Annotated in this window: 57 protein-coding genes, 1 pseudogene, 1 riboswitch and 1 other annotated feature (1 of these 60 running past the window's edge); of the genes and pseudogenes, 20 read left to right on the top strand and 38 right to left on the bottom strand. The window is 37.4% G+C overall.

The window, feature by feature from the left end; translation table 11 throughout:
- Positions 1–586 carry the 5' portion of an adaptor protein MecA gene (mecA, locus tag COJ96_RS08190; protein ID WP_098572454.1) on the bottom strand. It extends 86 nt beyond the left edge of the window, so the window shows 586 of its 672 coding nt (coding positions 1–586); the start codon lies at positions 584–586; its stop codon lies beyond the left edge, outside the window.
- A 303-nt stretch (positions 587–889) separates the two neighbouring features.
- The gene (spxA, locus tag COJ96_RS08185; protein WP_026566143.1) at positions 890–1,285 is read right to left on the bottom strand and encodes a transcriptional regulator SpxA; all 396 of its coding nucleotides are present in this window, start codon (positions 1,283–1,285) and stop codon (positions 890–892) included.
- A gap of 562 nt (positions 1,286–1,847) precedes the next feature.
- On the opposite strand from spxA, the gene COJ96_RS08180 reads away from it, so the two are divergent.
- On the top strand, positions 1,848–2,033 hold the full coding sequence (locus COJ96_RS08180) for a hypothetical protein (RefSeq protein ID WP_026566142.1): 186 nt from the start codon (positions 1,848–1,850) through the stop codon (positions 2,031–2,033).
- Between the two features lie 68 nt (positions 2,034–2,101).
- Here COJ96_RS08180 and COJ96_RS08175 read toward each other — a convergent pair whose 3' ends face one another.
- The 5 genes from COJ96_RS08175 to COJ96_RS08155 form a co-directional block, all read right to left on the bottom strand.
- A complete protein-coding gene (locus COJ96_RS08175) occupies positions 2,102–3,040 on the bottom strand; it encodes an ABC transporter ATP-binding protein (RefSeq protein ID WP_098572453.1) in 939 nt (312 codons plus the stop codon).
- Entirely contained in the window at positions 3,041–4,135 is a 1,095-nt protein-coding gene (locus COJ96_RS08170) for an ABC transporter ATP-binding protein (protein ID WP_098572452.1), read from the bottom strand.
- Between the two features lie 17 nt (positions 4,136–4,152).
- Positions 4,153–5,181, bottom strand: a complete 1,029-nt coding sequence (gene opp3C, locus COJ96_RS08165) for an oligopeptide ABC transporter permease (protein WP_098572451.1) — start codon at positions 5,179–5,181, stop codon at positions 4,153–4,155.
- Positions 5,178–6,110: an oligopeptide ABC transporter permease gene (gene opp3b / locus COJ96_RS08160; RefSeq protein WP_098572450.1), complete on the bottom strand. Its 933-nt coding sequence runs from the start codon at positions 6,108–6,110 to the stop codon at positions 5,178–5,180. Before opp3b ends, opp3C begins: the two co-directional genes overlap by 4 nt.
- Before the next feature lie 113 nt (positions 6,111–6,223).
- Entirely contained in the window at positions 6,224–7,921 is a 1,698-nt protein-coding gene (locus COJ96_RS08155) for a peptide ABC transporter substrate-binding protein (RefSeq protein ID WP_098572449.1), read from the bottom strand.
- Between the two features lie 221 nt (positions 7,922–8,142).
- Between COJ96_RS08155 and COJ96_RS08150 the strand changes: the two genes are divergently transcribed.
- Together COJ96_RS08150 and trpS are read left to right on the top strand one after the other, a co-directional pair.
- On the top strand, positions 8,143–8,499 hold the full coding sequence (locus tag COJ96_RS08150) for a DUF3899 domain-containing protein (protein WP_098572448.1): 357 nt from the start codon (positions 8,143–8,145) through the stop codon (positions 8,497–8,499).
- A 55-nt stretch (positions 8,500–8,554) separates the two neighbouring features.
- Positions 8,555–8,809 (top strand) — a binding site (T-box leader).
- A gap of 48 nt (positions 8,810–8,857) precedes the next feature.
- Complete coding sequence (gene trpS / locus COJ96_RS08145) at positions 8,858–9,850, top strand: tryptophan--tRNA ligase (protein WP_098572724.1); 993 nt, start codon at positions 8,858–8,860, stop codon at positions 9,848–9,850.
- 58 nt (positions 9,851–9,908) lie between these two features.
- On the opposite strand, the gene COJ96_RS08140 is transcribed toward trpS, so the two are convergent.
- The 12 genes from COJ96_RS08140 to COJ96_RS08085 form a co-directional block, all read right to left on the bottom strand.
- On the bottom strand, positions 9,909–10,655 hold the full coding sequence (locus tag COJ96_RS08140; RefSeq protein WP_098572447.1) for a YjbA family protein: 747 nt from the start codon (positions 10,653–10,655) through the stop codon (positions 9,909–9,911).
- 163 nt (positions 10,656–10,818) lie between these two features.
- Complete coding sequence (gene opp4C / locus COJ96_RS08135) at positions 10,819–11,730, bottom strand: oligopeptide ABC transporter permease (RefSeq protein ID WP_098572446.1); 912 nt, start codon at positions 11,728–11,730, stop codon at positions 10,819–10,821.
- A gap of 13 nt (positions 11,731–11,743) precedes the next feature.
- Positions 11,744–12,709 (bottom strand): oligopeptide ABC transporter permease, encoded by a 966-nt coding sequence (gene opp4B, locus COJ96_RS08130; protein ID WP_098572445.1) that lies wholly within the window; start codon positions 12,707–12,709, stop codon positions 11,744–11,746.
- Positions 12,710–12,840: 131 nt separating this feature from the next.
- Positions 12,841–14,556, bottom strand: coding sequence for an oligopeptide ABC transporter substrate-binding protein (opp4A, locus tag COJ96_RS08125; RefSeq protein WP_098572444.1), 1,716 nt, complete (start codon positions 14,554–14,556; stop codon positions 12,841–12,843).
- A 74-nt stretch (positions 14,557–14,630) separates the two neighbouring features.
- Positions 14,631–15,641, bottom strand: a complete 1,011-nt coding sequence (locus tag COJ96_RS08120; protein ID WP_285850897.1) for an ABC transporter ATP-binding protein — start codon at positions 15,639–15,641, stop codon at positions 14,631–14,633.
- Positions 15,638–16,663 carry an ABC transporter ATP-binding protein gene (locus tag COJ96_RS08115; RefSeq protein ID WP_098572443.1) on the bottom strand — a complete coding sequence of 342 codons (1,026 nt, stop codon included), beginning with the start codon at positions 16,661–16,663 and terminating at the stop codon, positions 15,638–15,640. The genes COJ96_RS08120 and COJ96_RS08115 overlap by 4 nt, the downstream gene beginning before the upstream one ends.
- A gap of 136 nt (positions 16,664–16,799) precedes the next feature.
- The gene (locus tag COJ96_RS08110; protein ID WP_098572442.1) at positions 16,800–17,600 is read right to left on the bottom strand and encodes a DUF2268 domain-containing putative Zn-dependent protease; all 801 of its coding nucleotides are present in this window, start codon (positions 17,598–17,600) and stop codon (positions 16,800–16,802) included.
- 117 nt (positions 17,601–17,717) lie between these two features.
- The gene (gene fabF, locus COJ96_RS08105; protein ID WP_098572441.1) at positions 17,718–18,956 is read right to left on the bottom strand and encodes a beta-ketoacyl-ACP synthase II; all 1,239 of its coding nucleotides are present in this window, start codon (positions 18,954–18,956) and stop codon (positions 17,718–17,720) included.
- Positions 18,957–19,001: 45 nt separating this feature from the next.
- On the bottom strand, positions 19,002–19,934 hold the full coding sequence (locus COJ96_RS08100) for a beta-ketoacyl-ACP synthase III (protein WP_098572440.1): 933 nt from the start codon (positions 19,932–19,934) through the stop codon (positions 19,002–19,004).
- Between the two features lie 163 nt (positions 19,935–20,097).
- Positions 20,098–20,286, bottom strand: coding sequence for a ComZ family protein (locus COJ96_RS08095; RefSeq protein WP_218936504.1), 189 nt, complete (start codon positions 20,284–20,286; stop codon positions 20,098–20,100).
- A gap of 92 nt (positions 20,287–20,378) precedes the next feature.
- Positions 20,379–21,218, bottom strand: coding sequence for a hypothetical protein (locus COJ96_RS08090; protein WP_098572438.1), 840 nt, complete (start codon positions 21,216–21,218; stop codon positions 20,379–20,381).
- A gap of 79 nt (positions 21,219–21,297) precedes the next feature.
- Positions 21,298–22,020 (bottom strand): alpha/beta fold hydrolase, encoded by a 723-nt coding sequence (locus COJ96_RS08085; protein ID WP_098572437.1) that lies wholly within the window; start codon positions 22,018–22,020, stop codon positions 21,298–21,300.
- A gap of 235 nt (positions 22,021–22,255) precedes the next feature.
- Between COJ96_RS08085 and COJ96_RS08080 the strand changes: the two genes are divergently transcribed.
- Entirely contained in the window at positions 22,256–22,441 is a 186-nt protein-coding gene (locus COJ96_RS08080; RefSeq protein ID WP_026566124.1) for a YjzD family protein, read from the top strand.
- 36 nt (positions 22,442–22,477) lie between these two features.
- Here the strand turns inward: COJ96_RS08080 and clpB are convergent, their stop codons facing one another.
- Both clpB and COJ96_RS08070 read right to left on the bottom strand, forming a co-directional pair.
- The gene (gene clpB / locus COJ96_RS08075; RefSeq protein WP_098572436.1) at positions 22,478–25,075 is read right to left on the bottom strand and encodes an ATP-dependent chaperone ClpB; all 2,598 of its coding nucleotides are present in this window, start codon (positions 25,073–25,075) and stop codon (positions 22,478–22,480) included.
- Positions 25,076–25,231: 156 nt separating this feature from the next.
- Positions 25,232–25,411, bottom strand: coding sequence for a YjzC family protein (locus COJ96_RS08070; protein ID WP_026566122.1), 180 nt, complete (start codon positions 25,409–25,411; stop codon positions 25,232–25,234).
- Positions 25,412–25,680: 269 nt separating this feature from the next.
- On the opposite strand from COJ96_RS08070, the gene COJ96_RS08065 reads away from it, so the two are divergent.
- Complete coding sequence (locus COJ96_RS08065; protein ID WP_098572435.1) at positions 25,681–26,373, top strand: Crp/Fnr family transcriptional regulator; 693 nt, start codon at positions 25,681–25,683, stop codon at positions 26,371–26,373.
- Between the two features lie 672 nt (positions 26,374–27,045).
- Here COJ96_RS08065 and COJ96_RS08060 read toward each other — a convergent pair.
- From COJ96_RS08060 to COJ96_RS08050, 3 genes are all read right to left on the bottom strand, one after another.
- The gene (locus tag COJ96_RS08060; RefSeq protein WP_098572434.1) at positions 27,046–27,774 is read right to left on the bottom strand and encodes a YwiC-like family protein; all 729 of its coding nucleotides are present in this window, start codon (positions 27,772–27,774) and stop codon (positions 27,046–27,048) included.
- A gap of 121 nt (positions 27,775–27,895) precedes the next feature.
- Complete coding sequence (mobB, locus tag COJ96_RS08055) at positions 27,896–28,444, bottom strand: molybdopterin-guanine dinucleotide biosynthesis protein B (RefSeq protein ID WP_098572433.1); 549 nt, start codon at positions 28,442–28,444, stop codon at positions 27,896–27,898.
- On the bottom strand, positions 28,432–29,697 hold the full coding sequence (locus tag COJ96_RS08050) for a molybdopterin molybdotransferase MoeA (RefSeq protein WP_098572432.1): 1,266 nt from the start codon (positions 29,695–29,697) through the stop codon (positions 28,432–28,434). Before COJ96_RS08050 ends, mobB begins: the two co-directional genes overlap by 13 nt.
- Positions 29,698–29,934: 237 nt before the next feature.
- Between COJ96_RS08050 and ric the strand changes: the two genes are divergently transcribed.
- A complete protein-coding gene (ric, locus tag COJ96_RS08045; protein WP_098572431.1) occupies positions 29,935–30,630 on the top strand; it encodes an iron-sulfur cluster repair di-iron protein in 696 nt (231 codons plus the stop codon).
- Positions 30,631–30,696: 66 nt separating this feature from the next.
- Here the strand turns inward: ric and moaA are convergent, their stop codons facing one another.
- On the bottom strand, positions 30,697–31,713 hold the full coding sequence (moaA, locus tag COJ96_RS08040; protein ID WP_218936503.1) for a GTP 3',8-cyclase MoaA: 1,017 nt from the start codon (positions 31,711–31,713) through the stop codon (positions 30,697–30,699).
- A gap of 283 nt (positions 31,714–31,996) precedes the next feature.
- Between moaA and COJ96_RS08035 the strand changes: the two genes are divergently transcribed.
- Complete coding sequence (locus COJ96_RS08035) at positions 31,997–32,695, top strand: Crp/Fnr family transcriptional regulator (RefSeq protein WP_098572430.1); 699 nt, start codon at positions 31,997–31,999, stop codon at positions 32,693–32,695.
- 83 nt (positions 32,696–32,778) lie between these two features.
- Here COJ96_RS08035 and COJ96_RS08030 read toward each other — a convergent pair whose 3' ends face one another.
- A complete protein-coding gene (locus COJ96_RS08030; RefSeq protein ID WP_098572429.1) occupies positions 32,779–33,909 on the bottom strand; it encodes a TIGR04053 family radical SAM/SPASM domain-containing protein in 1,131 nt (376 codons plus the stop codon).
- A 160-nt stretch (positions 33,910–34,069) separates the two neighbouring features.
- On the bottom strand, positions 34,070–34,378 hold the full coding sequence (locus COJ96_RS08025; RefSeq protein WP_098572428.1) for a metal-sulfur cluster assembly factor: 309 nt from the start codon (positions 34,376–34,378) through the stop codon (positions 34,070–34,072).
- A gap of 282 nt (positions 34,379–34,660) precedes the next feature.
- Here COJ96_RS08025 and COJ96_RS08020 point away from each other — a divergent pair, with 282 nt between their 5' ends.
- From COJ96_RS08020 to COJ96_RS08015, 3 genes are all read left to right on the top strand, one after another.
- Positions 34,661–35,473: a Cof-type HAD-IIB family hydrolase gene (locus tag COJ96_RS08020; protein WP_098572721.1), complete on the top strand. Its 813-nt coding sequence runs from the start codon at positions 34,661–34,663 to the stop codon at positions 35,471–35,473.
- A 111-nt stretch (positions 35,474–35,584) separates the two neighbouring features.
- Positions 35,585–35,737, top strand: coding sequence for a hypothetical protein (locus COJ96_RS28510; protein WP_180230019.1), 153 nt, complete (start codon positions 35,585–35,587; stop codon positions 35,735–35,737).
- 2 nt (positions 35,738–35,739) lie between these two features.
- On the top strand, positions 35,740–35,925 hold the full coding sequence (locus COJ96_RS08015; RefSeq protein WP_098572427.1) for a DUF3813 domain-containing protein: 186 nt from the start codon (positions 35,740–35,742) through the stop codon (positions 35,923–35,925).
- A 35-nt stretch (positions 35,926–35,960) separates the two neighbouring features.
- Here the strand turns inward: COJ96_RS08015 and COJ96_RS08010 are convergent, their stop codons facing one another.
- Entirely contained in the window at positions 35,961–36,803 is an 843-nt protein-coding gene (locus COJ96_RS08010) for a YitT family protein (protein ID WP_098572426.1), read from the bottom strand.
- 124 nt (positions 36,804–36,927) lie between these two features.
- On the opposite strand from COJ96_RS08010, the gene COJ96_RS08005 reads away from it, so the two are divergent.
- On the top strand, positions 36,928–37,794 hold the full coding sequence (locus tag COJ96_RS08005; protein ID WP_098572425.1) for a DegV family protein: 867 nt from the start codon (positions 36,928–36,930) through the stop codon (positions 37,792–37,794).
- A 75-nt stretch (positions 37,795–37,869) separates the two neighbouring features.
- Here COJ96_RS08005 and COJ96_RS08000 read toward each other — a convergent pair whose 3' ends face one another.
- Both COJ96_RS08000 and COJ96_RS07995 read right to left on the bottom strand, forming a co-directional pair.
- The gene (locus COJ96_RS08000) at positions 37,870–38,001 is read right to left on the bottom strand and encodes a DUF3941 domain-containing protein (RefSeq protein ID WP_081825501.1); all 132 of its coding nucleotides are present in this window, start codon (positions 37,999–38,001) and stop codon (positions 37,870–37,872) included.
- Positions 38,002–38,067: 66 nt separating this feature from the next.
- Positions 38,068–38,931 (bottom strand): CvfB family protein, encoded by an 864-nt coding sequence (locus COJ96_RS07995; RefSeq protein WP_098572424.1) that lies wholly within the window; start codon positions 38,929–38,931, stop codon positions 38,068–38,070.
- A 188-nt stretch (positions 38,932–39,119) separates the two neighbouring features.
- Here COJ96_RS07995 and COJ96_RS07990 point away from each other — a divergent pair, with 188 nt between their 5' ends.
- Together COJ96_RS07990 and COJ96_RS07985 are read left to right on the top strand one after the other, a co-directional pair.
- Complete coding sequence (locus COJ96_RS07990) at positions 39,120–39,617, top strand: YajQ family cyclic di-GMP-binding protein (RefSeq protein ID WP_098572423.1); 498 nt, start codon at positions 39,120–39,122, stop codon at positions 39,615–39,617.
- A gap of 114 nt (positions 39,618–39,731) precedes the next feature.
- Positions 39,732–40,604 (top strand): SDR family oxidoreductase, encoded by an 873-nt coding sequence (locus COJ96_RS07985; protein WP_098572422.1) that lies wholly within the window; start codon positions 39,732–39,734, stop codon positions 40,602–40,604.
- A 28-nt stretch (positions 40,605–40,632) separates the two neighbouring features.
- Here the strand turns inward: COJ96_RS07985 and COJ96_RS07980 are convergent, their stop codons facing one another.
- Both COJ96_RS07980 and asnB read right to left on the bottom strand, forming a co-directional pair.
- Positions 40,633–42,144, bottom strand: a complete 1,512-nt coding sequence (locus COJ96_RS07980) for an alpha-amylase family glycosyl hydrolase (protein ID WP_098572421.1) — start codon at positions 42,142–42,144, stop codon at positions 40,633–40,635.
- Between the two features lie 113 nt (positions 42,145–42,257).
- Positions 42,258–44,105: an asparagine synthase (glutamine-hydrolyzing) gene (gene asnB / locus COJ96_RS07975; RefSeq protein ID WP_098572420.1), complete on the bottom strand. Its 1,848-nt coding sequence runs from the start codon at positions 44,103–44,105 to the stop codon at positions 42,258–42,260.
- Positions 44,106–44,320: 215 nt separating this feature from the next.
- Here asnB and COJ96_RS07970 point away from each other — a divergent pair, with 215 nt between their 5' ends.
- The gene (locus tag COJ96_RS07970) at positions 44,321–44,884 is read left to right on the top strand and encodes a DUF2777 domain-containing protein (protein WP_098572419.1); all 564 of its coding nucleotides are present in this window, start codon (positions 44,321–44,323) and stop codon (positions 44,882–44,884) included.
- Positions 44,885–44,951: 67 nt separating this feature from the next.
- Here the strand turns inward: COJ96_RS07970 and COJ96_RS07965 are convergent, their stop codons facing one another.
- The 3 genes from COJ96_RS07965 to COJ96_RS07955 all read right to left on the bottom strand — a co-directional run bounded on the left by COJ96_RS07965 (position 44,952) and on the right by COJ96_RS07955 (position 47,644).
- Positions 44,952–45,308, bottom strand: coding sequence for a YisL family protein (locus tag COJ96_RS07965; RefSeq protein ID WP_098572418.1), 357 nt, complete (start codon positions 45,306–45,308; stop codon positions 44,952–44,954).
- A 137-nt stretch (positions 45,309–45,445) separates the two neighbouring features.
- Positions 45,446–46,354 (bottom strand): fumarylacetoacetate hydrolase family protein, encoded by a 909-nt coding sequence (locus COJ96_RS07960; RefSeq protein ID WP_180230018.1) that lies wholly within the window; start codon positions 46,352–46,354, stop codon positions 45,446–45,448.
- Positions 46,355–46,504: 150 nt separating this feature from the next.
- A complete protein-coding gene (locus tag COJ96_RS07955; protein WP_098572719.1) occupies positions 46,505–47,644 on the bottom strand; it encodes a TadA family conjugal transfer-associated ATPase in 1,140 nt (379 codons plus the stop codon).
- A 55-nt stretch (positions 47,645–47,699) separates the two neighbouring features.
- Positions 47,700–47,786, bottom strand: a riboswitch (cyclic di-GMP riboswitch).
- A gap of 249 nt (positions 47,787–48,035) precedes the next feature.
- Between COJ96_RS07955 and COJ96_RS07950 the strand changes: the two genes are divergently transcribed.
- From COJ96_RS07950 to COJ96_RS07925, 6 genes are read left to right on the top strand one after another with little or no spacing between them, the layout of a single operon-like run.
- Entirely contained in the window at positions 48,036–48,257 is a 222-nt protein-coding gene (locus tag COJ96_RS07950; protein WP_098572417.1) for a spore germination protein, read from the top strand.
- A gap of 17 nt (positions 48,258–48,274) precedes the next feature.
- Complete coding sequence (locus COJ96_RS07945; RefSeq protein ID WP_098572416.1) at positions 48,275–48,505, top strand: spore germination protein GerPB; 231 nt, start codon at positions 48,275–48,277, stop codon at positions 48,503–48,505.
- Between the two features lie 58 nt (positions 48,506–48,563).
- Positions 48,564–49,178, top strand: coding sequence for a spore germination protein GerPC (gene gerPC / locus COJ96_RS07940; RefSeq protein WP_098572415.1), 615 nt, complete (start codon positions 48,564–48,566; stop codon positions 49,176–49,178).
- Positions 49,175–49,351: a spore gernimation protein GerPD gene (locus COJ96_RS07935; RefSeq protein WP_098572414.1), complete on the top strand. Its 177-nt coding sequence runs from the start codon at positions 49,175–49,177 to the stop codon at positions 49,349–49,351. The genes gerPC and COJ96_RS07935 overlap by 4 nt, the downstream gene beginning before the upstream one ends.
- A gap of 5 nt (positions 49,352–49,356) precedes the next feature.
- Positions 49,357–49,764 carry a spore germination protein GerPE gene (locus COJ96_RS07930; RefSeq protein WP_098572413.1) on the top strand — a complete coding sequence of 136 codons (408 nt, stop codon included), beginning with the start codon at positions 49,357–49,359 and terminating at the stop codon, positions 49,762–49,764.
- A 54-nt stretch (positions 49,765–49,818) separates the two neighbouring features.
- Entirely contained in the window at positions 49,819–50,037 is a 219-nt protein-coding gene (locus COJ96_RS07925; RefSeq protein WP_098572718.1) for a spore germination protein, read from the top strand.
- Between the two features lie 46 nt (positions 50,038–50,083).
- Here the strand turns inward: COJ96_RS07925 and addA are convergent, their stop codons facing one another.
- The 3 genes and pseudogenes from addA to COJ96_RS29000 all read right to left on the bottom strand — a co-directional run.
- A complete protein-coding gene (gene addA, locus COJ96_RS07920) occupies positions 50,084–53,872 on the bottom strand; it encodes a helicase-exonuclease AddAB subunit AddA (protein WP_098572412.1) in 3,789 nt (1,262 codons plus the stop codon).
- Entirely contained in the window at positions 53,865–57,359 is a 3,495-nt protein-coding gene (gene addB / locus COJ96_RS07915; RefSeq protein WP_098572411.1) for a helicase-exonuclease AddAB subunit AddB, read from the bottom strand. The genes addA and addB overlap by 8 nt, the downstream gene beginning before the upstream one ends.
- Positions 57,360–57,483: 124 nt before the next feature.
- Positions 57,484–57,671 (bottom strand): annotated as a pseudogene (locus COJ96_RS29000) (hypothetical protein); the annotation flags it as partial.

Here is a 57,671-nt window from a genome sequence, read left to right as displayed (position 1 = left end):
GTGTCTCAAAACCGTATTCAAGCAAAATACTTAATATATCATCAATTTCATCTTCTTCAAATAAGTCTTCAGGAAATTCTGTAAATAGATAATATTTCCCCTCAAAATGATAAAGCCTTGTGACTAAGTCATCTAAACCTGCCCGATTAGATAAACTAATGACATCCTCAAAATCTCTAAAACCGATAAGGAATTCTAAGGTCTCTTCCTCATGCAATATATCTTCCTCATCTGTATGATTAGGATTGAAATGATGATCCAGAATCTCATCAATGTGATCATCAACCGGAAGATCTTTTAGTTTGTCATTTGGAATGGGTAATTCAAACTTTTGACCATCCTTTGATAGTTGTGCTTTAGTAACCAGGATTTCTAACCCTTTATCAAGTGCTTGAACTTGGATCCATAGAGGGCCTTCAATAACAAACTCTTCTTCATCATGAACTTCATCCATCATTTCCCAAAAGAGTTCTTCACTTCGTTCCCGATTGTACCAGATTTCCTCACGGTCAAAGCCTCGTTCTTCTATATCACCATATGAAATGTAAAATTTTACTGTATTTTCATTAATGCGTTCAATCTCCATCTAAACCTCTCCCTTCCGTTTGCCAGATTGAAGGGACTAAATACCCCCAAGCAGATACTGCCTTAGCATTTACTTATATCTAAAAGAATTATCAAAGGGCTAAAAGTAAATACTCGTGTACTTTATTTTATGATAAAAGTACTAATAAGGGAAATAAAAAAGGCTAAAATCTAAAAACCGTGATAATGCCTAAATTAGCAGTACGATATTCTTTTTATTGTAGCAAAGTCACACTGAAACTACAAATAATAACCTATAATTTTTAAATACAAAAAAAGACCTCCTAAATGAAGGCCTATTTATTTAATTAACCATTCGCTGTGCTTCGCGCAGCTGGAATGTTCTGACTCTTCTTGGAAGGAACCGTCTGATTTCATCCTCATTATACCCAACCTGTAATCGCTTTTCATCAATGATGATCGGGCGTCGTAATAGCCCTGGATTTTCTTTGATTAACCCAAATAAATCTTGTAACGGCATGGCATCCAGGTTAACGTCTAATTTTTGAAATGTCTTTGATCTAGTAGAAATAATTTCATCGGTACCATCTTCGGTCATTCGAAGAATCTCTTTAATCTCTTCCATGGTTAATGGTTCTGAGAAAATATTTCTCTCTGTGTATGGAATTTCATGTTCTTCTAACCACGATTTTGCTTTTCTACATGATGTACAACTTGGTGAAGTGTATAGTGTTACCATTCGATCTTCACACTCCTCTTTTAATTGAGACTATTATTTAATATCCATTATATTGAATCAAACGATTTGGTTATAATCAGGTAATACCAATTTCAATAATAATTATAAATAAGTAATTTATATCATTGATTATACACCACTGTTTCTTAAAAGGGTATCCCTTTTTCCAAAAAATATTGTTAGAGCAAAACATTCAAAAATTTCGATTATACTATATTAGACGAATAATTCACCTAAAAGTTTCATATTTTTTAATTAATTTATCTGTATTTTTGCACTCATAATTATTCATCTGTTATAATGTTCGCCTACAATAATTGATAAAACGAGGGTCTTCATGAAATAAATTACTTATAAGATTGAGTTACCCTACTTTCAAGAGAATTAAACCTTAAATCTATTCTCAATTATAAAATCGAAATGAAAACGCATTCATTTGGTTATTGAAAACTTGTCGATGTAATTTAATTTCCTCTTTAAATCAACGGTAAGTTCTTTTACAATAAAGTAGGGGATATTAAATTTGCACCACAAATATCTAATTAAGGGAGGGGTTATTACCATGGGCTCATACATATTGGATTTAACGATTGTTGCTTTATTAATTGTAGGAATCACAGCCTTAATGGGTGTTATTACGAACAGTTTTGGTGAGAAGGTATTCGGTGGTAAAAATCGAAGTGAATTTGTTGATGAAAGTGCCAAATACCAGACTGGATGGAAAACAGTTGGGGGAAATCGGAAATAAGAACCCTTAAATATTGCCATTAACAGGTAAAAAAAAACGATCTCAAAAGCGAGATCGTTTTTTTATGATTATCTAGATTGTGCTTGGTATTGTTTGAATTCTTTCTCAGAACATAATACAAAGTGACCAGGTGTAACTTCTCTAAATTCCACTGGTTCATTAGGATCGTAATTATGACTTGCCGGGTCATACGATTTCCGTTTACGAGTCCGTTCACTGATTGGATCTGGTGATGGAATTGCTGATAAAAGTGATTGTGTATAAGGATGAAGTGGGTTTTTATAGAGATCATCCGCAGATGCAAGCTCGACCATTTTACCAAAATACATAACACCGATCCGATCACTAATATATTTAACCATAGAAAGATCATGAGCAATAAACAGATAGGTCAAGCTCTTCTCTTTTTGCAGTTTTCTCATCAGGTTTACAACCTGAGCTTGGATAGAAACATCCAGTGCGGAAATCGGTTCATCAGCAATTATAAATTCAGGTTGAACAGCAAGGGCACGTGCAATTCCAATCCGTTGACGCTGACCACCACTAAACTCATGTGGATAACGGTTTGCATGCTCTCTATTCAAGCCCACGGTTTCTAGGAGCTCATATACTTGCTCCATCCTGTCTTCCTTAGACTTTGCTAAACCATGAATATCAATTCCCTCGGCAATAACATCTGCTATTTTTAATCTAGGATTTAAAGATGCATAAGGGTCTTGAAAGATCATTTGCATTTTTCGGTTGAATTCTTTTAATTGTTTCTTTGATTTTTTCCCATGAACATTTACTCCATCGTATAAAACTTCTCCACCAGTAGCATCATACAAACGGATAATTGTACGTCCTGTTGTGGATTTACCACAGCCTGACTCACCAACAAGGCCCATTACTTCACCTTTATAAATATCAAAGGATACATTATCAACAGCTTTTACTTCATTTGCTTTACCTTCATTAAAATATTGCTTGAGATTTTTGATCTCAAGTAATTTTTCATTTACAGCCATTTATTTCCCCTCCTTATTTTCAGGGAATGAAGCTTGACCAGCATTTCCGACTTTGACTAAATCAGCATTACCAGAAAATTGATTTTGCCGTCTTAGAACAGCAGCTGGCGGTTCGACTTTTGGTGCATCTGGATGCAGCAGCCATGTTGCAGCATAATGCGTATCCGACACTTTGAAGAACGGTGGTTCTTGCTCTAAATCTATCTTCATTACAAATGGATTACGTGGGGCAAACGCATCCCCTTTTGGTGGATCTAATAAATCTGGTGGTGTTCCCGGAATAGAGAATAGTTCATCATCTTGGGTATCCATATCAGGCATCGAACTAATTAATCCCCATGTATACGGATGCTTTGGATTATAGAAAATCTCATCAGCAGTCCCAATTTCAACTATTTTTCCTCCGTACATAACAGCAACACGGTCAGCTACATTTGCCACCACACCGAGATCGTGTGTAATAAAAATAATTGATGTATCAATTTTCTTTTGCAAATCTTTCATTAATTCAAGAATTTGTGCTTGAATGGTTACGTCAAGTGCAGTTGTAGGTTCATCCGCAATGAGTACTTTCGGGTTACATGCCAAAGCAATAGCGATAACAACCCTTTGTCTCATACCACCAGAGAACTGATGCGGATATTGATCCACACGTAACTCCGCCTTAGGAATACCAACTAGCTTTAATAATTCAATTGCTCTTTCCTTTGCTGCGTGTCTGCTCATGTTTTGGTGCTTAATAAGTGGTTCCATAATCTGGTTGCCAATTTTCATAGTTGGATTTAAAGATGTCATCGGATCCTGAAAAATCATTGATATATCTTTTCCACGGATTTTTTGCATGTCTTTATCTTTTAATTTTGTTAAATCCTTACCACCAAATAAAATCTGTCCGCCTTTAATCTCTGAATTGTGCTCAGGAAGTAAACGCATGATTGATTTCGTGGTTACAGATTTACCTGAACCAGATTCACCTACAATAGCTAAGGTTTCACCATTATATAAATCAAAACTTACGCCACGGATAGCTTTAACTTCTCCTGAAAAAGTATGAAACGATATATTTAAGTCTTTAACTTCTAAAATTTTCTCCATTTACATCCACCTGCCTTCTAATCACGCATTTTTGGATCCAATGCATCACGTAATCCGTCTGCAACAAGGTTGAAGCATACCATGATTAACGCAATCATAATGGAAGGAATAATCATTTGATAAGGAAAAGCAATCATAGATTTAAATCCTGCATTTACTAATGTTCCAAGAGATGCATGAGGTTCCTGTAATCCTAACCCGATAAAACTTAAAAATGCTTCGAAGAAAATGGCATTCGGGATAGAAAACATCGTATTAATAATAATTACTCCAAACATATTTGGAATCATGTGTTTAAAAATGATAGACGAATTTGACGCACCTAAGGTTTTTGCTGCAAGTACAAATTCTTGACCTTTAAATTTTAATACTTGCGCACGTACCACACGAGCCATACTAGTCCATCCTGTAATGGTTAAGGCAATAATAATTGGGATAATACCTGGTTTTAACACGAGTATCATCAATACAACAACAATCAGGTTCGGAATACCCACAATAACCTCGATAATCCTCTGCATTACACTATCTATTCGTCCACCTAGATAACCCGATATGGCTCCATATGCAACCCCAATAGCCATATCGATTAACGCAGCCATAAAAGCGATAAATAACGATACTTGTGTACCTTTCCAAACACGTGCAAATTGATCTCGGCCTAAATTATCCGTACCGAACCAATAATAGGCATCCACTTTACGAACTTCATACGCGTTATAAACAGTACCATCTCTTCTTGACAATGTTCCATCAAAAGGAAGCCAGTGAACATCTTCTAAACCTTGAATTCGCGGTGGTAAATTATTATGTTTTGTGTTTTGCGTATCGTAAGAATATGGCGTAATCATTGGACCAACAAAGGCCATTAATATCATTATAACTAGAATGACCATGCTGACTACAGCACCTTTATTTTTCCTGACTCTTAGCCATGAATCTTGCCAGAAATTCAAACTTGGTTTGGCAATCTTTTCACTTTTTGATGGATCAATATGGACAGGAGCAAACATATCCTTTGAAATTGTTATGTCTTTGTTGCTCATTTAGTTTTCCCCCCCGATACACGAATACGTGGGTCGATGATTCCATAAAGAATATCAACAATTAAGATTACTACGATAAATAGGACCGCAAATAAAATGTTAGTACCCATAATAACGGGGTAATCATTCATATTAATAGATTTAACGAACTGCTCACCAATTCCTGGGATTCCAAAAATTTGCTCAATAACAAGTGAGCCAGTCATTAAACTAACAGCTAATGGCCCTAAAACAGTAACTACAGGTATTAACGCATTTCTTAAAGCATGCTTAAAGCTAATCTGCCAGCGGCTCGCACCTTTAGCTCTCGCCAAAGTTATATAATCAGACCCTAATACTTCAACCATTTCAGTACGCATAAAACGCGCTGCAATCGAGATTGGAAACATCGCTAGTGCAATAGTAGGAAGAATTGTATATTCAGGTCCTTTCCATAACATTACTGGAAGCCAGCCTAACTTTACCGAAATATAATACTGCATTAATCCAGCAAAAATAAATGATGGGATTGATTTACCAACTACTGCGATAAAAGTAGAACCGTAATCTATCCAAGTGTTTTGCTTTAGAGCAGCAATTACACCTAATAAAATACCTAAAATTGAGCCTACAACCATTGCTTGAAAACCTAATTGTGCAGAAGGTCCAAGGCGATTAGCAATAAGTTCTGTCACAGGGGTATTATCAAATTGGAAGGAAACTCCTAAATCCCCTTTTACCAAGTTCATCATATAGTTAAAATATTGAACAGGCAGGGGGTCGTTCAAGCCATATTTATCCAGCAAAATATTTCGCTGAACTTCAGATAGCTTTTCGAAGTTATTAAAAGGACTACCTGGAATTAGCTTCATGAGGAAAAAGGTAAGCGATGTTACAATAAAAAGTGTAATAATCATATAGCCAACACGTTTTAGTATATATTTGACCATGCCTACACCTCCTAATTATTTTGAATTTTCGACATCTTACGACAATTCTAACACAGGTAAAAAGAGAGTATATTGGTAAATATACTCTCTTTTTATTTGATTAGTTATAGTTACTATTTTGTGATTTTAATCCACTGGTAACTATAGTCAGGACCAAATGCATGGTGAGCAAAACCTTGAACCTTAGGATTGATTAATAGGTTCACTGAACGTTGGTATAATGGTGCGATAGCCGCATCATCTTCTAACAAGATTTTTTCTGCATCTTGAAGAGCTTTCCAACGATCTTGTGGCTTAGCTACAAGTTCTTCACTAGCTGATTTGATTAACTTATCAAATTCAGGATTGCTATAGCTCATGTGGTTTTGTCCGCCGTTAGTAATCCAAAGATCCATATAAGTCATTGGGTCAGCGTAGTCAGGTCCCCAACCACCCATTAATAAATCATAATCTTCAGCATCTTCACGAGCGATACGAATTTTGAAAGGAACTGCTTCGATTGTAATTTTTAATCCAGGTAAGTTTTTCTCTAACTGATCTTTAACGAATGCATCAGTTACTTTTGAAGTTTCAGTATCTTGACCAACATAAGTAAACTTAACTTCTTTAAGTCCTGTTTCTTTAAGACCTTGTTCCCAAAGCTTTTTAGCTTCTTCTTTGTTAGTGCTTAAGTAAGTTCCTGTAGTTTCACGGAAGTCTTTATTATTTGTGTCAAAAGAGAATCCTTTTGGAACTAAGAAATCAGCAGGGATGGATCCGTTTGCTAATACATCTTCAGTTAAAGCTTTTTTGTCAACACTTAAAGCAATTGCTTTACGGATATTAACATTCTTTAATGCAGGGTTCTTTTCGTTCATTTTTAACCACCAGATTGATGGTTCTTGATAGCGAAGTAAATCTTTTTGTCCTTCAAATTGTGAAAGAATTGCCGCTTGTGCAAGTTTTGGTGTGATATCAGCTTCACCAGCAGTATACGCGTTTGCAGATGCTTGTGGATCTTTAGAAACGTTAAAGTTAATTTTCTCTAAAGTAACGTCCTTTGCATTTACATAATCAGCATTCTTTTCTAATACCCACTCAGTTCCTGTTGGACCATCCCATTTAGTCATTTTAAACGGACCATTGTAAAGTAGGTGTGTTGCATCTTTCGCATAGTTATCGCCTTCCGCTTCAACAAACTTTTTGTTTTGTGGGAAGAACAATGGGAAAGTTAAGTAAGATTCGATGTATGGAAGTGGTCTTACTAATGTAATTTCCAAAGTATAATCATCTACTGCTTTAATACCTAAATCATCAAGTTTTGCTTTTCCAGCAACAATTTCAGATGCATTTTTGATTTTGCCTTCCATGAAGTATGCGCCGTATGGAGCAGCAACTTTAGGATCAATTGCACGTTGCCATGCAAATACAAAGTCATGTGCAGTTACAGGGTCACCATTTGACCATTTTGTATCTTGTTTTAATTTAATTGTGATAACAGATTTATCATCATTATAAGTTGGTGCTGCTTCAGCAACGCCAGGAATAACTTTTTGGTCTGGATCTAAACGATATAAACCTTCGTTTGTAGCATTTAACATTGTGAAGCTCAATACGTCTTGAGACATTACGCTGTCCATTGAAGGAATTTCTGCAGACTCAAGAACATTTAGAACTTGCTCATCTGCTAATTGGGTTTCTTCAGTGCCGGCTTTATTATCGCCTTCATTTTTGGACGAACCTTCATTCTTGTTTCCGCCCGAACATGCTGCAAGGAACATGCTGAGAACTAGTGATAGTACTAATAGTAGTGAAAGTTTTGATTTCTTCACTAGTAGACCTCCCTTTTCTATTATTCTGAAAAATTACTACATTCTCTATTATACATATTTTCTAGAAATTGTACATTATTTTTTTGAAGTTTATTTACATTTCAGAAACATTCTTTACGTTATCATTACATTTTCCTATGTTATAATTTAGACTTATACGGATTTTTAATATAATATACTTAAGTAAACCCCTATTAAATCAATCTTTTGGAGGTTATTTAGTGAATTATCAACTTAAGAAAAAACTCCTAATTATAGCATTCATACAACTAGTGATTATTTTTATTTCTTTTATTAATAATCACAAAGTGTCCTTGTTAAGCTATATCAATATATCTTTTTATTTTTCAGCAGGACTCTTGCTTACTTCCTTGCTTGTTTATACTATCCATTCAGGCTTTTATGACGTCATTTCAAAATCTTTCAGTTTTGCGTTTCAAAGAGGTCATAATAAAAGACGATTTGATGAAATACCTCCTTTATCAGAACTTGTTACATTCAACCAAAAGCCCTTAGCTTTTTACGGGCTTATTAATGGACTGTTTATGCTTATTGCCCTTGTCATATATTATTTTTAACTGACTTGAAAATAATTATTCGTTTCATTATAATAAGTACAATTGTATAGTTGCTTAAAAGGCGATGATAAAGAGTAGTACGTATTTACATTCGGATCAGAGAGTTTGTGGGTGGTGGAAACAAACACGAATAAATACGGAATGGACTTTGGAGCCTCTATCTGAACAAATTATTTCTATGTTATATATAAGTAGGATTAGACGTAACCTTGCGTTAAAAGGTGGCTAAATTGTCTTCAAGATGGTTTTAGCAATGAGTGACTCTTTTTTGAGTAATTTAGGGTGGTACCGCGAACCATTCGTCCCTATTCGTTTTAGGGGATGAATGGTTTTTTTATATATTTTTTAGGAGGAAATGATTATGAAAACGATTTTTTCTGGTATTCAGCCAAGTGGAACGATAACACTCGGTAACTATATTGGAGCGTTGAAACAATTTGTAGAAATGCAAAACGAATACAATTGCTTTTTTTGTATCGTAGACCAGCATGCCATTACCGTTCCGCAGGACCCAGGAATTCTGCGGAAAAATATCCGAAGTTTAGCTGCATTGTATCTAGCAGTTGGAATTGATCCAAACAAAGCTACATTGTTTGTTCAATCAGAGGTTCCAGCTCATGCTCAAGCGGGATGGATGATGCAGTGTGTTGCCTATATTGGCGAATTAGAAAGAATGACTCAATTCAAGGATAAATCCACAGGGAAAGAGGCAGTACAGGCAAGTTTATTAACCTACCCTCCTCTTATGGCAGCCGATATTCTTCTATATAATACGGATTTAGTTCCTGTTGGCGAAGATCAGAAGCAGCATATGGAATTAACTCGTGACTTAGCAGAACGTTTTAATAAAAAATACAGAGACATTTTAACTATTCCTGAAATAAGTATTCCTAAGGTTGGTGCAAGAATTATGTCCCTGCAAGAACCAACGAAAAAAATGAGCAAATCTGATCCGAACCAAAAAGCTAATATCACACCTTTAGATGATCCAAAGCAAATGGTGAAAAAAATTAAGAGTGCTGTGACAGATTCTGAAGGGATTGTAAAATTCGATAAAGAAAACAAACCTGGCATTTCAAACTTATTATCGATTTACTCTATCTTGGGTGGAAAGTCTATTTCTGAAATTGAAGTTATGTATGAAGGAAAAGGCTACGGTGATTTTAAAAGTGACCTAGCCGATGTCGTTGTCAACTTCTTTACACCAATACAAGAAAGATACTATGAATTACTTGATTCACCCGAACTTGACCGTATATTAGATGAAGGTGCAGAAAAAGCAAACTTAGTGGCTAATAGGACATTAAAGAAAATGGAAAACGCTATGGGGTTAGGCCGTAAGAAGAGGTAGAATTAAAAAAAGCCTGAATCCCAACAGATATGTGCAGCATATCTGTTGGGTCAGGCTTTTAATTTACTTTTGGACCGTGTTCCATTTCCCAAAGCTTTTCAAAAAACGGCTGTCCTTTTATTAGATTTTCACAAAATGTTTCATGCCTCTTCGACCATCCATACTTTGTTTCCTCAAATAACTGTTCCCATGCGGCTTCAAAATTTAAAGCTTGAATCGTTGAATAATTTTCCGGACACCATTCAGTGTACCAATACCTAACTTCTGCCTCATTACTCGATGAGAGTAATTGGTCAAGTGCCATAAATAATAGTTGTTTTAATTGACGTTCTTTTCTTGTTAAACCTCTCATTAATTCCGGCTCAGGTGAGAGAATGTGATAGTCTTTTGATTTTGGCTGCTCATAAAAGTGGTATTTATTAGCCTCATGTTGACTTATCATTTCGTAAACTAACTGCTCTTGTCTTGGAATTAATCGGCTTTTACGGATTGGAATATTATAGCCAATGGTATCTATGGCTAATATACCAATTCCATCCGTAACTACAAAACAATAGTCAAGTTGAACTCTTTCATGATTCTTCCTCAAATACGCTTTCTGAAAGATATCATCTAAGAGCTGTTGAGGTAATTCTGACAAATCATTTTCAATGTAATTAAACAATATCGGTTCAACTTTCATCAATGGCACTTGGTCTAATAACTCCACGCCATCATCCTTACGCCATTCATGGAAATGGCATACATTGTAACCGTTTTCTTCCCCTTCAAACCAATTCACCCATACATCATGAAGATACAACATTGTACAACCCCTCACTTCAAGAAACTGTTTGTAAATCAGTATGGGCAGACCTTAGTTAAATTATTCCTTTATATATATTTTGCTCCAATTACATTTATGAACTTCAATCAACAACGAACTTTAAAATGCCAACAAAAAAAATCCACCAGGTAATGGTAGATCTTTAACGTTTAGATTTTGGATTAAAGGCATCCTTTAGACCTTCACCGATAAAGTTAATAGATAAAATGGTTATTGTGATTATTAATGCTGGCGGTACCCAAATCCAAAGTTTGAATTGAAGAACATCAGGCTCATTAGCTGAATTCAACATATTTCCCCAACTCGGAATTTCTTGCGGTACACCAAAGCCAAGAAAACTTAAACCTGTTTCAGCAACAATCATCGTTGCAAATGTAATCGTTGCTTGAACAATAATAGTAGATAAAATGTTGGGAAGAAGATGTTTCACAATAACTTTTGTTGGTGAACAACCTATAGAAATGGCTGCTGTAATGTATTCATTTTCTTTTTCGGCGAGAATCTTACTGCGGACAATCCGGGCAATCCCCCCCCAACTTAGCAAGCTTATTGTTCCAATTAATACCCACAATCCGTTAACTTTTCCAAAAAGGATAGCATTTAGAACAATGACAAATACAAGGAATGGAAAGTTTAAGATAAAATCGGTAAATCTCATTAATAAGCTATCAACCGCTCCGCCGAAATACCCTGAGATTGAGCCGATTAAAGTTCCCAGTATAGTAACAAAAAATGTACAACTGATCCCTACTAACAAAGAGATACGTCCGCCATAGAGCAATCTTGTAAAAACATCGCGTCCAGATTTATCTGTTCCCAGCCAATGTTCACTACTTGGCTCTAACGACATTTGCCCAATGTTGATTCTAGTTATATCTGTCGTAGTGATATAGGGTGCGAGGATTGAAACAATCGTAACAAGCAGTAAAAAGAAAAGGCTAATCATTGCCAATTTATTTTTCACAAATTTCTTTCGGGCTATTGCAAAAGGAGATAAACTTTTTTTCGGGGGTGTTACTAACATATTTTTCTCGTTTTGCGTTGCTATCTGCATCTTTTCCTCCCCCTTAATCTAGCCTAATTCTCGGATCTACAACACCATATAAGACATCCGCTATTAAATTGCCGATTAATGTTAAGAACGAGAATAACATTGTCAATGTCAATAATACTGGATAATCCCTCGTCCCTACAGACTGTAGGAATAGTTGTCCTAAACCAGGATAAGTAAAAATTGTCTCAGTAATAATGGCACCACTAATAATGGCGACGATATCAAATCCTAAAAAGGTTATAAGTGGAATAATTGAGTTTCTTAAAATATGAACATTATAAATCTTTCGTTCCGGTGTACCCTTTGCACGTGCTGTGCGGACATAGTCCTTGCGGCTATTTTCGATAATATCGTTACGTAAAAATTGGGTATAACTAGCTGTACTTAATAATCCTAGTACGACCGCAGGCAGAAAGACATGATGTAAACGGCTTAACCACCATTCAATGGTTCCCTCGGTCACACTAATATCGACTGAACCATTGGATGGAAACCAGCCTAGCGTAAAGGAAAAGAAGAAGATAGCGAATACCCCAGCAATAAAGGATGGGATGGCCAATCCTATGTAGTTTAATCCTCCAATTAGATTATCAGTCAGAGTATAAGGCTTTCGTCCTGCATAGGAGCCCATTATAAATGCGAGAATATAGGTTATTAATATGGATGAAAAACCTAAAAGTATTGTGTTAGGGAGCCGCTCACCAATAACCTCGGATACCTCTATTTTGAAACGTGTTGACTTTCCAAAATCCCCCTCAACGAATCCACTAATCCAACGGAAATACTGCTGAGGCAGCGGGTCATTATACCCCAATTTCTCTCGCATTTCTGCGATATACTCAGGATTCGTATTTCTAGGATCTATTTCTCCACTTAGTGAATCTCCAGGCATTAATTTTGCCAATGTAAATACTACAATGGAGGTAAGGAGTAACATTGGAATCATTCCCAATATTCTTCGAAATGCATATTTCAGCATGTGCATTCTCCTTGTCTATTAAGCTTTGGTACACACGAGCTGTGTAAACCCAATACCAGCTTATTCAAATGGGAGAAGTAAGCCTTCTCCCATTTGAAGATTAAGATTGTGTTAGTAATCTTTAGCAGAACCTATTGCTTAATCCACCATTCGTTTGGACGATTCATACCAGATACATCAAATTTAACGTCCTGCACTCGCTTGCTGACTGCCATTGTTTCTTCTAGTTCAGCAATAGGTAATGCTGGTAGATCTTGCATGAATAGCTTTTGCCATTGGACATAAAGATCCTTACGTTTATCGTTATCTGTTCCTACAATATTGATATCAAGTGCTTGATCTAGCAATTTATCACTATCAGCATTTACCCAGCGTGGGTAGTTCCAAACTGCTTTCGATCCCCAAAGTGGAGTCGGATCTGGGTCTGACCCAGTTGACCAGCCACCGAAGAATACTTCCATTGATTTATCAGCTTTATCAAGCATTTCATAATAAAGGTTTACATCTGTCATTGTTAATTTCGTTTTCAAACCAACTGCTTCCCAATATTGAGTCATTGCCTTAGCGCGCGATTCAAATGTAGGGTTATCGGTTGCATAGTGGCTGAAATTAACAACAAATTTCTTCCCATTTGGATCTTCACGGAAGCCATCGCCATCAATATCTTTGTATCCCGCTTCATCTAATAATGCTTTCGCTTTTTCCGGATCATATTTGTATTGCTCTAAATCTTCATTAGGGGCTGCAATCCAATGGTTTGTAGGTATTGGACGGTTGACTGGCTTACCTACACCAAAGAAGAACGCCTTAACCCATTCCTCACGATTGATTGCATAATACATTGCTTCACGAAGCTTCTTCTCTTGGTATTTAGGTTCGTTCATGATGTTTTTCTCGCCATCCCAGGTACCTAATCTGAAACCAACATAGTAGTAGCTTACGCCTGGATAGGTAACAGCATTTACATTATCGAGTGCTTTGACTTGATCAATAATACTAGGATGGAAAGAAGTCATATCAAGCGTCCCGTTTTTAAGTTCTCCAACAGAAAGTGAAGGATCAATCACTTTAATAACTACTTTTTCGATATGTGGTTTGCCGCCAAAGTAATCATCAAATCGTTCCATTTCTATGGATTCACCTGGAATTACTTTCGTTACTTTAAATGGTCCTAAACCAACAGGCTTGGTCCGAACTTGTGCGGATGCCATCATATCTTTTACTGCAAGTCCTTTAAATTCCGTACGGTTCATCGGGTATGTCCAAAGATTATCCAAGTTGTTTACACGAGCTTTATCAAAAGTAATTTGGATGTGGTAATCATCCACTACTTTGATACCAGCGATTTCTTTCGCTTTGCCGTCATGATAATCTTGTGCACCTACAATATTTCTTACGTTATCAAAACGGGGACCATCATAATCCTTGTCGGCGATAACTTTCAATGCAAATTCCCAGTCTTTCACTGATAACTCATCGCCATTGTGCCACTTTACACCTTGCTTGATTTCGAAATCAAAAACTTTATTGTCTGTTGTTTTCCATGAGGCGATATGAGGCTGCGCTTTTAAATTCTCGTCATAATCAATTAGGTTTTCATCAAAGAAATCAATGACATACTGATCAGATGCATTACCATAAAAAGAATAGTTAAATTTACCCTCTGGTGCGGAATCTAGTGCATAAACTAGTGTCCCGCCATCTTGTGGTTTTCCGGCCGTTTCGCCAGTCTTACCATCATCTTCGTTTTTGCTTGTCCCTGTTTTTTCTCCGCCGCTGCAGGCCGCTAAAAATGCGGATAGAACCAGCATCAATGCGGCTAGCATAAGCATACTTCTCTTCTTCATTTATTTACCCCCCTATAGTTTTTATTTTTCCTTTCGTTACTGTCTAGTGAAAGCGTACATGTGCATTCGCTTTTCTAGTAAAGGTGGCAAGCAACTCGATGAGAGGGCTTCACCTCCTTTAATACCGGCAAAATTTTAGAACATTGCTCCATTGCCATGGGGCAGCGGGGATGAAATCGGCATCCTGTTGGAGGATTAATTGGGCTCGGCACATCACCTTTTAAGATAATCCGCTCTTTTTTCACCCTGGGATCAGGAGATGGAATTGCTGAAATTAATGCTTGTGTATATGGGTGGAGAGGTACAGCATATAAATCTTCTTTATCCGCAACCTCGACCATATTACCTAGATACATAACACCAATTCGATCACTCATATGTTTAACAACACTTAAATCATGTGCTATAAAAAGAAAGGTAAGGTTAAATTCTTCCTGCAAGTCTTTTAACAAATTTAAAACCTGAGATTGGACTGAGACGTCGAGTGCTGAAACAGGTTCGTCGGCAATAATTAATTTCGGCTTTAATGCTAACGCTCTAGCAATTCCGATTCTTTGACGCTGGCCCCCAGAAAATTCATGTGCATACTTGTAATAGGCATCTGGCGATAATCCTACTTTATTTAACAAATCCATGACTTCCTGTTTTAATACATCCTTACTTTTTTTAGAAAAGTTATAAATAGGCTCAGCGATAATGTCTCCAACCATTTGCATCGGATTCAAAGAAGCATAAGGGTCCTGAAACACCATTTGCATATCCTTTCGAATCTCGCGAAGTGATTTGCCTGATACTTTGGTAATGTCTTTACCATTAAAAAGAATTTGGCCCTCTGTTGGTTTTAATAGTCGAAGAATTGTCCTGCCTGCAGTTGATTTACCGCATCCAGATTCACCAACTAGCCCAAGCGTTTCCCCTTTTTTAATCTCAAAAGAGATATTATCCACTGCTTTTACATTTCCAATCGTACGTTTTAAAAATCCGCCTTTAACAGGATAATAGGTTTTAAGATTCTTAATCTCTAATAGATTCTCTGACTTCATGGGAGAATGGTCATCCTGTTTATGTACTGAAACAGTCTTCATGATCTCACCCCTTGAATTGGTTTACTTGTTTCATAGAGTAAACATGCAACTTCGTGGCCATGTTCTACCTCTTCAAGTAAAGGGGTATTTGTCGTGCATTCAGGCATTGCTTTTGGACATCGATTTGCAAAACGGCAGCCCACTTTTGGCATATTAATAAGCGAGGGTACGATACCCTTTATCGAACTTAACCGTTCATCTTGTCCATCCATTTTTGGGATAGCCCCCAATAGTAGACTAGTATATGGATGTTTGGGATTATGGAAAAGCGTATCAACATCCGTACGTTCAACAATCCTTCCGGCATACATCACCATAACTTCATCACACATTTCAGCAATTACGCCTAAGTCATGGGTTATTAAAATGATAGACATGTCATTTACTTCCTGAATTTCCTGAAGAAGTTCTAATATCTGAGCTTGAACAGTAACATCCAGTGCAGTCGTTGGTTCATCAGCAATTAATAATTTAGGCTGACAAGCTATGGCAATTGCGATCATCACTCTTTGTCTCATCCCGCCGGATAGTTGATGTGGATACTCATCAACCAGTTTTTCAGGTCGTGAGATTCCGACACTTTTTAATAAGGCAATTGATTTTAGCCTGGCTTCTTGCTTCGAAATTTTTAAGTGATTAAAAAGGACTTCCTGTAATTGATAACCTATTGTAAAAACTGGATTTAATGAAGTCATTGGCTCTTGGAAAATCATCGAGACGTCTTTCCCTCGAATTTTATTGATTTGAGATTCGGTCATTTTCTCAAGATTTATTCCATCAAAAATAACCTCACCTGTTTTTATTTTTCCGCTCCCCTTAGGCAAAAGTTTCATTATTGAGAGACTCATAACGGATTTGCCACAACCGGACTCTCCAACAATTCCAACAACTTGACCTGGCTTAACATTAAATGAAACATTATCTACTGCATTATAATCAGTTCCGTCAATATCAAATGCCGTCTCTAAGTTTTTCACCTCGAGCAATGGTGCCTCTTTTTGCAACGATCTTTTTGTGCTCATAGTACACCTACTAACTTTTTAAATTATTCTGTTTATTCAAACTATTTACTTGAAATTTTATTACAGAATTGTTACAATTACAAGATTTATTTGAATTTTATATAATATATGTCAGTCTATTTTTTTAAGTCTAGCTTTATTGGCTTTTTACGATGTCATTCTTATAGTGTTCTAGGTACTTTATTGCGGGGATAGAAAAAGATAGTTTCGTAGAATAATGATTGGTTTTGTAAAAGTGTTCAACAATATCATATCCAAAAGAGTAACCGAGAAGTCTTGGCAGTCTTCCCCCTCCGTATAGTAATTCATCATGTCCTCTTTCATTTTTCTTCGTACCTAGTTGTTTTTTTATATATTTATCCCAAAATTTTAGTAACTCTTTTTTATTATACTTACGGCACCATGTGGCTAAATATTCCGAACCACAATTTTTTAAAACGGCATATTCAGCAAGTCCTTCTATAATTATCGAATCAAGCAAGGTATAGTCTTCCATTCTTTTATTCAACTTACTTAGCCTGCAGACGTGATGATATTCATGGACCATTAGTGCCTCTATTTCTTTAGGATTCTCAAAATGCGAGAGAAAAAGAAACATTTTATCAGGAAACGAGACACCAGCTTTACTTTTAACTTCCTTAAGAAAGAAACCGCCTGCTTGTGCTACGGGAAAAAGAAATACTGGTATGTCAGGACCATTCCATTTCTCTTTATAGTGATTAAAGAGTTGTTCCACTTGAGCCCATGCCTTTTGTTCTTTCATTCGGTCAATAATAATCCGAGCAGATCTAGAGGGACGGTACATACCAAAATTCAATAATTGATTGTATATTTCCTTTGGCGTTTGCTTTACAAAGAATGGCTCTAGTTTTTCACACAACTTTAAAGGTCTGTCAAACTCCTCTTCTATCCAATAATCTGTTCGAATGATTCCCATTTTTACACCCCATTTACCTAGCCTCTTCTGAACAGTTTATGAAGGTAATCGAAAGAGGTTCATAGATAAAATGGTAAAAAAACGACCAGATATATTTGTCTGGTCGTTCGTAGGTGTTTATTCGTATTTTTTAAATACAATCGTAGCGTTGTGTCCGCCAAAACCTAATGAATTACTCATTGCTGCTTTAATTTCCTTTTGACGTGCTTTATTTGGTACATAATCTAAATCGCATTCTGGATCTGGTGTTTCATAGTTAATGGTAGGTGGAAGCATACTGTCTCTTATCGCTAATACCGAAAAAATTGCTTCTACACCGCCAGCCGCACCCAGAAGATGCCCTGTCATCGATTTTGTTGAACTAATCGCTAATTTATAAGCATGCTCACCGAAAACCTCTTTAACAGCAAGAGTTTCAAACTTGTCATTATATTCTGTACTAGTCCCATGGGCGTTAACATAGTCAATTTCATCCGGATTTAATCCGCTATCATTAATGGCCATTTTCATAGCACGGGCGCCGCCTTCACCACCTGGTGCCGGTGCCGTAATATGGTAGGCATCCCCAGTTGCACCATAGCCAACAATTTCAGCATAGATCTTGGCACCTCGCGCTAAGGCATGTTCAAGTTCTTCTAAGACAATAATTCCTGCACCTTCGCCAATGACAAATCCATCACGATTTTTATCGAATGGTCTACTAGCTGTTTTTGGGTCTGGATTGGTGGACAAAGCAGTATTTGCACAGAAGCCTGCGACCGACATTTTTGTAATCGGTGCTTCCGCTCCACCTGTAACCATAGCATCTGCATCACCGCGTTGAATGACTTTAAAGGCGTCACCAATCGAATTTGTTCCAGTTGCACAGGCGGTTACTGTACATGAATTGAAGCCTCTCGCACCTAATGTAATGGAAACTTGTCCTGTTGCCATATCTGGAATTAACATTGGAACAAAAAATGGACTAACACGCTTGTATCCTCTGTTTTGAAATATTTCAAATTGCTGTTCAAAGGTTTCCATTCCGCCAATTCCAGAACCAATCCATACTCCTACACGATGGGAGTTTTCTTCGTTAATTGTTAAATTAGCATCTTTCACTGCCATTAATGCCGACGCAACCGCAAATTGTGTAAAACGATCCATTTTACGTGCATCTTTTCTATCCATAAATTCCTCAGGATTAAAATCAGTGGATTCAGCAGCAACTTTTGCCGGATATTCATCAGCATTAACTCTTGTCAGCGGCCCAACCCCAGATTGACCTTCTAAAATATTTTTCCAAGTAGTTTCGGCATCATTTCCAAGCGGCGTTACTGCACCTATGCCTGTTACTACAACCCTGCGCTTTTCCATATTATCTATCTCCTTCATTTCTTATCTTTTTGTTCATACTGTTCTTTATCTTCCCCATTTGATTGCAATTGCACCCCAAGTTAGGCCTCCACCGAAACCTACCATGACAATAATGTCATCATCCTTAATTCTTCCCTCTTCCAAATCTTCTACAATAGAAATGGGAATCGACGCGGCAGAAGTGTTACCGTATTTATTAATGGTTTTTGACATTTTTTCAACTGGTAATTCTAATCTTTGTCTAGACGCTTCCATAATTCGAATATTTGCCTGATGAGGAATGAGGAAATCGACATCATCTTTTGATAAACCTGCTTTTTCGAGAACATTAATACAGCTTTCCCCCATTTGCCTAACAGCAAATTTGAAAACTTCTCTACCGTTCATAATAATATATTCATCCTGGTACAGATGCTTAGATCCTGTCCCATCAGCTCCAAGTTCGAAGGATAGAATTCCACGGTCTTCCGAAACAGGGCCGATAATTGTCGCTCCAGCACCGTCCCCAAATAATACTGCCGTATTGCGGTCAGACCAATCTGTAATTTTCGAAAGTTTTTCCACTCCAACGACAAGTACATATTTATAAACTTCAGTTTCAACGAATTGTTTACCCGTCACAATACCGTACATAAAACCAGCACAAGCTGCACTTACATCCATTGCTGCAGCCTTCTTTGCTCCCAATCTTTCTTGAATTCTGCATGCAACCGAAGGAAACGGAGTGTCTGGAGTTACCGTAGCTACCAATATTAAATCAATCTCTTCGGCAGTGATCCCCGCATCTTGAATCGCCTTTTGGGCAGCTTCAAATGCCATGTCTGAAGTGTTAACATCGTCGGCTGCGATTCTCCTCTCTTCAATTCCTGTCATTGTACGAATCCATTCATCAGATGTATCCATAATTTTTTCTAAATCCTTATTGGTGACAATTTTCTCTGGTAAATACCTACCGATACCTACAATCCCTGCTCTCATACGGTCCATCTCCTTTATTTATGACAACATTATATATCCTATTGTTTAATATCAATTATTATGACTTGGTCCTAATTTTATCAAATAAAGTCCATTTTAAGCAACTGTTTAAGGCAAATATTGAAAAAGAAATAAGCTCCCGCGTCCGAGAGCTTATTTCTTTTTACATTTCTTTACGCCCCTCAGCTAAACCAAGTTCGTATGCCTCTTGCATAACCTTTGAAAAAAGATCCATAAACGGCTGAATTAAATCCATTGATAATTCAACACCGGCCTTGTCCAGTTGTTCTTTAGCCTCTGGTAAGTATTTCATCGCGATCTGCATAAATTCTAAAGATTTATCCTGACTAATCATATTATCTCCTTCTAAATGTAATTAGCGAAATGAATCCTATCTTTCATCATCCCTATTTCCAACATATTCTATACAAAAATCAGGACACTTTACAACTGATTTGCATACAATCGCTGGACATGATCCTTTTGTTCCTGAATGGATTTTTTTAATGAAGTTCCTTTTTTAACGGAAACTTTTACAATGTCAGAATTCAAATCCAATGATTCATAACCATTTTTCGCCCGATGATTTTCGGCGATATTTAGATGATCAGCACATCTCAACCATTGATTCTTCTGGCCACTTTCAAGCACAAAACTACCTGGCTCTCCTGTTTCAATAATATCTACAATAGACTCTAGCGCATCATTTATAAAAAGGACATCATTGGACCATTCTCTTTCATCAGTTGTAATCTCTATTTCTTGATATTTTGAACTTAATACTTTTTGAAATAAAAAAGTATTCGATTGCCATGGGCCATAAACTGCGGGTAAGTAAATAGACTGCGTATTATTTCCTACTCCCTTTATTAAATCTAGGAATCCCTCTATTTCCTTACCCCTAAATGTACTCGTCAGAATTTGGACAGGGAGAATAAGAACATTGTTAACTTCATTCCTATTACCCTCCAGATATTGAACCATCTGCTTAGTTACATTTCCATCCTCTAAAATTTGTTCTTTTTTGCTCATAAAAAGATCATATATTGAAATGATTAGACTGGTATTGGGTGTGGATTTTTCTTGGTCAATCCCCCACTCGGATAATGATTGTTCTATTAAGTTTGCATTTCGACCTACTTCAAGCCTTTTTTCTTCTAGAAATTCTATTTGACCCGTCTCTGCTAGATGAATCCCCGTTACCTCCAGCCCTTTATTTAACAAACTCTTGCAAATATGAAAATTCACAAAGTCAAACAAACCAAAAAGAATTGCCTTGTCCATATATTTTTCCTCCCCACACTAACCTTAATGAATCCTATGCGCATCGTTAAGGAATTATTTCTTGTGGGGAGGATGAAGTTTATAAGACCGATTCATGACGGTTGAAGAACTTTATCATAATTATTGCTAGTCGTTGTTTTTTCTCTGGAAGAATAAATGTTGGATTTATCTCGGACCCACTAATTAGTTGTTGATACAATTTGGACTGGTTATAAGATTTTGCCCCAGACAAGACATGGATTATTTTAACTGGACAGTCAAATGGTTGTTTAATGTTTTCTTCCCTGCTAAGAAATGTGTTTTCAAGTACGTTCTGCTCCATTTGATGCGCTAATGATAATTCCCTCAGCAGCTTCTTATAAAAAAATTTATGTTCCTTTTCTTGTTCAAGATGATGTTTTAAGGATAGAATCGGATTAAGTAAAATAATCGACCTAATCCTGTGCTTCATCTTTTCCATTAGTTTCAAAGCAACCAATGCCCCCATACCTTCTGCCAAAACATGAATTTTGTTATTAAGGATCTCGCTTCGGATTACATGCTGATATAATCTCTCTGCGAGTTCAACAGCATTATCGCTTCCCCAGTTTCGCCCATAAAGATTCGAGGAAAAAATGGTGTACCCTTTTTCTTTTAGCTGGTTGATAATTGCCAACTTACCTTCGTTTTGTGTCCAAAAGCATTTACAGTCATCGACAAAATGCCTTTCATCTCCAAGTATTAAGATCCCAAATCCTGTGGGCTTCTCTGGGTAATGAATAATATTCCATTGGGTATCCATCTGAAAATTACGATTTTCCATCGTTAAATCTCCTTTTCCATATTTCCTCACAGTATTGTATGCCGGCATATTAAAGTTGAAAGGGGTTTTGCCTATTTATACGCGGCACAGATGGAATTCAAGCAGGAAAAAAAGAAGAAGAGCACGGTAAGCCGGAAAGGACAACTTACCACGAAAGGAAGTTTAGCTTTATCATTTCTGAATCATATGATAATATAATTAAAGATGTAAAATAGGTTGTTAGAGGTGAAGAATAATGCGATTTTTTTGGACCCTTTTCTGGTCATTTCTATTAGTGCAAATGCTTACATATGTAGTGAGCTCAATGACTGCTGGTGCAAAATATGATTTCGTTACTGGTACTGTTGCTGCAGTTGGTGTAACTATTCTAATTTACGTAGTAACTGCATTGATTCCAAATGAGCCAGTTTCCAAACATTAAAAAAAGTCATCCAAGCGGATGACTTTTTTTAATGGATCACGATTTAACAGCTAATGAAATTTCTCCATTGTTAATACCTATCTCCACTTTGGATTGATCAAGTAACTTTCCAGCAATTATTTCACGAGCAAGTTTTGTCTCGATATTTCTTTGGATAAAACGTTTTAACGGTCTAGCACCATATATTGGATCAAATCCATTTACAGCAATAAATTCTTTAGCTTCCTCATTGATGAAAATATCTATTTGTTGATGTTTTAAACGATTCTGCAATTCTCTCATCATTTTTGCAACAATATTCTTTATCGCGTCTAGTGATAGTGGCTTAAAGAGAATTGTTTCGTCTATGCGATTTAAAAACTCTGGTCGGAAATGCCCCCTCAATTGACTCATCACTTTTTCTCGTACCACATCAGAGATTTCACTTTCATTTTCACTTCGTTCTAGCAAAAATTGTGAGCCAATATTTGATGTCATAATTATCACTGTATTTTTAAAGTCAACTACACGCCCTTGCGAGTCTGTAATTCTTCCGTCATCAAGCGCTTGAAGGAGAATATTAAAGACCTCAGGATGGGCTTTTTCAATTTCATCCATTAAGATAACCGAGTATGGTCTTCTCCTCACTGCTTCCGTTAATTGTCCGCCTTCTTCGTAGCCAACATATCCAGGGGGTGCACCAATCAAGCGGGAAACGGCATGCTTCTCCATATACTCAGACATATCAATCCGGACTATATGTTCTTCACTGTCGAATAAAGACTCCGCAAGGGCTTTTGCTAACTCCGTTTTTCCAACCCCAGTTGGACCTAAAAATAAAAATGATCCTATTGGCCGGTTAGGGTCTTTAATTCCAGCACGAGCCCTTAGGACCGCATCTGCCACTAAATTTACAGCTTCATTCTGACCAATCACTCTTTCATGAAGGATCGATTCTAATCGGAGCAGCTTCTCTCTTTCGCCTTCGACTAGTTTAGAAAGCGGAATTCCTGTCCATCTAGATACGATGTTCGATATTTCTTCACCTGTTACTTCTTCACGAAGTAATTTTTCATCCTTAACTGAGGCGGTTTCAAGTTCCTTCAGTTCTTTTTCTGCTAATGGAATTTGACCATGCCGAAGTTCTGCCGCACGATTTAAATCATATTTATCCTCTGCTTGTTGAAGTTCCCTGCGAAGTTTCTCTAAATTCTCCCTTTTCTCCTGCAATTTCTGAATACTTTGTTTCTCATGCAGCCATTTTGCCTTCATTTCATTAGCTGTCTCTTTTAGGTCAGCAAGTTCCTTTAGAAGTACTTCCAGCCGTAACTTGCTTCCTTCATCCACCTCTTTACTTAAAGCTGCTTCTTCAATTTCTAATTGCATAACTCTTCGTGTTACTTCATCCAATTCTGTTGGCATGGAATCTATTTCAGTCCGGATTAAAGCACATGCTTCGTCAACAAGATCAATGGCTTTATCGGGCAAGAACCGATCCGTAATATAACGATCTGATAATGTTGCCGCTGCCACCAAAGCATGATCATGGATTTTTACACCATGGTGTACTTCATACCGCTCTTTTAAGCCTCGTAGTATTGAAATAGTATCTTCTACGTTTGGTTCTTGGACGAGTACCTGCTGAAATCTTCGTTCAAGTGCAGGATCTTTTTCAATATATTTTCGGTGTTCATCAAGTGTTGTTGCTCCTATGCAATGAAGTTCACCACGTGCAAGCATCGGTTTTAACATATTTCCAGCATCCATTGCACCTTCCGTTTTCCCTGCGCCAACAATCGTATGAATTTCATCGATAAATAATAAGATCCTGCCTTCACTCTTTTTAACTTCATTTAATACGGCCTTTAATCGTTCTTCAAACTCACCCCTAAATTTTGCACCTGCAATTAACGCACTCATATCTAGTGAAAAAATGGTTTTATCCTTTAAACCCTCTGGAACATCTTTTCGAACAATCCTTTGTGCCAGCCCTTCTACTATGGCTGTTTTTCCTACACCAGGTTCACCGATTAAGACCGGATTATTCTTTGTTTTTCTTGATAAAATCCTAATGACATTTCGGATTTCAGAATCACGTCCAATAACAGGATCCACTTTTCCTTCTCTAACCTCTGCAACAAGATCCCGTCCATATTTTTTTAAGGCATCGTATCCTGCTTCGGGATTTTGTGATGTCACTCTTTGATTCCCCCTTATATCTTTTATCGCTTGTAAAACATGCTCTGGCTGCTTTCCTAAAGCTCGTAATATCTTTCGCATTTCTGTGTCATCTGAATATGCCGCAGCTAACAGAATATGCTCGACAGATAAATATTCATCTGAAAATTTTTGCATATATTCTTCAGCTTTTACAAGTAACTTTTGCAGCCTTGCTGTAATATATAGTTTTCCTTGTTCAACACCGCTGCCTGTAACCACTGGTTTTTTTGACAGAGATTCCATAAGGTTCTTTTTGGTTCTTTCAGAAGATACTCCTGCTCTCTCTAATATGCTAGAAATGAGGCTATCTTCATGCTCCATTAACGAGATAAATAAATGAGGTTCATCAATCTCTTGATGATTTTTCTTTACCGCTACCGATTGGGCATCCATCATTCCTTTCTGTAACCGTTCTGTCATTCGATTCATATCCATTTTTCAACACCCTCTTTGACCAAGTTTGACCTTTATTTTTATTATAAAACAATCCCGTCTAAAAAGGAAATTTTCTCGGTTTAGATAATACAGTCTTTAGTCCAGAGTTACACAAAAGAAAAAGCCACCCAATGGATGACCTTTTCTGTATTAAATTTATGGTTTTCTCTGATATGTCCAAACTCGTTCATCATTGGAAGTCTCTGGGAAGGCATCCCCTGCTTTTAACTTGATCTTTTTCGGATTATTGACATTGCTTCCCGTATCTCCTACTTCAATATAAACACCATTATTAGGTGCTTTACTTCCAGATTTAAACTGGCGATTTTGACCCATTCTTTTTCCCTCCTTTTCTTCACATTGTTATTATTTCCGTTTCAGGCTCTATCATTATTGGCATTTCTTACAAATTCCTATACTAATCGACATTATTTCCTAAGAAATAAACAAAGTCGGCACGAAGTTATGACGATTGTATGAACTTATTACTCATTTATTGCTAATTATTCTTTGTTAACAATATAATTATAGTATTATCTTGTAAATCTAACCTTGACTGTCAATTTTTTAGACAAATTTTCGTACCTTTAAAGGTGGTTATGAGTATGCAGTCAGTAAGAGAAATACCGGTAACACTGTCCCATCTTTTTGATACAGTTCACCATATAAAGAAAGTTGAAAAAGGGAATTTTTTATTTCAGGAAGGTTCTACTGCTGATGAATTGTACATAGTACAAAGTGGAATTCTTCAAATCAGCAAAATCATTCCTGATGGAAGGGAGCTCACTCTGAGAATGTGCTCGAGTGGTGATTTTGTCGGTGAATTAAATTTATTCTCCCCTTCTTCCAGATATTTATTAAGTGCTCGTGTCGTTGAGAGTGGAGAGGTAGCCGTTATTATGAAAGACACACTTGAAGAAAGACTATCACAAAACCAATCACTTTCATTCGAGTTCATCAAGTGGATGAGCCAACAATACCGAAAGACTCAAACAAAGTTCCGTGATTTGGTACTTCACGGTAAAAAAGGGGCTTTGTACTCCACACTTATTCGAATTACCAATAGTTATGGTATCAAGACCAATAAAGGAATACTAATCGAGCTGCCGCTTACCAATCAGGAGTTAGCCAATTTTTGCGGTACTTCACGGGAAGTTGTCAATCGCTTGTTAAGCGATTTACGAAAGAACGGAATTGTATCCATTGAAAAGGGCATGATTACCATTCATGATTTAGACTATTTAAAAAGGGAAATCGATTGTGAGGACTGTCCAATAGAAATCTGTAAAGTGGATTAGGAATTCTTTAAGCAAAAAAATCGGTCATTTGACCGATTTTCAGGTTATCGAAACTTTCGATAGCCTTTTTATTTTAATATTTAGGCTTTGCGACAAGTCTGTTGATTTCCACTCCAGGTGCTTCGCTTTCCGCGGGCGTGCCGGCGAGCCTCCTCGTCGCTGCGCTCCTGCGGGGTCTCCCCTGCCCCGTACTCCCGCAGGAGTCTTCGCACCTTCCGCTCCAATCAACAGTTGTAGTAATAAAGATCTACAACTCAATAAATAATAATTCAATTTTTAAGCCAAAAGAATATAACCAAATTGAATATGAATATGTCTTTAATGATGAATGAACAGGTTCTCCTTACTGTAGCTTTCAAAAGTATAATAAAGATTGCAAAATTTGGCTAGGGTAGCAAAAGTGTGTGGCAATGCTTGGGTTGACTTGACACCCTGTTGATTGGAGCGGAGGACACTCGACTCCTGCGGGATATAGAGGTCACTGGAGACCCCGCAGGCGCCAATGCGCCGAGGAGGCTCCAGGACCTCCCCGCGGAAAGCGAGTGCCCGGAGCGGAAATCAACAGGCCCAATAGCAGGGACAAAATCAAAAAATTGTTTCAGATAAAGAAAAAAAATAGCCGAGAAAAGTTCCCTTTCTCGACAATCTGAATTGGTCATTTGACCGATTTTTTTATGTTAATATGCTTAGTTGGATGGCTGATATCGTAAAGAATACTGCTGAATTAATGATTTCGTAAATGCCAATTTGTTTTGGGGATAAGGACCTGCCGTAAAAACCAATTGCTCTTAGTAAACTAGGGATAAATGCTAAAGCAACTATCCAGACACCAAAACCGAAGCAAGAAATGACTAACACAATATGGTAAAACCATGAAATCCATTTAAATTGAGTGTTCTTCTTTTCCCTAATCATTGTTTTTACATAAAAGGTACAACCAACAAAAAATAGAACCGATGTTAAAAAGGTGAAAATAAGTGTCTCGAAATTTATTTCTCCATCTGTTAAAAAACTGCTTGCTAATCCGGCAATTGAAAAGGCAAAAACCGCACTGAGATCATTCATAAACGCCCGGTCTTGATTCTTTGAAGTATAAATAGCATTAATTATAAAAAACGGCAGCATCAGAAGGCCAAAATATATTATTGTCGGTCTTTCCAACAAAGGAAAAAGTAAAAATAGCAGCGAGGGAATCATGTATAAAAGAGTCCATTTAGTATAAAAAGTGAGTTTTTTCCTTTTACATAAAAGGAGCATCGGATAGGTTGCCAAGTACAATAAGAGCCAGCCGATGAAAAACGGGATATGTTGCCAAATAAATCCCCCATTAATAACACCAAGCCAAAAAGGGATGATTAGCATTGCCCATGCACCATGTTGTTTCGGTAAAAATAACTTCATTATTTTCACTCCTTTATCCTAACTAGCCTAAATATAAGCTAGCTAAGCAAAAAAATATGTGAAACACATCACATACCCCCCAAAAAAAAGAAGGCTATCGCCTTCTCTTTGTGACATTTTCTTAACTATTTTGATCTATTTTTTGTACAAGTTCTTGAAGTAATTTCAAAGTCCAAGTTATCGCCCTTTTATCATCAATATGAAAGCAAGGAATATTGGTTCTCAACGTGATTACCTTTTCCATTTTATCTTTCCAGTATACAATAGCAGCAATATTGGAAACGCTTTTTAATAAAGAAAAGTCATTTTCATCTCTTAATAACAGCAACTTTGGAAAAGCCTCTAGTTTGTAGCCTTCGATTAAAATCACATCTGGCTGAAAAAACTTCATCAATTCTATCTGGTCTTCAAGTGAATAATAATGGTTCTCGGCTTGGAGGAGCAAACTTCCATCTCCTTCGACGATTGATGCAATTGCTCCTGCCTTTATATGTTTTTCTGTATCTTTCAGAGGTAGATAGTCTGGTCTGCCACCATGTCCGTGGTGCTTTATGGTAACTGTTTTTACCCCATTTTCTGTTAAAAGATTAATCAACTTTGAAGTAATTGTTGTCTTTCCACTATTTTGATACCCGACCACTTGAAAGATGACAGGAGTTACCAAGGCCATTCACTGCCAACTTGATCTTCAAGCAGCAGAACATCTACTTCACTGCCAGCAGCATAGCCTCTGGTTCCGCCCGGAAGAATCATCAAGGAATTAGCTCCAGAAAGGCTCATAATGATGTTAGACTTGTCCAGCCCACTCGGTGTGGCCTTAAGTCTTCCCGCATCGATAAATGTTGAACTTCGAACAAACCTAGTGAATGGATTTGCTTTAGGAAAATCCACTTCTAAAAGAGCTTTTTCAATTCGAAGATGCGGTTTTTCTGAAAATAGCATTCTTCGGATGATGGGACGGGCAAACAATTCGAACCCTACATAACATGCTGATGGATTTCCCGAAAGCCCAAATAGAAGTTTGCGATTATACTGTGCCACCGTCGTCACACTTCCAGGCCGCATGGCAACTTTATTAAAGAAAACCTCCGCACCAAGCTTTTCATAAATAGCAGGCAGATAATCAAAATCACCCACTGAAACCCCGCCGGTTGTAATTAACAAGTCAACATCGTTTAATGCATTTTTCACTGCTTCAAAGCAAGTTTCAAACTCATCCGGAAGTTTGCCTAAATAGCGGACAATCCCTCCTGCTCTTTCTATTTGCGCTGCAATCATATGGGAATTACTGTTTCGAATTTTCCCAGGAACTAGGGGCTCGTTCACCTCTAATAATTCCGTCCCTGTGGCAAATAAACCTACAAGAGGTTTTTTTGCAACGGATACACGGTCATATCCAAATGTCGCAAGCATGGCTTGTATCCCTGGATTGATCAACGTCCCTTTTCTTACCAAAATTTCTCCTTGCCTAGCATCCTCTCCACTGAATGAAACATTATCGCCTTTTTTAAAGCTGCGTTTAATTGACATATAGGGAATTCCATTCTTTTCGTACCCCTGTGTAAGTTCGAACATAACCACTGCATCTGTACCCTCAGGCATCATCGCTCCAGTCATAATTCTTACAGCTTGGAATGCACCAATTACTTTTTTTGAAACCATGCCAGCTCCAATATGATCGACAACTTCAAACTCAACAATATTCGTTTGTGAGGCATCACAGGTATCGATTGACCTGACAGCAAAGCCATCGTAGGGAGCCCGATCAAAATGAGGAACATCGCTTGTCGCTATTAAATCCTCAGATAAAAAGCGGCCATAGCTTTCATTTATTGAAATCAGTTCGGTTACACCCGGTAATTGATATTCCATAATTTTTTGGACAGCTTCCCCAACGGGTATTGGTTTTCTTCTTTCAAACAAAATCATCAACTCCTGCCTTAACCATATTTATTTTTGATATGTATCATTAATCATTGAATATTCATTATAAGCTTATTAGAAACTTAGAAACATATCAAATGTCACAATTCAAAGGAATTCAGACATAAAAATGTAAATCATATCGAATGTGTGATTTAGGTCACCAAATTTTTTGCTTTTTTACATTATGATTATCGTAGATTTACTCAACAGGATTTTTTTAAGGAGGAATATACGATGAGTTTCACTATTACTGCAAATTCATTAGTTAAAGATATTGTAAATGAATTACCAAAAACAAGTGATGTGTTTAAAAAGAACAGGATTGATTTTTGCTGTGGAGGGAACATTCCACTAGCAACTGCTGTTTCACAAAATAATCTTAATCTCGATACTTTATTAGCGGAATTAAAAGAAGTATTTGAAACATATGAAAATGCCGAAAAAGACGTTGATGTTTGGACTAACTCTGATTCAACTACAATAATTAATCATGTCATCTCCAATTACCATCGTGTATCAGAAGAGGAACTATCGATGCTTAGTCCGTATGTAACAAAAGTATCACGTGTACACGGTGATAACCACCCCGAATTATTACAGGTGAATGAACTCTTTTATGAATTTAAAAAAGAATTGATGGAACATATGGCAAAAGAGGAAGCTGTTGTATTTCCTTTAATTAAGCAGCTGGCCGATGGAACGGTTGAGAACCGAGAAGAAGCTATTGAAATGATTGTTGAATTAGAAAAAGAACATGACCATGCCGGAGAAATTTTAAGGAAAATTCGTGCTGTTACATCTGACTTTACTCTTCCTTTGGATGCTTGTGGTACGTATCGTCTTGTTTATGCCCGTTTAGAAGCATTAGAAGGATTAACTTTTATGCATGTGCATCTTGAAAACAACATTCTATTTCCTAGATATATTTGATGATAAAAACAGTCTGTATCCCAGGCTGTTTTTCATTTGAAAAAACTCTCTTCTGATGAAGAGAGTTTAACCGCCAATATAAGACATTTCTATTTTTTTACGATTTTTGTACGTTTCGGCAGTTCTTTCGTCTGAATATCGATCATCTCGACCATTCCAAATCGCAGTTACTCGTTCCCGGATTTCTGCATCCGTGGCACCATTTCTCATAAAGTTACGAATATCATGCCCATTCCCATTAAACAAACATGTAAAAATCTGACCATTCGCTGATAAACGAGACCGTGTACAACTTGTGCAAAAAGATTCAGACACAGAAGTAATGAATCCCACATTCACATCTTTATCTTTATAACGATATAGTTTCGCCACTTCCCCATAATAGGCAGGGTCTACTGGCTCGAGCTCAAATCGTTCTTTTAATAGATAATAAATCTGTTTCTTAGTAATGACATCATCCATTTTCCAGCCATTTGTAGAGCCAACATCCATATATTCGATATAACGCAACTCCAGTCCATTCTCTTTGCAATATTCTGCCATAGGAATGATTTCAGTATCATTCAAGCCTTTCTTTACAACCATATTAATTTTGACCCCAAGCCCAGCTTGTTTGGCAGCTTCAATGCCCTCCAATACAGGTCCAGTGGCTACCCCGCGCCCGTTAATTTCCCCAAACAATTCATCATTTAAAGTATCAAGGCTGACATTAACGCGTTTAAGACCGGCATTCTTTAACTCTTTTGCCAATTTTGGCAAGAGTACACCGTTTGTCGTTAATCCGATATCATGTAAATCCTCAATTGCGGATAATTTCTTAACAAGAATAGGTAAATCTTTCCGAAGAAGAGGCTCCCCTCCTGTTAAACGAATTTTTTCCACTCCCAAACTTACAAATATTTTCGCAAGGCGTTCAATCTCTTCATATGACAGCAAAGCGCTTTTTGGAAGAAATTCAAAATCAGGCCCGAATTGGTCTGCTGGCATACAGTACTGGCAGCGGAAATTGCATCGATCGATGACAGAAATCCTTAAGTCATGCAAGGGTCTATTTAATTTATCTTTAATAATGGTTTTTCCCATTAATCTCAACTCCATTATTTTTAAGGAACCTGTTTTTAGTGTATCAGTCATTCGTAGAAAAGACTGTTACATTATTCACTATGACAATACTTATAATTGTATAAGTCTTATCTTAGCAGAAGTTTGCCTATCTAGAAATACTTTAGGTCCTTATAAGTTTTCACTATATTGTCATTGTTTACTTCTATTTTATGCCTTCTAATAGGATAAAATATTATTAACAAACAAATCATGAAGATTTCAAAATAGATGGTTATTAAAATGATGCGTAGAGGTGAAACCGATGACAATACCAATGAAACCAACTCATTCCATTGAAATAAAAGAATTACTTAGATTTGCAGATCGGAAATTTAAAAGTGAAAGAGGAAGCTTTTTATTTCAAGAAGGAATGGTTGCTGAAGAACTTTATATTATCATTTCTGGAAAAGTTCAAATTAGTAAAATCACATCAGATGGTCGTGAACTTTCGTTAAGAATTTGTGGAGAAAATGATATTTGCGGAGAATTAACCCTATTTACGGATAATCCTAGGTATTTATTGAGTGCAATGGTTCTTGAAGAAGGAGAAGTTGCTGCAATAAAAAAAGATGTCATTGAAAGCGAAATTTTTCAAAATAGTAAACTTGCCTTTGAATTCATGAAATGGATGAGTGATCATTTCCGTAAAACGCAAACAAAGTTTCGCGATCTTGTCCTAAATGGGAAACGAGGGGCACTATTTTCAACTCTTATCCGAATGACAAATAGTTATGGTATTCAAAAAGATAACGGAATTCTAATTGATCTTCCGCTTACAAACCAAGAACTGGCTAATTTCTGCGGTACATCCCGTGAAAGTACAAACCGGATTCTAAGTGAACTAAAAAAGGATAAAATCATTTCTGTTAAAAAAGGAAAAATATCCATTTTGGATTTACAATACTTAAAAAATGAAATCGATTGTGAAAATTGTTCGGCAGTCTATTGCAATATTGAATAGTATGGCATGCCGTCTTTTTTTATTTTCCATAACATTACAGACAAGGCTGTCTCATTATAATGGGCCAGCCTTGTCCTATTTATCTAATTATCCTGAACTTGCTTCTCTCTTAATGCTTTTGGAATATAAACGCAGAATGGCTCGCTTTCTAGATAATCTCCTGTCATCGCATAGGCCCTTGACCTTGACCCTCCGCACACATGACGGAATTCACAAACACCGCATTTTCCTTTAAAGAGGTCAGGGTTCCTTAGTGATTTAAATATTGGTGATTCACGGTAAATTTCTGCCAAGGGGGTTTCACGAATATTCCCCGCTTTCACTGGTAATAGTCCACTTGGATATACATCTCCAATATGGGAGATAAAAACAAAACCGTTACCATCATTAACACCTTTTGGAGCCCGTCCCAATCCGTCAATGGAACCTGTTAATCCTTTTTCTGTTAAAGCACTTAAATACTCGATATCATCGGTTGTTTCTTTCGCTTCACGCATTTTCTGTTGAATCACAACCCGTCGGTAGTGCATTGCCTCTGTCGTTTTGATATCAAAAGAAACGCGCTTACTTAAATCGTATAACCATCTGAAAACTTTTTCATGTTGAACAGGAGAAATCATATCCGATTCTTGACCTCTTCCTGTTGGAACTAGGAAAAAGACACTCCAAAGCACACAGCCTAATTCCTCTACCATTTTTGCCATTTCATCAAGATAGTCAATATTGTAACGGGAAATTACCGTATTAATTTGAATAGGTAATCCTACTTCATGCAAATATTTTATTTTTTCCATGGTAAGGTCGAAGGAACCTGCCGTTCCCCTAAAATGATCATGAATCTCGGCTTTAGGACCATCGATACTAAATGCCCAACGTGCTAGACCGACTTCTTTCGCCTTTTCAATAGCTTCTTTGGTTACATTCGGTGTCGCACTTGGCGTCATTGATACCCGTACACCTTTTTCAACTGCATATTTTGCAATTTCAAAAACATCTTCTCTCATCAACGGGTCCCCGCCTGTAAAAACAAGCATTGGATTGTTCATTTCATATATTTGATCAATTAAATTTTTTCCTTCTTCTAACGATAGTTCACGTGGATCTCTTCTATACTGGGCATCCGCACGGCAGTGCAGGCACTTTAATTGGCAAGCTCTAGTGAGTTCCCAAATAACGATAAATGGGTCTTTATTAAAATCTCGGCTAAAATTCATATTGAATATGCCTCCTAATACTGGCTTTTAATCAGATAGCCTTATAAAATGTATTATAAAGGTGGTTATGTTCGAAAAAAGTGAACTTTCTCACATTCCAAGCAAATAAATATGTCTAAAAAATGAAGAATAAAAAAACAGCAGAAAATTCTGCTGTTTTCTAGCGAATACCTAAGGCAATTTTCGCATAACGTGACATCATATCTTTATTCCAAGGAGGATTGAAAACAATATTTACTTCAACCTCTTTTATTTCTGGGATATCAGCCAATGCTCGTTTAACTTGGTCCACAATCGTACCCGCAAGCGGGCAGCCCATTGATGTTAATGTCATCGTAATGGTTACGTTCCCTTCTTCATCCATTTCCGTATCATATACTAACCCTAAGTTTACGATATCTACTCCTAGTTCAGGGTCAATAACTAACTCTAACGCACCCAATATATTCTCTTTTAGTTCTTCATTCATTTTTCTTTCACTCCTCAAATGTCTTTGACCTAAAATTATTATAGCAAATATCTTTGATATCATTAAAATTGAGACTTCATAAAAAAAAGTATATAGTTTTTTTATACCTTTGGGTGTGAATTTTTTTACAGTTTCGTTATAAACTTGTTAACATAGTGAATATAGAAATAATAAGGGTCCTTGGAGTATGAAGATTCTTTATTAGCAGTGTATCATAAATATAAAATTTTTCCTAAAGCACCATTTATATTAGCGATGAAATTAATATTAGAAGGAGTTCTTATGGCAAATAGACACTTAATTGCATTAGATTTAGATGGAACTTTATTGAAAGATGATAAGACGATATCTTTAAAAACAAAAGAAATTATTAAAAAGGCAAGAGAATTAGGTCATATCGTCATGATTGCAACGGGGCGGCCTTTTCGTTCCTGCGAGATGTACTATCGTGAATTGAATTTAGACACACCGATTGTTAATTTTAATGGTGCGTTTATGCATTACCCCGGAAAGCCAAACTGGGGCTATCACCAACCACTAGATATCAAGGTTGCACATGAAATTGTTGAAGCGTGCAGGAGCTTTCATTTTCATAATATTATCGCTGAAGTAATTGATGATGTGTATTTCCACTATCATGATGAAAAGCTTTTAGACATTTTTAATTTTGGAAATCCTAATATTACTACCGGAGATTTAGCCGATTATTTAAAGGAATCACCAACAAGTTTGTTAATTCATACAGATGAAGATCAGTTAAAAACCATTCGCGATCATTTATCCGCAGTCCATGCGGAAGTGATTGACCACCGTAGTTGGGCAGCACCTTGGCATGTGGTTGAGATTATTAAAGTTGGCTTAAACAAGGCTGTCGGGCTAAAAAAAGCGTCTGATTACTTTGGCATTCCTGCTGAGCGGGTTATTGCGTTTGGCGACGAAGACAACGACTTAGAAATGCTTGAATATGCCGGACACGGAATTGCGATGGGAAATGCCATTGATAAGGTAAAAAACATTGCCAATCATGTTACCTTAAGCAATGAAGAAGATGGAGTGGGAAAATATTTGGCAGATTTGTTAAATATAAAATTTTAACCCCGTTCGCCATTGTTTACCTAAATGAACATCCCCATTTTGGTACATACTATTTTTTGAGGCAGCGATGCTGTTTCAAAAAGAAGCCTTGAGCATATTGGAGGGATTCGAATGGGTAAACGAAACAAATCAAAACGCTTTGTCCAGCAAGGAGCGGATACGGTCAGTAAACATGCGGAACGTATTCCCTATCACATGACCTATGCTGAAGCGGAAGCTCAGAAGATGGCCAATGTGCAAGAATCCTCGCTTGGAGGAATATAATCATGGGAAACCAATTGTTCCAAGAAGCACGAAGATTTGTTGAAATGGCAAACTCAGCCAACCCTGCTGAACTTGATTCTGCTGTGGCGAAAGCGAAAAATGCATTAAGTTCTGCTTATGCAAATTCCACTGTAGCAGAGCAGGCACAGCTCCAACAAATGCAACAAGAGCTTGATCAACTGTCTTAACAGAAAAGCGGAAGCGCCAAGGCGTTTCCGCTTTTCTACTCTTTTCGAAAGAAGCCATAAATGTTTGTTGTTTGTATGATATTTGTAAATGCATTTGGATCTACTTCCTTAAGGATTCTTTCCAAATCAAACAGTTCGTATCGTGTAATGACGATCATTAACATTTCTCTCGCTTCGTTTGAAAATGCCCCTTTGGCAGGAAGGATTGTAATTCCTCTTACAAGTTTTTCTTGTATGGCTTTTTTCATTACATCCGCCTTTTTTGTAATAATCATTGCCGTAAGTTTTGCATGCCTAGTATGGATAGCGTCAATCACTCTTGTCGAAGTATATAATGTTACAAGCGTATAAAGAGCTTTTTCCCAGCCATACAAAAATCCTGCTGTTAAAATAATCACTCCATTTATGACCAACATATAGGGTCCAATCGGCTTGTCTTTCATTCTCGATAAAACCATAGCAATGATGTCTACACCGCCTGTTGATGCTCCCCATTTCAACGTAATTCCAACACCAACGGCTTGGATGACTCCACCAAAAACTGCATTTAGAAGGATATCATTTGAAACCTGTTTAATTGGGATAAGTATCAAAAATAATGAAGACAGTGCAACGCTAATAAAGCTGTAGACTGTAAAAGATTTTCCTACCTTTTTCCATCCTAAAATAGCCACAGGAATATTCAGCAATAATAATAAAAATCCTAGAGACACATTTATTGGTGTATAGTCACTTAACACTTTTGAAAGTAATTGGGCTATTCCTGTAAATCCACTTGAGTAAATATTTGCAGGTACCAAAAATAAATTCATCGCTAAGGCGCCCAACAAGGAACCCGCTGCTACCACTCCAAGCTTCTTTATCTGAAGCCAAATCATATCTATTACCCCTTTACCTGAGAGAATATGAATCCATTGAAATGTTTTCTGTGATAGATAATTGTATTTTTATTGTTAAACCGATAAACTGAAACTATAAATTGTTTGAAAGCAGGTGAGCTATATGCAGGTACGAATACTAGCTGATAGCGCATGCGATTTACCAAAAAGTTTTTATGAAGAGCACCAAGTGACATTATTTCCTTTAAAAGTAGAGATTAATGGCAATGAGTATGAAGATGTAAAATCCATTGATCCGAACACTGTATATGAAACAATTCGTAGTGGAATTGTTCCAAAAACATCTCAAGTCTCTCCACTTCTGTTCGAGGAAGTATTTACCGAAATGGCAGAAAAAGGTGAAGACGGGATATACATAGCCTTTTCTTCAGAATTATCTGGTACATATTCAACTGCTGTTATGATTCTTGACCAAGTGAAGGAAAAATATCCAAATTTTAATTTAACAATTGTCGATACCAAATGTGCTTCGCTTGGAATTGGTCTTGTGGTTCGAGAAGCAGCCGTTCTTGCTGCTAAAAATATTGAAAAAGAAAAAATCTTAGAAGATATACAATTTAGATGCACTCATATGGAACATCTTTTTACAGTGGAAGATCTTGATTATTTAGCAAAAGGAGGGCGTGTATCCAAAGCCTCTGCATTTCTAGGAGGATTATTGAATATTAAGCCTATCCTCAATGTAGAGGACGGCAGACTCGTCCCAATTGAAAAAATACGCGGGAAGAAAAAAGTGATGCGACGGATCATTGAAATCATGAAGGACCGCGGCTCAGAAATGAATAATCAAGTTATTGGAATTAGCCACGCGGATTGTGAAGAATACGCTATAGAAATGAAAGTGATGATTGAAGAAGAATTCCATCCGATCGAAGTTTTTATATCATCAATCGGTTCGGCTATTGGGTCCCATACAGGTGCTGGTACCATCTCCATTTTCTTCTTAAATAAAATACCAAAAAGTGAGTGAGGCGGATTCCTCACTCACTTTGAAAATTGTCTAGCTCCAGGCCATACGCCGCTGAACAGGGCGCTTCCGCTTTTCTTATTTATGATCTGTCTTCTTGGAATATTGATTTTTTCCAGCTTGACGGTTTTTTTCACGCATCATATTCTTTTCATGGCGAAGGGCATTGTTGTCTTTCGCTTTTTTGTCGTTGTCTGAAGTGTGCGGCATAACCTTACCCCTTTCAAATAGTTTCACACTTAGTTTCTGTCAATTTGAAAAGAGTATGTAAAAACATTAATCTTTCTTCACATATGTCCAGCTGCCCTCTTGGTATACCCTGCCCTCCTTCATAAGTTTTCCAAGCGCTCTTTTAAAGGCACCTTTACTTAAGTTAAATCGATCTTTGATATCTTCAGGCATGCTTTTATCGTTATATGGCATAGCACCATTTCTGCTCATCAAATACTCATAAATTCGTTCCGCATCAACATCTTGCGTTTCCTCTTTTCTTGCCAGCAAGGAAACATTGATCGTACCATCTTCTTTTACATCAATAATCCGGCCTTCAACTTTTTCTCCAATCCGCGGCTCTTGCTGTCTTTGCGACTCATGTATGAATCCTTTAAAACCTTCGATGGTGTAGATCCAACTTCCGACTTTAGCCGTTCTATAAATATGTCCTTGCACATTTTTATTAAAATTTGCTCTTGTTGCTTTTACAGAAATAGATTCAATCACTGGGTCCGTGGCTAGCTTTGCGTAAAGGAGATAATTGCTGCTTAGCTTTAAGGTAATATAAACTAAATCTCCAGGTTTGGGCCAAACGGATTTATGTACAGGCAAATCATCAATACCTAACAAGATATCCTTTGGAAGTCCAATATTTAAAAAGACACCAATCCTTGGATTTGAGTCGGTTACCTTCACCCAAGCATAATGTCCAATCGCTATTTCAGGAATATTGGTTGAAGCAGAGATTCGACCTTCTGAATCAACATATAGAAAAACCTCAACTTGATCATTTTCTTCAAATTCTTGATGGGCTTGATTAAAATGAAGTAATACATCTTCATTTCCATCTGTTAAAAAATACCCAAACGAAGCTTTCCTAGCTACAGTTAATGTGGTTGTTTGACCAATTAATTCATTTAAAGACATATATATATCCTCTTTTCTTTTCACGGAGAATTAGTTTATCTCATTCGGAGCGCCTATTTATCCGTTTGAACGTGCGCTTCCTTTTTAAATAGTTGTTTGAACTGCTATATTTTACTATAATGTACCCATAAAGGGAAACTTTAGCAGGCATGAGCTTAATATAATGTTTATAAAATGGAGGTTTTGTTATGTCCAAAGATAGTTCATTTGATATTGTATCTCAAGTTGACTTATCGGAAGTGTCAAATGCGATTGCCCAAACAATGAAGGAAATTGGTACACGCTATGATTTTAAAGGCAGCAAAAGTGAAGTCTCACTGGATAAAGATAAAGAGGAACTGGTCCTTGTTTCCGATGATGAATATAAAATGGACCAACTAAAGGATGTTTTATTTAGCAAATTAATAAAACGTGGAGTTCCAGTAAGGAATCTTGACTACGGAAAAGTCGAAGGAGCTTCAGGCGGAACCGTTCGTCAACGAGCTAAACTAGTTCAAGGAATTAACAAAGAAAATGCTAAAAAAATTAATACCATCATTAAAAATAGCGGCGTCAAGGTGAAAAGTCAGGTTCAGGACGACCAAGTACGTGTTAGCGGTAAAAACCGGGATGATTTACAAAAAATAATCTCCCTTGTGCGCGAAGCTGATTTAACAGTGGATGTCCAATTTATAAATTACCGATGAAAAAACAGCGGAAGGATTATAAAATCCTTTCGCTTTTTTTATCATTATTATTTTTCATAATTTGACCCATTTATCTAAAACTAATAAGGAGTAAACACTTGGAGGTTTTAGGTAATGAGCAATAATAAAAATCAACAAAAGAAGACCTTTCCAGCACAACATCAAAATCATCAGCCTGGCATAGAAAGTGAAATGAATCCACTGCCCGTCTCGGTCGACCCCAATTATCAACCAAGTGGAAAATTAACTGGTAAAACTGCAATTATTACTGGTGGTGACAGTGGGATTGGCAAATCAGTTGCGATTTATTTTGCCAAAGAAGGGGCAGACGTAGCGATTATTTATTTGGAGGAGCATCAAGATGCAGAAGAAACCAAGCAATTAATTAAAGCGGAAGGACGAAGATGCCAGCTTTATTCCGGCGACATAGGCAGTGAAGATTTTTGTAAGGATACCGTGAATAAGATTCATTCTGAATTTGGCAGGCTAGATATACTTGTTAATAACGCAGCGGAACAACATCCGCAAAAAAGTTTATTATCAATCACTTCACAACAATTGGAAAAGACGTTCCGAACAAATATTTTCTCCTTTTTCTATATGACCAAAATGGCTCTCCCTTTTTTAAAAAAAGGGGCATCGATTATTAACACTGCTTCCATTACGGCCTACAAGGGGCATGAACAATTAGTGGACTATTCTTCAACCAAAGGAGCAGTAGTTTCCTTTACCCGCTCTTTAGCACTGTCCCTTGCACCTCAAGGAATTCGGGTAAACGGTGTGGCTCCAGGTCCAATATGGACACCACTGATTCCTTCGACTTTTACAGCAGATCAAGTTGCTACCTTTGGTTCAAATACGGCAATGGGTAGAGCAGGACAACCGTATGAATTAGCAGCCAGTTATGTTTTTCTTGCCTCAGATGACTCATCCTATATGAGTGGGCAAATGATTCATGTAAATGGCGGGGAAATTATTAACGGATAAAAAAATGTCGGGGAAAGCCCCCGACATTTTATCGCTTGTTTTTTCTTAATTTAAGAATAAATAACGTAAATAACAGGTAAACAACAACTAACCCTGCAATTAATGGAAAATTGATGCCGCTTTTTTCAGTTGCAACATATACTTCCGAATTATCCCGATCTAAAATAATCATATATTTATTATCATGACTATTAACTTTATCTCCTCCAAGTAAGCCCCTCAGTTCTTTTCCATCTTCAATTTGTTCATTTGTTAATGTTACGCTTTGAGACTTACTCGAATTATTGATCGCAATAATGGATGTTTCCCCTTTATACACTCGTTTATAAACAGCCATTCCCTTTTGATCATAGAGCATCTCCATGGTTCCTCTAGTTAAGGATGGAAGTTGATTCCTTAATTCGCCCACCTTGGTAATGTAATCAATCAATTCTTTTTCAGCCCTGAAGCTCATTTGCCCGCGGTTATCCGGAATACCTCCTCCATTTAAAGCAATTTCGGTCCCATAATTAATAATAGGAACTCCCGGGGTGGTATAAAGGTACAACAATGCTGTTTTCCAGCGTGAGCCTGGGAATTGTTTTTTTGCGACAATGTCGCTCGTAAATCTTGTGGTATATTCATTATCCAAAAAATTTGGTCTTAAAAATGATTGCTGATTTTTATCTACATCCGAGTATAGTGAACTAAAGGATTGATCAGTACTTGCAAAAGTATTTCTTAATTTTTCACTATATTGATACGTAACAACACTGTCTATCCCAGCACCTGTATATGCTTGCATATCTATAGGATTATCTTTGGAAATGACCCCTAACAGGAAAAAGTCTTTCTTTACCTTCTTAACTTCAGTTGAAAAATCAGTCCAAAAGCTGAGTGGAACATAATTTACTTCCGGTAAGCTCATCCCATCAATATCTGTTTTATTGATCCACCATTTTGCTGTGTCTATTAAGTATTTCTTTACTTCTGGGCTGTCCTGATTAAGATCGGGCAATCCATCAATCCAGCCTTGCTCAAGTTCCTTCTGATTTTCATTTCCAGATGCGATATCTTGTTTTACATGAAACCAGTCTTTTTTGCTGGTATCACTTAGCCAAGGATGGTCAACTGCTACATTATTTGTAACAAAATCAAAGATCACTTTCATTTCTCGTTTATGAGCTTCTTTTACTAACGTTTGGAAAGTCTTCATAGTTCCAAAATGTTCGTCAACTTTGTAGAAATCCTTAACCCAAAAGCCATGGTATCCATTCTTACCATTGTCAAAAATGGGGGTTAATCGAATCGCAGTAAATCCCATGTCATGTATGTAATCTAACTTATCTATAATTCCCTGAATATCTCCGCCATTATATGTTAATGGATCTTTTGCATTTACATCAATGTCATTATTCCGATCTCCATTGTTGAAACGGTCAATCATAATGGAATAAACCGATTCATCCTGCCATAAGCGTTCTTTCTTTTCAACGGCCGCATGTGCAGAAAGCGATGAGTTTAGTAATAACAAGATTAAAATAAGTGTAATTTTTTTCATATAGTTATATCCTCCTCTAAAAAAGGGAAGAGGATATCCTCTTCCCTACACTATTTTAATCTAATCAAGTTTTTATTCCAAATTTAAATTCTTCCTTCTCTCAGAAAATCAACCTAATTCACTAGGTTAATATTATACTCCTTAAACCATGTGTGCAGTTGCACAAGGTACGCCAATAATTGAGGACCTGTCATCAACTGACCAAACCAAGGTTCTTGAAATGAATTTCCACCAGACTTCACGATATTTTCAAGTTGCTCTTTATTAAAAAATTCATGTAATGCGGAGGATTTATCCTGTAAAATATTCTCCACCTGTTTTTGGACAGCAATGGTGTAAGCAGGATTGTGGGTCTTCGGATAGGGGCTTTTTTTCCGATACAGTACTTCTTCCGGTAAAATACCTTCAAATGCTTTTCGGAGGATCCCCTTTTCTCTCCCGCGATACATTTTAATTTCCCACGGGATATTCCATACATATTCTACAAGTCGGTGATCAGCAAATGGAACCCTGACTTCTAGACTTGCACCCATGCTCATCCGGTCTTTCCGATCAAGCAATGTAGTCATAAAGCTTATCATATTAATATAAAATAGCTCTCTCCGTTTTGATTCCTCCACGCTTTCACCATCTAATCTTGGCGTTTCGGCGATCGCCTGATCATACTTTTCCATAACATAATCATTCAATTTAAGTTTATCCCGCCAATGTGATTTCAACAAATTTTGTCGTTCCACTAATGACCGCATCCACGGAAACCCTGCTCGTTCAAGGTCTTGTTTTCGATGAAACCAAGGGTACCCGCCGAAAATCTCATCCGCACATTCCCCTGAAAGACTGACAACAAAATCCTGTTTGATTTCCTTACAAAACCAAAGTAACGAAGAATCAACATCTGCCATCCCAGGAAGATCTCTTACATGGGTCGCTTCCACCAAGTCATTAACCAATTGCTCCTGAGTAATAATTTTGTTATGGTGAATGGTATTAAATTTATCCGTAATCATTTGAATATATTTTCCATCCGCATCTGGTTGAAATTCAGTTGAGGAAAAATATTTGTCATTTCCTTCATAATCAATGGAGTAGGTGTGGAGCTGCCCTTTGTTTTGGTCCTGAAAACCTTTCGCAGCAATCGCTGTAATGATGCTTGAATCTAAACCGCCAGACAAGAATGTACTTAATGGAACATCCGAAACTAGCTGCCTCGTTACAGCATCTGTTACTAAATAGCGGACCTTTTCTGCCGTCTCCTCCACGCTGTCCTTATGTTCTTCACTTTTTACATTCCAATAACGCCAAATTTTTAGACCATTCTTCGATAATGTTAGAGCATGTGCTGGTCTTAGCTCATTTATTCCCTTAAAGACTCCGGAACCTGGCGATCTAGATGGACCAATTCCAAAGATTTCAGCAAGACCTTCTTGATTGATTTCAGTTTTCACCTCTGGATGGGCTAAAATAGCCTTGATTTCAGAAGCAAATAAAAGACCCTTCTCATGTTCCTTGAAGAATAGAGGTTTTACCCCTAAACGATCGCGTCCAATAAAGAGCTGTTCCTTCTTGCTATCCCAGACAGCAAATGCATAAATTCCGTTCAAATAATTTACACATTCTTCCGCCCATTCTATATAGGCAGATAATAGAACTTCTGTATCAGAATGACCTTTAAATGAATATCCTTTAGTATGGAGAACTTTGCGGATATCTTCTGTATTATACAATTCCCCATTATAGCAAATGGTGTAATTATATCCGTCTTTTTGTTTGGACATTGGCTGTCTTCCCCCTTCAGGGTCAACAACAATCAGTCTTTTATGACCAAAAGCCACATTTGCATCAGACCAGATGTTTGTTTCATCAGGGCCTCTTTTTGCCAGAGTATTTGTCATTTTGGTCAGTGTTTCTACTTCGTTTTTGAGTGACCTATCAAAATTAATCCAGCCTGTAATGCCACACATTTCCTTTCACACTCCTCATTAACAGAACTACTGTACATGAATCATGTTTTATAGTATTCAGCCCATAAGAATTGGTTAATTGTCCAAAAAAAAAGCGGAAGCTGGGTAAGGAAGTCAGATTTTTAAGATAAAAAAATAATACTTTATTTTTCAGTTATAAAATCCCATGAAGATGTCTAAAAAGAATATGATATCATCTGGCACGGAGGTTAATAATGAATCGACAACAACGAATGAGACTATACGATTATCAAGAGAGAGCCTACACAGAAGGAACGGTTGAACAAATTAATGACCAATGGATCTTCTTTGATGAGGAAACGGAAGAAGCTGAAATGTTAGATGATTACCTTCAGCAAGAAATTGAAGTCTTCCGAATGAACCGTTGGAAGAAAGGTAAATTGTATGAAACAGGAAAAATCCGGATTGGAAATGAAGCAACCATGCTCCGAAATCATGATTTAGTCAGGATTAGGAAACATTTAGTTTATTCGCTTGAAAGGCTTTTAGATGGGGTAAATGATGATGCTTTTTTTCAATTTGTTACCACTCTAAACTCCTTAAACTTTTCCATTTACGATTGCATCTACTGTTATAATCATTTATCTTTCTTATCGGATGAAAATCGCAAAGATGGGGTAAATTTTATAGTTTTCGATAATCAGGATCAAATTTGTAATGTCCAACACCATTTTTGCTATTACGAAAAGGTGAATGATCGATTTGAATTTACATTAAATACAGGAAAACGATTAGTGATAGAGAAAATGATTTCATAGATAAAAGGCATGGGAAATTCAAAAGGCTGCCGAATTGTTCGACAGCCTTTACAAGATAACATAAAATTTATGGGTTTAAAAATGACATTGGCAATCTTCCACCCAGATATAAAACAAGAACCCATGCAACGACAAACTGAATCCAAAATACAGAAGTTCTTCTGTTATTAGCCACACGGCTAAGAATCATTTCGAATAATCCGATTATCCAAAGTCCGACAACCGCTTTTAAAACATACCAAACATCAATTTTGTAAACCGAAAATAGAAGCCCTGCACCAGTTGCAATAATAAGCAAATATAATACTCGTAAAATCATTTTAACAATTTTTGCACCTTTTTCTTTTCCACCCTTATGTAAAAAAAGTGCTACTACAAATAGAATTAATGCTAAAAGCCAAGCCGTAATATGACCGTGAATCAAGTTAGTTCCTCCTTATGTATAAAATTTCTTTTAATTCGAACCTTATCATACCATAAACAGTATATAAACACGAAAAAAAGCAAGTCAAATAAAGTAATAAATAGAAGAATGCTATAAATTATTTTTCAAGTATAGCTTTATTCTTGAATAGTATTCTTCAGTGTCCCAATTTTTTCAATTGTGACTGCCATTTGATCACCTGGAGATAAAAATTTAGGGGGCTTAAACCCTTTCCCTACACCAGCTGGTGTGCCAGTTGCAATAACATCACCAGGTTCCAGTGTCATTCCATCTGATAAAATGGAGATAACCTCTTCAATTGGAAAAATAAAATTCTTAGTATTTGAATTCTGTCTTAATTCTCCGTTTACTTTCGTCTCGATATTTAGGGAATTCGGATTATCGATAGAACTTTTATGAACAATGCAAGGTCCCATCGGACAGGTTGTGTCAAGGCTTTTGCCGATGAAAAACTGCTTGTGCCTCGATTGCAAATCTCGTGCGGTTACATCATTAATAATGGTATAGCCAAAAATGTAATCCAATGCCTTATCTTTTTTTATTGCCCGCCCCTTTTTACCAATGATGACGGCAAGCTCGCCTTCATAATCAAGTTGAGCCGTTATATTTTTGTGATTTAGGACCATTTCATTAGGCCCAATAACTGTTGTTGGTGCTTTTGTAAAGACCATAATATGTTCAGGGATATCGGCTTCACTCCCCATTTCAATCGCATGTTCTGCGTAATTTTTCCCGACACAAAAAATATTCTTACTTGGTCTCGGAATAGGAGCAAGCAAAGTTACCTGTTCAATTGGGACGAAAAAAGATGAAGTTTGTCCGCAATTAGTAACCCAATCCAGAACCTCTTTCACCTTTTCAATAAAGAGATCTCCTAAGTCGATACATTTAAGCAGGGAAGGAGGAAAACTTCTTATGCCCATTCTTGCTTCTTCAGCAAGGTTTAACAAAAGGACTGTGGCCTCAGTTTGGTCAAGCAATCCAACGAACAATTCATGGTTATATTCTACTGTCACAAATTTCACTCTTTTTCACCTCAATATGATTGTCTCACAATTAATATATTAAAAGAAATAACTCCCTCGAACAAATTTAATGAACAAAAAAGCCGAACCCTATTTAAAGGAAATTCAGCCCCTAACCATTCATAACTTAATGCCTCTTATTACCTGAGATTATTTAAACAATGACGCTGGAATATGAATCCCTGATGCCTCTAGGCGATCATAAAATTTGGGGCGGACACCAGTCGGTATAAGTTGTCCAATAATTTTCCCCTCAGAATTAATTCCTTTTTGTTTAAAGGAAAAGATGTCTTGCAGAACGATATTTTCTCCTTCCATTCCTTGAACTTCAGTAATATTGATAATTTTCCTTGTTCCATCCATTAAACGAGTTTGCTGGATAATCACATCGATTGCTCCTGCAATTTGCTCTCGAATGTCTTTAATAGAATTATTCAATCCTGCTAAAAGGACCATTGTTTCCAAACGGCTAATCATATCCCTTGGACTATATGAGTGCCCTGTAGCAAGTGAACCATCATGGCCAGAATTCATTGCCTGAAGCATATCAAGCGCTTCTCCACCACGGATTTCTCCGATAATAACACGGTCTGGTCTCATTCGTAACGATTTCTTGAGAAGCTCTCGAATCGAAATGGCTCTTTTACCTTTTATTTCGGAAGGTCGAAGTTCTAGTGAGATTACATGACCCTGTCCCAACTGAATTTCGGCTGCATCCTCAACCGTTACGATTTTTTCTTCATCAGGTATAAAATTGGAAAGGGCATTCAGAGTGGTTGTTTTACCAGACCTCGTACCACCGCTAACAAACATATTCAAGCGGGCTTTCACGCATGCATCTAGAAAAAATGCCATTTCCTCTGTCACTGTCCCAAAGTTGATTAGATCTTCAATTTGGTAGGGATCCTTTGAAAATTTCCTGATTGTAATGGCTGGTCCATTTAATGCAAGGGGAGGAATGATGGCATTAACACGTAAGCCATTAGGCAGCCTAGCATCTACCATTGGCGAACTTTCATCGATTCTCCATCCAAGTGGGGCAAGAATTTTGTCTATCATTGTTTTGACATGTTCATTGTCACGGAATTGTATTGACGTTAATACCAATTTTCCTTTACGTTCACAGTACACCTGGTTAGGTCCATTTACCATAACCTCTGAAACATCTTCATCTAAAATAAGGGGATTTATGGGTCCAAAACAGGTTAAGTAGTCGATTAGTTTCCACCTCCATAAAAAAGAAATAGCCCCGCCTTTACCAAAGGGGGGATAGAATTCATAGAATACCATAGATACATAGAACAACTATGCAGACATGAATATCCATTATGAAACACCCTAATCTTTCGGTAACTGGCTGGCTTAGTGTAAATGCACCTTAGCCCCTATAGCTTTGCGTCACTGATTTTCATCAGGTTTGCCTTTATCGAGAAACAGTGTTTATTTCCGACTGATCTCTTACTCATATAATAGTCCCTTTCTAAACAACCGAAAACCCAACTTATTTATTATTTTCTGTACAAGCAAATAGGTAATTATAACTATTTCTAATCGATCGTTCTACAAATGAATATTAAACATCGTATACGATTCTTGATTTCAATAATTTTGGGCGTATCAATCACATTACCTTTACCCATACATAGGATGTAGAAGATACTATGAAAAAAGGGTGTTGAAAATGCCAGCAATTGTTGGAGTTGCACAGGTCATTACGCTTGGCAGCAGTTCTGTCTTCCATATTGGCGATGTATATAAAATTATGCCATTTTCTACCGCAAAAACATTTTCTGGCGCTGGTTCCTTTAACACTGGGGAAAGCTTACAACTTCAAAATAATGTAAGTTCCACTAATACAAGTGATTCAGATGTTTACGATCAAGGGATTGCACTTAATGCTTAATGAATGGGTGATTTTAAATGAACTTTTATATCCAGCAGTCCATTCAGATTAATTTCATAAAAATTGGCGGGATTACCAATTCCTCAGTCTTACAAATAGGTAGTGCTGGGATTATTAAACCGATGGCTCATTTATATAATACTGGCGGATTTACTGGACCTGCACCACAAACAATCAAATCTTCAGGCTCTTTATTAGGGACACCATCAGTTCCCCTACAAGCCGCAGTAAGAAAACAGGATAAATAGGCCGCCGATCTTATAATAATCAATACGTTTATTGGAGAAATAATTGTGAGGTGATTACATGTATCAGGATTATTCCCAATATCTTCAATGGCTGCAGATGTGTATTCAAGCTCAGGAGCAAAGAATTCAGTCTTTAGAGAGCACTCTCCAAAAAATGCAAGCAGAAATCAAACAATTATATGAAAAACAGGCCATCCATGTAGACAAAATTGAGTATAAATTTGATCAACTAAAGGTAGAGACTCTTGAAGGTACGTTAAACATTGGTCTAAATCCATCCGAATTAGCAGGAATTGAAGACTTTGCCGTACAAAATCAATCCTTATCCACCCCAATATCACCAAAAGATCAAATGCAAAGATCAATGAAAATCGAGGAAGCCATTTATAGATATTTAGAATCGGATTTACCTCCTATGGTGGAAGCTACTCAGAGAGAATTGAACGTTCTGCCAAATGACGAGTATTTAGCATTTATAAAACAAGACATCATTAAACAGCTTCCGAGTAGGATAGAACATCATTTAAACACCCATCCTGCGGACAATCGCACGATTGCTGATACCCCTTCAGATGATTTAATTATTGAAGCATTAAAGAAGGAAATACAAAACGGGGTAATGGTCTTTTTTAGTAATTTACCTGATAACCTGAAAGGGATGCATACAGAATGAACTTTGTAGTTTATAACCGTGAACTCTTTGTCCAAAACATCAAAATCACCGGGGTGGCAAGTTCCTCGTTAGTAATGGTGGGAGATACAGAAACAATCCAGTTAGCCTCTACTTTTGATACCCCTGCGGAATCATTAATTATAGGTCCTTTTGTTCCGCTATCACCGGAGTGAACAACATGCTGCAGAGAACCTCTTGTGTAGATACAATTAATATTAAAATCGTCTCTTTTTCCTCTACGGTACAGATAGGGGATTCCTGTATTATCAATGGTCTTTCAAGAGCACTCGCGGTCCAAAGGGAGAGCGAAGTGTTTTATGGAAATGAAGGGGATTTATCCTCTTACCAGGTCTATTCCGAACCTATTCCATTTCTCCCTATTAATGAATCTTTCACATATTCCCGTCAAAATCCTAACCCACTAATTAAGGTTGGCCGAATTGATATTACGGGGATATCTTCAGCTTCCCTCTTGCACGTTGGAAGCAGCAACCATGTTTCCATGGAAGCTAGAATTAAACATATTCGACAGTTATATCCAAGTCCTAGAAATGGCAGAAACGAAGGAGAACAAGGACAAAGATAAATGCATAAGTTACTCTTAAGGATAAAAGTAACTTTTCTAAAAAGGATGTTAGTTATGCCAGCGATTATCGGTCCCGTCCAAATCGTTCATGTAAGTGGCGGTATTGTTCAATTTGGCGATACGGTATATATCTCTCCAAAAAGTGCCTCTAAGACAAATGCAGGCTCAGGTGCATTTAACACCGGTGGAATCGTCGTAACGAATTCGGGATTAAGCGGAACCAATGTACTTGATACGAACTTAATCGATCAGCCAATTGTGGGTAATAATTAAAAAAATGACATAAACCATAAGATGGTCTATGTCATTTTTTATTGAATTATTCTCTCTCAACCTTCAAAATATGAGCCCCGTCAAAGAAAAACAAATACCTCTCATTGACCTTCCTTTTCCAGATTTGTTCAATTGCACGGGTATATAAGTTAATTTGCATCTTATAGCGGTTTTCAAGAATTGTCTTGGCTTGGTCAAACCCGCCTTTATAGCGATCAGTTATCCGATCTGACTTATAATCCACTAAAACCAGCCCATCTTCATCCTCTAAGATACAGTCAATAATCCCTTGCACAAACACAGATTCATCTTCCTCGTTCCAATTAGGATACACATCACGAGCATGCATAGAAAGTGTAAATGGAACTTCTCTGTTGAGTGTTTTAGCATTAAAGTATCTTCGCCCCAATTCGGAATCAAAAAAATGAATAATCAAATTTTTATCGATTACTGCTGCTTGTTCCAGGGTTAATAATTCATTATTGACCATCCAAGTTAATTGTTCCTGAAGTGACTCTTGATTCACTGGCTTAGTTAAATCGACGTGCTGCATGACCATATGCATAGCAGAGCCTCGTTCGGCTGGGCTTAATTGCTTTTCCTGCATAAATTTAGGACGTTTTACTATTGATTTTTTAAAGTGGTTCACTAGATCGGTCCCACTTTGTTCATCCGCCATTTCCCTTTGTCGCTTTATTTCTGAAACAGATTGTTTCGAACGATGGCTTGCTGCATTCGAAAAAGAATATTCCCAATCTAAGCGGGCCCGGATTTCTTCAGCAAATGGTGACGCAGTCTCGACAAGTTCCCCTTTTTGTACTCGTTCAAGAAGTTGATTTTCTTCTAGTTCTTCTTCTGTTTCTTTCTGTTTCACCTCTTCAGCACTTAGCAAAGAAATTTTCCATAAAGAAGGGTGACTCGTGATATCTTCAGGTATCAGGGGATTTATCGTTTCTTTATTCCTTAATTCTTTACTGTCCTGATGACGAACAAGGGCCGGACCAATCCAATCAATATAGCTTGAAACTGCTGCCCGTTCGTAATCTTTCAACAGCCATTCAGTATTTGCTGCCACATCATTCCATTGATCTATTCTTTTGAGTGCATCTTTTAATGTTGCGGTTAAATAAAGTTTTTCCTTTGCCCTTGTCATGGCTACATATAAGACACGCATTTCTTCGGCGAGCATTTCCATTTTCTTTTTTCGCTTAAAAGCAATTTGTGGTAAAGAAGGATACGAAATTCTTTTTTCTGCATTTACATACTTAGAAGCAAATCCATATTCTTTATCAAGCATATATGGTTTACGAATATCTGCCATATTAAAGGTTCGGGCCATTCCCGCCATGAATACGACAGGAAATTCAAGCCCTTTGCTGCTATGAATAGTCATAATTCGAACTACATCCTCTTGCTCTCCAAGTGCCCTTGCTGCCCCGAGGTCGTCTCCTCTTTCCATCATACGTTCAATAAACCGCAGGAACCGGAACAGACCACGGAAAGAAGTGCGTTCATATTGCCGTGCTCGATCATATAGTGCACGCAGGTTTGCTTGACGCTGCTTTCCTCCTGGTAAGCCTCCGACAAAATCATAAAACTGGGTATCTCTATATAACTGCCAAATTAACTCAGACAAAGAACCCTGTCTTGCCATAGAGCGCCATTCTGTCAAAAAGTCATAAAAGCGGCGCAGTTTTTCGTAAAATGCAGCCGTATTTTCAGCTTGTTTACTTTTGCAAAAAGAGGTAACTGCCTCCCAAAATGAACCTCGCTTTTGTTGAATACGAATGATGGATAGTTCCTCCTCATTCAACCCAACGATGGGGGACCGTAATACAGCGGCAAGAGGGATGTCTTGGAATGGATTATCAATAACACGCAGGAGTGAAATCATAATGGCCACTTCCGTTGCGTTAAAGTACCCTGTTGAGAGGCTGGCATAAACGGGAATCCCTTGCTGCTTGAATTCTTCAATGATCTGCGGTGCCCATGTCATCGAACGAAGTAGAATAACTGTATCTCGATACATGAGCGGCCGAGTAGATTTCGTTTTTGGATTATATACTGGTGCTCCAGTAGCAACTAACTCCTTAATTTTAGAAGCAATAACCCTTGCTTCGAGTTGGGATTGTTCCAGTCCAACTGCATCAAATTCTTCTAGTTCTGCCTCTGCCTCACCTTCAGATGGCGCAGTTGATGATTCCTTTTCTTCAACGTTTTGGTTAATAAGCAGAAGTTCAACCGGAAAGGGCTCATCTTCTGGATAGGGTGCGCCAGCACGTAACTCTGCTGCCTCGTCATATTCGATTTCGCCAACCTTGACACCCATAATTTGTTTAAATAAATAATTGGTCGCATCAAGTACTTCACTTCTGCTTCGGAAATTGCGTGCTAAATCAATACGTAATCCTGTTGAATCTCCGTCAACTTTAAAGCGGGTATACTTGCCTAAGAAAAGATTCGGCTCAGCCAATCGAAAACGGTAAATGGACTGTTTAACATCTCCGACCATAAACATATTTCCATTGTGCTCTTCTTTCTTCGTGACAAGTTTCAGGATGGTTTCCTGCACCATATTTGTATCTTGATATTCATCACAATAGACTTCTTTAAAATGCCTTTGGTATGCCAGAGCCGCTTCCGATGGAAGAAATTCACCCTCAGTTGAGATTTCCTTTGTCAAAATGCCAAGGCAGTAATGTTCTAAATCAGCATAATCGACAAGTCCTTTTTCTCTTTTAACCTTTGAAAACCGCTGAGAAAATTCCTTCACAAGATGAACCAATGTTTCTATTAACGGCCGCATCTCTTCCATATCACGTAAAAAGCTTTCAGGTTTTCGAGAGAATAATTCCCCTTTTATATCTTGAATTTTTTTCTTTGCCTTATCGCGAAGTTTTTGGGCCTTCTCCGTTAGTTCTTTATCAAAGTGATCACCTTTCACTTGTTTTGCCCGTGAAAAAGACCAGGTCATTAATGCTTGATAAAGTGTTTCCCAAGAATCCTTTTTGGCAAGCAGGAGAGTATCAATTACCATTAAATCATCTAGAAAATTTTCGGCTCTAGGTGCTGGTCCGCCTGGAAGTTTCGTTAATTCTAACCCTCGGTTGATCATTTCTCTAGCCGCTTCTAATTGTAGTTCAATATCAAAAAGCAGGTCCTGTATAAAGGGAAGATCCTCTATATTATGAATCGATGAAGTATCATACATATTTATTATGGACCGTAAATATTGATCTGGCTCTGGATTTGAGCTAGCAAAATCGTAAATAGACCGAACAATATCCATTAAGGCAGCATCGCTGCGGTCATTAGTGAATGAATCCACCAGGTTAAAAAAGGCGGCATTATCTTTTTGGCCATATTCTTCCTCAAATAACTCGTCCATCACTTCATCCCGGATTAATTGCGCCTCTGTTTCATCAGCAATTCGAAACCCTGGATCTACGTCGATTAGGTAATAATATTTTCGGATGACTTCCATACAAAAGGAGTGAAGAGTTGAAATAGATGCTTTGTTTAATAAACTAAGCTGCTTTCTTAAATGGCGAGAACTTGGGTCCTCATCAATAGCTTTTTCTAGGGCCTCCCCTATTCGATGCCGCATTTCAGCTGCCGATGCATTCGTAAAGGTCACTACTAATAATTCATCCACATCAATCGGATCTTCCTTTGAAAGAATTTTTTGAATGATTCTTTCTACGAGGACTGCCGTCTTTCCCGAACCAGCCGCTGCCGCGACGAGTATGTCTCTATCTTTTGCCATTATTGCCTTCCATTGGTCATCAGTCCATGTTGCATTTTCTGGCTTGGGGGGAATAACAACCTTACTCATATTCTCGAACCTCCTTCCTAATCAATTCTAGTACATCTTCCTTCGAGTGCGGTGTGAGAACCCGGAATTGATTAGTCTCAATAGCCTCGTCAAATTGACAAACTGATTTAAAAGAACAAAATGTACAAGGTGTTTTATCCTTTAATTTATATGGTGCTAGATCAATCTGACCATCGATAATAGCGTTACCTGTTTTTAGATATAATTTACGGACATAAGTTTTCAGGTCATCAAACTCTGATAGACTGGCAACTTTTGATTTTTTCGATAAATTTCCATCTTTTTTGATGCCAGCTGCAATAATTTCTGAATCACCCGATTCGAGCGTTTTGTCCATAAGCCGAATTACGTTTTGATCACTTACCATTAATCCGTTCATTTTAAACTTTTTCATGATTTCCTTTTCGATTTCATCAATCGTCAACATTTTGGTTGTATTAATAAAAGGATTATGAACATGGAAATAGAGAACACCTGCAGGACTGGCTTTCATTTCTACCAATTCATTCGAATGGGTCATGACAATATCAAGGTAGGTTAACATTTGCAGTGCAAGCCCATAATACACTTCGCTAAAATTGACGTCCTTTTCACTTGACTTGTAGTCGATAACTCGTAGAAAGACACTGTCATCTGCAGCTTTTGCCTGATCGACTCGATCAATTCTACCAGCTAACTCCATTATTTTCCCATTTTTCAGTGAGAATGATAATGGCGGCAGTTTTCCGTTTGGTCCAAATCCTAATTCCAAACCAATAGGTGAAAAACCACTCACTTTAGCATGCTCACTTAAAACAACAGAGGCACGGGTAATAATTTGCTCCAATTTCCTTTTTATATAATGATGTCTCTCTGAACTTAATAATATTTCATTTTGCAGTTTAGGGGCTAAAGTCATGACTGCTTCCTTCGAGAGCTCTTCACATTGTTTCCTTGAAAGCTCTGCCCAAGAAAGGTTTTGTTCATTGACAATATCCGCAATCTGTTTTAAGGCTGCATGAAACAACTCCCCGATATCAGGAGCCTCTAACCGATATACTTGGCGGTCGCGGAGCTTTAAACCGTGCTGAGCGAAATGAGAAAAAGCACAAGAGTTATATAGTTCCATTCTGGAAACACTCGCTTGAATGGCTTCGCCATATAATTCATCTGCGGTCTCTGTTGAAAGTTTTACGACTGGGTTCGAATAAAACAGGCTTGAAAACACTTTTTGGGCCTTGTCCTTCCCTGAACTCTCGAGATAGTAGTTATAAACATCCCACCAAACATCAGAAATAGGATATCCTCGTTTTTTCCATTGCAGTTGGGAATTGAGGTAAGACAACGTAGTTGTAAAATTTGAAATAAAACCTAGTTGACTCCGTTCCGAAACTTGTGATGGATCTGAAACGTAGAAAAGCTCATTTGCATTTGGAAACATATCTTTTAATCTCTTAATATACGAGGAAGGAATTAACGCTTTTCCTTCATCATTCGCAAGTGGAAAACACACAAAAAGAGCTTCAGATGGTGCGGTAAAAGCTTTATAGGCTAGATAGTTTTCATCGAGCAACCTTGTCCTGCTGCTCGGTGCAATATTGACCCCAGCTGCCAAAAGCATTTCCCTGTCTTCATCTGAAAGAATCCCTTCATCCGAAATTTTCGCCGGCAGTATTCCTTCAGTGACACCCACCACAAAGACAATTTTTATTTCATTCAGCCTTGATTTTTCTAAATCCCCAACCAAAACCTGGTCCAGTGCAGGTGGAATAAGTGAAAAATGTAAGGATTCAAAACCTGACTCTAACACCGCCGCGAATGACTTTAATGAGACTAGCTCATCCCCAAGTATTTCAACATATTCATCGAGCAGATCAATTACAGCATTCCAGACTTGTTCGTGCTCACGCATTTTTACAAGATTACCCTTTTCCTCGGCATCTGCCTTCCACTTTTCAAGCTTTGCGGGGACATCCAATTCCTCTAGTAATAAATAGATGGCTTCGCAGAGTTTTCTTCCTGAATCCGCTTTTTTCAATCTTCTTGATAGACGTAATAACGGCGCTGTTATCATCAGTTTTAATTCATTTAACTCTTGTTCCATTTCTTTTTCTGCATCGGTTTGAGAGTTAACCTCTAATTCCAGCCCTCTAATTCGTCGATAGCTCCAACGATCTTTTTTCGTCCATTTACTTCCGTTTATTCCGTAAGCCAGACAATAATTTTCTAGCTTGTCCATTCTCTCGCGCATTTTTGCGGTATTTTCCTGGATAGGGAATAATAATTCTGTCTTAATCACTCTAAATACCGGTTCATAGCGCCAATAAGAATTAATCACTTCAAGACTTGATCGGATTAATTCAATTAAAGGATGGTTCAGCATCGTCCTTTTTTGATCAATAAAATAGGGAATCTGATGATCGTTGAAAACTGGTTCAACAATCTCATGATAGTCCCCCCCATTTCTGATTAACAATGCGATATCCCGGTACCTGAAATCCTTTGTTCTAACAAAATCACGAATCTCTCTGGCAATCCCTTCGATCTCGGCTCTTCTATTTACTGCTTGGCAAATATTAATTTGGGACGTATCCAAATATGGTACAACAGGCCGCGTATCAAATTTTTCTTCCAGATGACGCAATGATGGCTCAGTCCACTTTTTTTGCTCTTTTAAAAAGACTGGCTGCTCCATCTCGATCCCGTTTGCTTTAGCTAAATCATAAATGGAAAAACAAGTTCCACCGGATAAGCGGAATAAGTCTAGTTCATCAGGAGCTGAACCAACGGATAATTGATCGGTGGTTAGTGCGATTGATACGGTTTTACAATGCTTCATTAATTCCAACATTACACCATATTCCTGAGGTGAAAAACTATCAAAACCATCGATATATATTTCTGCATCCTTTAAATAGGTTGAATGGGACACTTTCTCCGCTAAGAGTGTAAAGTAATCCTCTGAATCAATATATTTACCAAAAATTTCATCCTCGAACTTTTTATAAATAATTTCTAAATCTTTGATTTTATCATTTAAGGCATTGGCGGCCGTTGCATCACCATTTGATTGAAATGCGTTATGAATTAACTCCTCTGGCCTTATACAATATCTTTTAAATTCAGTGATCATTTGCTCAAGCTGTTTGATAAATCCAGTTTTATCGGCAGCACGCTGAAAAAGTCCTAGCTGTTCCTTTTGCTCTTCAATAATTTTGCGAATGAGCATACTCATGCCTACACTGCTTAAATGAATTCGGCTAATCCCGCCTGTTTCTTGCAAAATCCGCCACGCTAGTCGTGAAAAACTATATACTTGAGCGCGGATCATTCCGCCGATAGCAGGGTCTGTTGCCAAGCGATATTCAGATAAAAAAGTCATCTGTTCAGGAACTATATAAATGATCGGTGTACCTTCTGGCTTTTCTTGCAGCCGCTCCTTTATTTCTTCTATGAACATAGCAGTCTTGCCGCTTCCTGAACGCCCGATTACCATTCTTAATGACATGTAAAAACCTCGCTTTCCACAACCACTCTTAAACTTTTATATCTCCCATTCTATCACAAAATAAGCACAAACGTTTGGAATACCCATATACAGATTCAAGCCATAAATGGTAAATTCTACGGTTTTATAACAGGAAGTTGATCTCCGCTCCAGGTGCGAGCGGTTCGCGGGCGTGCCGGGGAGCCTCCTCGGCGCTTAAGCGCCTGCGGGGTCTCCCCTGCCCCGTACTCCCGCAGGAGTCTTCCCCGCCTTCCACTCCAATCAACTTGTACTTACTTATCATTTTTCCAAACTTTTCTTTTTCTCTGGAAT

This window comes from Bacillus sp. AFS073361, assembly GCF_002567005.1.
Lineage (GTDB): Bacteria > Bacillota > Bacilli > Bacillales > Cytobacillaceae > Neobacillus.
This window is presented reverse-complemented; position numbering and strand designations above follow the sequence as displayed.

What these genes read in the sequence shown, in the direction of transcription:
- spxA (WP_026566143.1), bottom strand. Translation starts at nt 1,285, where the DNA reads ATGGTAACACTATACACTTCACCAAGTTGTACATCATGTAGAAAAGCA.
- COJ96_RS08180 (WP_026566142.1), top strand. Translation starts at nt 1,848, where the DNA reads ATGGGCTCATACATATTGGATTTAACGATTGTTGCTTTATTAATTGTA.
- COJ96_RS08175 (WP_098572453.1), bottom strand. Translation starts at nt 3,040, where the DNA reads ATGGCTGTAAATGAAAAATTACTTGAGATCAAAAATCTCAAGCAATAT.
- COJ96_RS08170 (WP_098572452.1), bottom strand. Translation starts at nt 4,135, where the DNA reads ATGGAGAAAATTTTAGAAGTTAAAGACTTAAATATATCGTTTCATACT.
- opp3C (WP_098572451.1), bottom strand. Translation starts at nt 5,181, where the DNA reads ATGAGCAACAAAGACATAACAATTTCAAAGGATATGTTTGCTCCTGTC.
- opp3b (WP_098572450.1), bottom strand. Translation starts at nt 6,110, where the DNA reads ATGGTCAAATATATACTAAAACGTGTTGGCTATATGATTATTACACTT.
- COJ96_RS08140 (WP_098572447.1), bottom strand. Translation starts at nt 10,655, where the DNA reads ATGTTGTATCTTCATGATGTATGGGTGAATTGGTTTGAAGGGGAAGAA.
- opp4C (WP_098572446.1), bottom strand. Translation starts at nt 11,730, where the DNA reads ATGCAGATAGCAACGCAAAACGAGAAAAATATGTTAGTAACACCCCCG.
- opp4B (WP_098572445.1), bottom strand. Translation starts at nt 12,709, where the DNA reads ATGCTGAAATATGCATTTCGAAGAATATTGGGAATGATTCCAATGTTA.
- opp4A (WP_098572444.1), bottom strand. Translation starts at nt 14,556, where the DNA reads ATGAAGAAGAGAAGTATGCTTATGCTAGCCGCATTGATGCTGGTTCTA.
- COJ96_RS08120 (WP_285850897.1), bottom strand. Translation starts at nt 15,641, where the DNA reads ATGAAGACTGTTTCAGTACATAAACAGGATGACCATTCTCCCATGAAG.
- COJ96_RS08115 (WP_098572443.1), bottom strand. Translation starts at nt 16,663, where the DNA reads ATGAGCACAAAAAGATCGTTGCAAAAAGAGGCACCATTGCTCGAGGTG.
- COJ96_RS08110 (WP_098572442.1), bottom strand. Translation starts at nt 17,600, where the DNA reads ATGGGAATCATTCGAACAGATTATTGGATAGAAGAGGAGTTTGACAGA.
- fabF (WP_098572441.1), bottom strand. Translation starts at nt 18,956, where the DNA reads ATGGAAAAGCGCAGGGTTGTAGTAACAGGCATAGGTGCAGTAACGCCG.
- COJ96_RS08100 (WP_098572440.1), bottom strand. Translation starts at nt 19,934, where the DNA reads ATGAGAGCAGGGATTGTAGGTATCGGTAGGTATTTACCAGAGAAAATT.
- COJ96_RS08090 (WP_098572438.1), bottom strand. Translation starts at nt 21,218, where the DNA reads ATGGACAAGGCAATTCTTTTTGGTTTGTTTGACTTTGTGAATTTTCAT.
- COJ96_RS08085 (WP_098572437.1), bottom strand. Translation starts at nt 22,020, where the DNA reads ATGGAAAATCGTAATTTTCAGATGGATACCCAATGGAATATTATTCAT.
- COJ96_RS08080 (WP_026566124.1), top strand. Translation starts at nt 22,256, where the DNA reads ATGCGATTTTTTTGGACCCTTTTCTGGTCATTTCTATTAGTGCAAATG.
- clpB (WP_098572436.1), bottom strand. Translation starts at nt 25,075, where the DNA reads ATGGATATGAATCGAATGACAGAACGGTTACAGAAAGGAATGATGGAT.
- COJ96_RS08070 (WP_026566122.1), bottom strand. Translation starts at nt 25,411, where the DNA reads ATGGGTCAAAATCGCCAGTTTAAATCTGGAAGTAAAGCACCTAATAAT.
- COJ96_RS08065 (WP_098572435.1), top strand. Translation starts at nt 25,681, where the DNA reads ATGCAGTCAGTAAGAGAAATACCGGTAACACTGTCCCATCTTTTTGAT.
- COJ96_RS08060 (WP_098572434.1), bottom strand. Translation starts at nt 27,774, where the DNA reads ATGAAGTTATTTTTACCGAAACAACATGGTGCATGGGCAATGCTAATC.
- mobB (WP_098572433.1), bottom strand. Translation starts at nt 28,444, where the DNA reads ATGGCCTTGGTAACTCCTGTCATCTTTCAAGTGGTCGGGTATCAAAAT.
- ric (WP_098572431.1), top strand. Translation starts at nt 29,935, where the DNA reads ATGAGTTTCACTATTACTGCAAATTCATTAGTTAAAGATATTGTAAAT.
- moaA (WP_218936503.1), bottom strand. Translation starts at nt 31,713, where the DNA reads ATGGGAAAAACCATTATTAAAGATAAATTAAATAGACCCTTGCATGAC.
- COJ96_RS08035 (WP_098572430.1), top strand. Translation starts at nt 31,997, where the DNA reads ATGACAATACCAATGAAACCAACTCATTCCATTGAAATAAAAGAATTA.
- COJ96_RS08030 (WP_098572429.1), bottom strand. Translation starts at nt 33,909, where the DNA reads ATGAATTTTAGCCGAGATTTTAATAAAGACCCATTTATCGTTATTTGG.
- COJ96_RS08025 (WP_098572428.1), bottom strand. Translation starts at nt 34,378, where the DNA reads ATGAATGAAGAACTAAAAGAGAATATATTGGGTGCGTTAGAGTTAGTT.
- COJ96_RS08020 (WP_098572721.1), top strand. Translation starts at nt 34,661, where the DNA reads ATGGCAAATAGACACTTAATTGCATTAGATTTAGATGGAACTTTATTG.
- COJ96_RS28510 (WP_180230019.1), top strand. Translation starts at nt 35,585, where the DNA reads ATGGGTAAACGAAACAAATCAAAACGCTTTGTCCAGCAAGGAGCGGAT.
- COJ96_RS08015 (WP_098572427.1), top strand. Translation starts at nt 35,740, where the DNA reads ATGGGAAACCAATTGTTCCAAGAAGCACGAAGATTTGTTGAAATGGCA.
- COJ96_RS08010 (WP_098572426.1), bottom strand. Translation starts at nt 36,803, where the DNA reads ATGATTTGGCTTCAGATAAAGAAGCTTGGAGTGGTAGCAGCGGGTTCC.
- COJ96_RS08005 (WP_098572425.1), top strand. Translation starts at nt 36,928, where the DNA reads ATGCAGGTACGAATACTAGCTGATAGCGCATGCGATTTACCAAAAAGT.
- COJ96_RS08000 (WP_081825501.1), bottom strand. Translation starts at nt 38,001, where the DNA reads ATGCCGCACACTTCAGACAACGACAAAAAAGCGAAAGACAACAATGCC.
- COJ96_RS07995 (WP_098572424.1), bottom strand. Translation starts at nt 38,931, where the DNA reads ATGTCTTTAAATGAATTAATTGGTCAAACAACCACATTAACTGTAGCT.
- COJ96_RS07990 (WP_098572423.1), top strand. Translation starts at nt 39,120, where the DNA reads ATGTCCAAAGATAGTTCATTTGATATTGTATCTCAAGTTGACTTATCG.
- COJ96_RS07985 (WP_098572422.1), top strand. Translation starts at nt 39,732, where the DNA reads ATGAGCAATAATAAAAATCAACAAAAGAAGACCTTTCCAGCACAACAT.
- COJ96_RS07980 (WP_098572421.1), bottom strand. Translation starts at nt 42,144, where the DNA reads ATGAAAAAAATTACACTTATTTTAATCTTGTTATTACTAAACTCATCG.
- asnB (WP_098572420.1), bottom strand. Translation starts at nt 44,105, where the DNA reads ATGTGTGGCATTACAGGCTGGATTAATTTTGATAGGTCACTCAAAAAC.
- COJ96_RS07970 (WP_098572419.1), top strand. Translation starts at nt 44,321, where the DNA reads ATGAATCGACAACAACGAATGAGACTATACGATTATCAAGAGAGAGCC.
- COJ96_RS07955 (WP_098572719.1), bottom strand. Translation starts at nt 47,644, where the DNA reads ATGGTATTCTATGAATTCTATCCCCCCTTTGGTAAAGGCGGGGCTATT.
- COJ96_RS07950 (WP_098572417.1), top strand. Translation starts at nt 48,036, where the DNA reads ATGCCAGCAATTGTTGGAGTTGCACAGGTCATTACGCTTGGCAGCAGT.
- COJ96_RS07945 (WP_098572416.1), top strand. Translation starts at nt 48,275, where the DNA reads ATGAACTTTTATATCCAGCAGTCCATTCAGATTAATTTCATAAAAATT.
- gerPC (WP_098572415.1), top strand. Translation starts at nt 48,564, where the DNA reads ATGTATCAGGATTATTCCCAATATCTTCAATGGCTGCAGATGTGTATT.
- COJ96_RS07935 (WP_098572414.1), top strand. Translation starts at nt 49,175, where the DNA reads ATGAACTTTGTAGTTTATAACCGTGAACTCTTTGTCCAAAACATCAAA.
- COJ96_RS07930 (WP_098572413.1), top strand. Translation starts at nt 49,357, where the DNA reads ATGCTGCAGAGAACCTCTTGTGTAGATACAATTAATATTAAAATCGTC.
- COJ96_RS07925 (WP_098572718.1), top strand. Translation starts at nt 49,819, where the DNA reads ATGCCAGCGATTATCGGTCCCGTCCAAATCGTTCATGTAAGTGGCGGT.
- addA (WP_098572412.1), bottom strand. Translation starts at nt 53,872, where the DNA reads ATGAGTAAGGTTGTTATTCCCCCCAAGCCAGAAAATGCAACATGGACT.
- addB (WP_098572411.1), bottom strand. Translation starts at nt 57,359, where the DNA reads ATGTCATTAAGAATGGTAATCGGGCGTTCAGGAAGCGGCAAGACTGCT.